General features: G+C 71.7%; 64 protein-coding genes (2 of these 64 only partly in view). 29 read left to right on the top strand and 35 right to left on the bottom strand.

Annotation, left to right across the window (positions count from 1 at the left end):
- The 6 genes from DEJ27_RS11980 to DEJ27_RS11960 all read right to left on the bottom strand — a co-directional run.
- On the bottom strand, positions 1–921 hold the 5' portion of the coding sequence (locus tag DEJ27_RS11980; protein WP_111090974.1) for a DUF6421 family protein. 546 nt of this gene lie to the left of the window's left edge; 921 of the gene's 1,467 nt are visible here — the first part of the coding sequence; it begins with the start codon at positions 919–921; its stop codon lies beyond the left edge, outside the window.
- A gap of 226 nt (positions 922–1,147) precedes the next feature.
- On the bottom strand, positions 1,148–1,447 hold the full coding sequence (locus DEJ27_RS11975; RefSeq protein ID WP_111090973.1) for a hypothetical protein: 300 nt from the start codon (positions 1,445–1,447) through the stop codon (positions 1,148–1,150).
- Positions 1,448–1,463: 16 nt separating this feature from the next.
- Positions 1,464–1,613, bottom strand: a complete 150-nt coding sequence (locus DEJ27_RS17780) for a hypothetical protein (protein WP_181420088.1) — start codon at positions 1,611–1,613, stop codon at positions 1,464–1,466.
- 55 nt (positions 1,614–1,668) lie between these two features.
- On the bottom strand, positions 1,669–2,205 hold the full coding sequence (locus DEJ27_RS11970; protein WP_146244688.1) for a hypothetical protein: 537 nt from the start codon (positions 2,203–2,205) through the stop codon (positions 1,669–1,671).
- A 185-nt stretch (positions 2,206–2,390) separates the two neighbouring features.
- Positions 2,391–3,290, bottom strand: coding sequence for an ATP-binding cassette domain-containing protein (locus DEJ27_RS11965; RefSeq protein WP_258369892.1), 900 nt, complete (start codon positions 3,288–3,290; stop codon positions 2,391–2,393).
- Positions 3,287–3,487 (bottom strand): hypothetical protein, encoded by a 201-nt coding sequence (locus tag DEJ27_RS11960; RefSeq protein ID WP_110860986.1) that lies wholly within the window; start codon positions 3,485–3,487, stop codon positions 3,287–3,289. The genes DEJ27_RS11965 and DEJ27_RS11960 overlap by 4 nt, the downstream gene beginning before the upstream one ends.
- 119 nt (positions 3,488–3,606) lie before the next feature.
- Here DEJ27_RS11960 and DEJ27_RS11955 point away from each other — a divergent pair, with 119 nt between their 5' ends.
- A complete protein-coding gene (locus DEJ27_RS11955; RefSeq protein ID WP_111192192.1) occupies positions 3,607–4,056 on the top strand; it encodes a hypothetical protein in 450 nt (149 codons plus the stop codon).
- A gap of 146 nt (positions 4,057–4,202) precedes the next feature.
- Positions 4,203–4,781, top strand: a complete 579-nt coding sequence (locus DEJ27_RS11950; protein ID WP_110860982.1) for a TetR family transcriptional regulator — start codon at positions 4,203–4,205, stop codon at positions 4,779–4,781.
- Between the two features lie 81 nt (positions 4,782–4,862).
- Here the strand turns inward: DEJ27_RS11950 and DEJ27_RS17515 are convergent, their stop codons facing one another.
- The gene (locus DEJ27_RS17515) at positions 4,863–5,507 is read right to left on the bottom strand and encodes a GntR family transcriptional regulator (RefSeq protein WP_181420087.1); all 645 of its coding nucleotides are present in this window, start codon (positions 5,505–5,507) and stop codon (positions 4,863–4,865) included.
- 97 nt (positions 5,508–5,604) lie between these two features.
- Here DEJ27_RS17515 and DEJ27_RS11935 point away from each other — a divergent pair, with 97 nt between their 5' ends.
- From DEJ27_RS11935 to DEJ27_RS11920, 4 genes are all read left to right on the top strand, one after another.
- Positions 5,605–6,312 (top strand): DUF969 domain-containing protein, encoded by a 708-nt coding sequence (locus DEJ27_RS11935; RefSeq protein ID WP_027465970.1) that lies wholly within the window; start codon positions 5,605–5,607, stop codon positions 6,310–6,312.
- Positions 6,309–7,391: a DUF979 domain-containing protein gene (locus tag DEJ27_RS11930; RefSeq protein ID WP_110860978.1), complete on the top strand. Its 1,083-nt coding sequence runs from the start codon at positions 6,309–6,311 to the stop codon at positions 7,389–7,391. Before DEJ27_RS11935 ends, DEJ27_RS11930 begins: the two co-directional genes overlap by 4 nt.
- Positions 7,378–8,433, top strand: a complete 1,056-nt coding sequence (locus DEJ27_RS11925; protein WP_258369891.1) for a DUF2891 domain-containing protein — start codon at positions 7,378–7,380, stop codon at positions 8,431–8,433. Before DEJ27_RS11930 ends, DEJ27_RS11925 begins: the two co-directional genes overlap by 14 nt.
- Before the next feature lie 62 nt (positions 8,434–8,495).
- Complete coding sequence (locus DEJ27_RS11920; protein WP_110860976.1) at positions 8,496–8,678, top strand: hypothetical protein; 183 nt, start codon at positions 8,496–8,498, stop codon at positions 8,676–8,678.
- A 51-nt stretch (positions 8,679–8,729) separates the two neighbouring features.
- Here the strand turns inward: DEJ27_RS11920 and DEJ27_RS11915 are convergent, their stop codons facing one another.
- The 4 genes from DEJ27_RS11915 to DEJ27_RS11900 all read right to left on the bottom strand — a co-directional run bounded on the left by DEJ27_RS11915 (position 8,730) and on the right by DEJ27_RS11900 (position 11,385).
- Positions 8,730–9,032, bottom strand: a complete 303-nt coding sequence (locus DEJ27_RS11915) for a putative quinol monooxygenase (protein WP_110860974.1) — start codon at positions 9,030–9,032, stop codon at positions 8,730–8,732.
- Between the two features lie 63 nt (positions 9,033–9,095).
- A complete protein-coding gene (locus DEJ27_RS11910) occupies positions 9,096–9,980 on the bottom strand; it encodes a biotin-dependent carboxyltransferase family protein (RefSeq protein ID WP_110860971.1) in 885 nt (294 codons plus the stop codon).
- Positions 9,977–10,609 carry an allophanate hydrolase subunit 1 gene (locus tag DEJ27_RS11905; RefSeq protein WP_110860967.1) on the bottom strand — a complete coding sequence of 211 codons (633 nt, stop codon included), beginning with the start codon at positions 10,607–10,609 and terminating at the stop codon, positions 9,977–9,979. The genes DEJ27_RS11910 and DEJ27_RS11905 overlap by 4 nt, the downstream gene beginning before the upstream one ends.
- The gene (locus tag DEJ27_RS11900) at positions 10,606–11,385 is read right to left on the bottom strand and encodes a LamB/YcsF family protein (protein WP_110860965.1); all 780 of its coding nucleotides are present in this window, start codon (positions 11,383–11,385) and stop codon (positions 10,606–10,608) included. The genes DEJ27_RS11905 and DEJ27_RS11900 overlap by 4 nt, the downstream gene beginning before the upstream one ends.
- Before the next feature lie 169 nt (positions 11,386–11,554).
- On the opposite strand from DEJ27_RS11900, the gene DEJ27_RS17775 reads away from it, so the two are divergent.
- Together DEJ27_RS17775 and DEJ27_RS11895 are read left to right on the top strand one after the other, a co-directional pair.
- On the top strand, positions 11,555–11,725 hold the full coding sequence (locus DEJ27_RS17775; protein WP_164941189.1) for a hypothetical protein: 171 nt from the start codon (positions 11,555–11,557) through the stop codon (positions 11,723–11,725).
- A gap of 217 nt (positions 11,726–11,942) precedes the next feature.
- A complete protein-coding gene (locus tag DEJ27_RS11895) occupies positions 11,943–13,307 on the top strand; it encodes an MFS transporter (RefSeq protein WP_110860963.1) in 1,365 nt (454 codons plus the stop codon).
- A 119-nt stretch (positions 13,308–13,426) separates the two neighbouring features.
- Here DEJ27_RS11895 and DEJ27_RS11890 read toward each other — a convergent pair whose 3' ends face one another.
- On the bottom strand, positions 13,427–13,771 hold the full coding sequence (locus DEJ27_RS11890; protein WP_110860961.1) for a hypothetical protein: 345 nt from the start codon (positions 13,769–13,771) through the stop codon (positions 13,427–13,429).
- Between the two features lie 146 nt (positions 13,772–13,917).
- A complete protein-coding gene (locus DEJ27_RS11885) occupies positions 13,918–14,748 on the bottom strand; it encodes an alpha/beta hydrolase (protein ID WP_110860959.1) in 831 nt (276 codons plus the stop codon).
- A 360-nt stretch (positions 14,749–15,108) separates the two neighbouring features.
- On the opposite strand from DEJ27_RS11885, the gene DEJ27_RS11880 reads away from it, so the two are divergent.
- The 3 genes from DEJ27_RS11880 to DEJ27_RS11870 all read left to right on the top strand — a co-directional run bounded on the left by DEJ27_RS11880 (position 15,109) and on the right by DEJ27_RS11870 (position 17,058).
- Positions 15,109–16,140, top strand: a complete 1,032-nt coding sequence (locus tag DEJ27_RS11880; protein ID WP_110860957.1) for a YeiH family protein — start codon at positions 15,109–15,111, stop codon at positions 16,138–16,140.
- Positions 16,141–16,216: 76 nt separating this feature from the next.
- Positions 16,217–16,828 (top strand): hypothetical protein, encoded by a 612-nt coding sequence (locus DEJ27_RS11875; protein WP_111090970.1) that lies wholly within the window; start codon positions 16,217–16,219, stop codon positions 16,826–16,828.
- The gene (locus tag DEJ27_RS11870) at positions 16,828–17,058 is read left to right on the top strand and encodes a helix-turn-helix transcriptional regulator (RefSeq protein WP_017886849.1); all 231 of its coding nucleotides are present in this window, start codon (positions 16,828–16,830) and stop codon (positions 17,056–17,058) included. The genes DEJ27_RS11875 and DEJ27_RS11870 overlap by 1 nt, the downstream gene beginning before the upstream one ends.
- 88 nt (positions 17,059–17,146) lie before the next feature.
- On the opposite strand, the gene DEJ27_RS11865 is transcribed toward DEJ27_RS11870, so the two are convergent.
- From DEJ27_RS11865 to DEJ27_RS11850, 4 genes are all read right to left on the bottom strand, one after another.
- Positions 17,147–18,223 carry an ABC transporter permease gene (locus DEJ27_RS11865; protein ID WP_110860952.1) on the bottom strand — a complete coding sequence of 359 codons (1,077 nt, stop codon included), beginning with the start codon at positions 18,221–18,223 and terminating at the stop codon, positions 17,147–17,149.
- Positions 18,220–19,101 (bottom strand): ABC transporter ATP-binding protein, encoded by an 882-nt coding sequence (locus DEJ27_RS11860; protein ID WP_110860950.1) that lies wholly within the window; start codon positions 19,099–19,101, stop codon positions 18,220–18,222. Before DEJ27_RS11860 ends, DEJ27_RS11865 begins: the two co-directional genes overlap by 4 nt.
- 323 nt (positions 19,102–19,424) lie before the next feature.
- On the bottom strand, positions 19,425–20,141 hold the full coding sequence (locus tag DEJ27_RS11855; RefSeq protein ID WP_110860948.1) for a response regulator transcription factor: 717 nt from the start codon (positions 20,139–20,141) through the stop codon (positions 19,425–19,427).
- Positions 20,123–21,397: a sensor histidine kinase gene (locus tag DEJ27_RS11850; protein WP_258369890.1), complete on the bottom strand. Its 1,275-nt coding sequence runs from the start codon at positions 21,395–21,397 to the stop codon at positions 20,123–20,125. The genes DEJ27_RS11855 and DEJ27_RS11850 overlap by 19 nt, the downstream gene beginning before the upstream one ends.
- Before the next feature lie 65 nt (positions 21,398–21,462).
- On the opposite strand from DEJ27_RS11850, the gene DEJ27_RS11845 reads away from it, so the two are divergent.
- A complete protein-coding gene (locus DEJ27_RS11845) occupies positions 21,463–21,846 on the top strand; it encodes a YciI family protein (RefSeq protein ID WP_110860946.1) in 384 nt (127 codons plus the stop codon).
- Here the strand turns inward: DEJ27_RS11845 and DEJ27_RS11840 are convergent.
- On the bottom strand, positions 21,752–22,954 hold the full coding sequence (locus tag DEJ27_RS11840) for an MFS transporter (RefSeq protein WP_220032949.1): 1,203 nt from the start codon (positions 22,952–22,954) through the stop codon (positions 21,752–21,754). The two genes, DEJ27_RS11845 and DEJ27_RS11840, sit on opposite strands and share 95 nt — an antisense overlap.
- A gap of 62 nt (positions 22,955–23,016) precedes the next feature.
- Between DEJ27_RS11840 and DEJ27_RS11835 the strand changes: the two genes are divergently transcribed.
- Positions 23,017–23,607, top strand: a complete 591-nt coding sequence (locus DEJ27_RS11835) for a TetR/AcrR family transcriptional regulator (RefSeq protein ID WP_110860942.1) — start codon at positions 23,017–23,019, stop codon at positions 23,605–23,607.
- Positions 23,608–23,739: 132 nt separating this feature from the next.
- On the opposite strand, the gene DEJ27_RS11830 is transcribed toward DEJ27_RS11835, so the two are convergent.
- Positions 23,740–24,222, bottom strand: a complete 483-nt coding sequence (locus tag DEJ27_RS11830) for a RimK/LysX family protein (protein WP_110860939.1) — start codon at positions 24,220–24,222, stop codon at positions 23,740–23,742.
- 87 nt (positions 24,223–24,309) lie between these two features.
- On the opposite strand from DEJ27_RS11830, the gene DEJ27_RS11825 reads away from it, so the two are divergent.
- The 4 genes from DEJ27_RS11825 (at position 24,310) to DEJ27_RS11810 (ending at position 30,548) form a co-directional block, all read left to right on the top strand.
- The gene (locus tag DEJ27_RS11825; protein WP_110861118.1) at positions 24,310–25,488 is read left to right on the top strand and encodes a RimK family alpha-L-glutamate ligase; all 1,179 of its coding nucleotides are present in this window, start codon (positions 24,310–24,312) and stop codon (positions 25,486–25,488) included.
- 68 nt (positions 25,489–25,556) lie between these two features.
- Positions 25,557–26,630, top strand: coding sequence for a 3-oxoacyl-ACP synthase III (locus DEJ27_RS11820; RefSeq protein ID WP_110861116.1), 1,074 nt, complete (start codon positions 25,557–25,559; stop codon positions 26,628–26,630).
- An 8-nt stretch (positions 26,631–26,638) separates the two neighbouring features.
- Positions 26,639–29,404, top strand: a complete 2,766-nt coding sequence (locus DEJ27_RS11815; RefSeq protein ID WP_110861114.1) for an alpha/beta fold hydrolase — start codon at positions 26,639–26,641, stop codon at positions 29,402–29,404.
- A gap of 124 nt (positions 29,405–29,528) precedes the next feature.
- On the top strand, positions 29,529–30,548 hold the full coding sequence (locus tag DEJ27_RS11810; protein ID WP_110860937.1) for an NAD(P)-dependent oxidoreductase: 1,020 nt from the start codon (positions 29,529–29,531) through the stop codon (positions 30,546–30,548).
- On the opposite strand, the gene DEJ27_RS18055 is transcribed toward DEJ27_RS11810, so the two are convergent.
- From DEJ27_RS18055 to DEJ27_RS11750, 12 genes are all read right to left on the bottom strand, one after another.
- Entirely contained in the window at positions 30,524–31,177 is a 654-nt protein-coding gene (locus DEJ27_RS18055) for a gamma-glutamylcyclotransferase family protein (RefSeq protein WP_258369889.1), read from the bottom strand. The two genes, DEJ27_RS11810 and DEJ27_RS18055, sit on opposite strands and share 25 nt — an antisense overlap.
- Before the next feature lie 79 nt (positions 31,178–31,256).
- Positions 31,257–32,078, bottom strand: a complete 822-nt coding sequence (locus tag DEJ27_RS11800; protein WP_146238547.1) for a hypothetical protein — start codon at positions 32,076–32,078, stop codon at positions 31,257–31,259.
- Positions 32,068–32,607, bottom strand: a complete 540-nt coding sequence (locus DEJ27_RS11795) for an RNA polymerase sigma factor (RefSeq protein ID WP_110860933.1) — start codon at positions 32,605–32,607, stop codon at positions 32,068–32,070. The genes DEJ27_RS11800 and DEJ27_RS11795 overlap by 11 nt, the downstream gene beginning before the upstream one ends.
- 186 nt (positions 32,608–32,793) lie before the next feature.
- Positions 32,794–33,210 carry an MFS transporter permease gene (locus DEJ27_RS11790; RefSeq protein WP_110860931.1) on the bottom strand — a complete coding sequence of 139 codons (417 nt, stop codon included), beginning with the start codon at positions 33,208–33,210 and terminating at the stop codon, positions 32,794–32,796.
- A complete protein-coding gene (locus DEJ27_RS11785; RefSeq protein ID WP_181420086.1) occupies positions 33,207–34,061 on the bottom strand; it encodes an Asp23/Gls24 family envelope stress response protein in 855 nt (284 codons plus the stop codon). Before DEJ27_RS11785 ends, DEJ27_RS11790 begins: the two co-directional genes overlap by 4 nt.
- Before the next feature lie 78 nt (positions 34,062–34,139).
- The gene (locus DEJ27_RS11780) at positions 34,140–34,313 is read right to left on the bottom strand and encodes a CsbD family protein (protein ID WP_071246087.1); all 174 of its coding nucleotides are present in this window, start codon (positions 34,311–34,313) and stop codon (positions 34,140–34,142) included.
- Positions 34,314–34,398: 85 nt separating this feature from the next.
- A complete protein-coding gene (locus tag DEJ27_RS11775) occupies positions 34,399–34,962 on the bottom strand; it encodes a hypothetical protein (RefSeq protein WP_110860927.1) in 564 nt (187 codons plus the stop codon).
- Positions 34,959–35,534 (bottom strand): DUF6286 domain-containing protein, encoded by a 576-nt coding sequence (locus DEJ27_RS11770; RefSeq protein WP_110860925.1) that lies wholly within the window; start codon positions 35,532–35,534, stop codon positions 34,959–34,961. The genes DEJ27_RS11775 and DEJ27_RS11770 overlap by 4 nt, the downstream gene beginning before the upstream one ends.
- A gap of 9 nt (positions 35,535–35,543) precedes the next feature.
- On the bottom strand, positions 35,544–35,858 hold the full coding sequence (locus DEJ27_RS11765; RefSeq protein WP_110860923.1) for a hypothetical protein: 315 nt from the start codon (positions 35,856–35,858) through the stop codon (positions 35,544–35,546).
- The gene (locus tag DEJ27_RS11760; protein ID WP_017885412.1) at positions 35,855–36,046 is read right to left on the bottom strand and encodes a DUF2273 domain-containing protein; all 192 of its coding nucleotides are present in this window, start codon (positions 36,044–36,046) and stop codon (positions 35,855–35,857) included. The genes DEJ27_RS11765 and DEJ27_RS11760 overlap by 4 nt, the downstream gene beginning before the upstream one ends.
- On the bottom strand, positions 36,043–36,501 hold the full coding sequence (locus tag DEJ27_RS11755; RefSeq protein WP_110860921.1) for an Asp23/Gls24 family envelope stress response protein: 459 nt from the start codon (positions 36,499–36,501) through the stop codon (positions 36,043–36,045). The genes DEJ27_RS11760 and DEJ27_RS11755 overlap by 4 nt, the downstream gene beginning before the upstream one ends.
- A gap of 160 nt (positions 36,502–36,661) precedes the next feature.
- On the bottom strand, positions 36,662–37,873 hold the full coding sequence (locus DEJ27_RS11750; RefSeq protein WP_110860919.1) for a helix-turn-helix domain-containing protein: 1,212 nt from the start codon (positions 37,871–37,873) through the stop codon (positions 36,662–36,664).
- An 82-nt stretch (positions 37,874–37,955) separates the two neighbouring features.
- Here DEJ27_RS11750 and DEJ27_RS11745 point away from each other — a divergent pair, with 82 nt between their 5' ends.
- The 8 genes from DEJ27_RS11745 (at position 37,956) to DEJ27_RS11710 (ending at position 46,629) form a co-directional block, all read left to right on the top strand.
- The gene (locus DEJ27_RS11745) at positions 37,956–38,246 is read left to right on the top strand and encodes a metal-sensitive transcriptional regulator (protein WP_110861109.1); all 291 of its coding nucleotides are present in this window, start codon (positions 37,956–37,958) and stop codon (positions 38,244–38,246) included.
- A 32-nt stretch (positions 38,247–38,278) separates the two neighbouring features.
- Positions 38,279–38,497: a heavy-metal-associated domain-containing protein gene (locus tag DEJ27_RS11740; RefSeq protein WP_110860917.1), complete on the top strand. Its 219-nt coding sequence runs from the start codon at positions 38,279–38,281 to the stop codon at positions 38,495–38,497.
- Positions 38,494–40,725 carry a cation-translocating P-type ATPase gene (locus tag DEJ27_RS11735; RefSeq protein ID WP_110860915.1) on the top strand — a complete coding sequence of 744 codons (2,232 nt, stop codon included), beginning with the start codon at positions 38,494–38,496 and terminating at the stop codon, positions 40,723–40,725. Before DEJ27_RS11740 ends, DEJ27_RS11735 begins: the two co-directional genes overlap by 4 nt.
- A gap of 242 nt (positions 40,726–40,967) precedes the next feature.
- Positions 40,968–42,689 (top strand): glucose-6-phosphate isomerase, encoded by a 1,722-nt coding sequence (gene pgi, locus DEJ27_RS11730; RefSeq protein ID WP_111091019.1) that lies wholly within the window; start codon positions 40,968–40,970, stop codon positions 42,687–42,689.
- Positions 42,690–42,925: 236 nt separating this feature from the next.
- Positions 42,926–43,462: a hypothetical protein gene (locus DEJ27_RS11725; RefSeq protein WP_111090969.1), complete on the top strand. Its 537-nt coding sequence runs from the start codon at positions 42,926–42,928 to the stop codon at positions 43,460–43,462.
- Between the two features lie 155 nt (positions 43,463–43,617).
- A complete protein-coding gene (locus DEJ27_RS11720; RefSeq protein ID WP_110860911.1) occupies positions 43,618–45,075 on the top strand; it encodes a sugar porter family MFS transporter in 1,458 nt (485 codons plus the stop codon).
- 109 nt (positions 45,076–45,184) lie between these two features.
- A complete protein-coding gene (locus tag DEJ27_RS11715; RefSeq protein ID WP_110860909.1) occupies positions 45,185–45,925 on the top strand; it encodes a ZIP family metal transporter in 741 nt (246 codons plus the stop codon).
- 131 nt (positions 45,926–46,056) lie between these two features.
- Complete coding sequence (locus tag DEJ27_RS11710) at positions 46,057–46,629, top strand: DUF4396 domain-containing protein (RefSeq protein WP_220032948.1); 573 nt, start codon at positions 46,057–46,059, stop codon at positions 46,627–46,629.
- A gap of 69 nt (positions 46,630–46,698) precedes the next feature.
- Here the strand turns inward: DEJ27_RS11710 and DEJ27_RS11705 are convergent, their stop codons facing one another.
- The 4 genes from DEJ27_RS11705 to DEJ27_RS11690 form a co-directional block, all read right to left on the bottom strand.
- Positions 46,699–47,673 carry a zinc-binding dehydrogenase gene (locus DEJ27_RS11705; RefSeq protein WP_110861105.1) on the bottom strand — a complete coding sequence of 325 codons (975 nt, stop codon included), beginning with the start codon at positions 47,671–47,673 and terminating at the stop codon, positions 46,699–46,701.
- A 27-nt stretch (positions 47,674–47,700) separates the two neighbouring features.
- The gene (locus DEJ27_RS11700) at positions 47,701–48,123 is read right to left on the bottom strand and encodes an organic hydroperoxide resistance protein (RefSeq protein WP_027466009.1); all 423 of its coding nucleotides are present in this window, start codon (positions 48,121–48,123) and stop codon (positions 47,701–47,703) included.
- Between the two features lie 111 nt (positions 48,124–48,234).
- Positions 48,235–48,687, bottom strand: coding sequence for a MarR family winged helix-turn-helix transcriptional regulator (locus DEJ27_RS11695; RefSeq protein ID WP_181420085.1), 453 nt, complete (start codon positions 48,685–48,687; stop codon positions 48,235–48,237).
- A gap of 36 nt (positions 48,688–48,723) precedes the next feature.
- Positions 48,724–50,328 carry a Mur ligase family protein gene (locus DEJ27_RS11690; protein WP_110860905.1) on the bottom strand — a complete coding sequence of 535 codons (1,605 nt, stop codon included), beginning with the start codon at positions 50,326–50,328 and terminating at the stop codon, positions 48,724–48,726.
- Positions 50,329–50,452: 124 nt separating this feature from the next.
- Here DEJ27_RS11690 and mvk point away from each other — a divergent pair, with 124 nt between their 5' ends.
- The 4 genes in view from mvk to DEJ27_RS11670 are tightly spaced (each overlapping or abutting the next) and all read left to right on the top strand, a layout consistent with a single transcriptional unit that may run on beyond the window.
- On the top strand, positions 50,453–51,436 hold the full coding sequence (gene mvk, locus DEJ27_RS11685; protein ID WP_110860903.1) for a mevalonate kinase: 984 nt from the start codon (positions 50,453–50,455) through the stop codon (positions 51,434–51,436).
- The gene (mvaD, locus tag DEJ27_RS11680) at positions 51,430–52,431 is read left to right on the top strand and encodes a diphosphomevalonate decarboxylase (RefSeq protein WP_110860901.1); all 1,002 of its coding nucleotides are present in this window, start codon (positions 51,430–51,432) and stop codon (positions 52,429–52,431) included. Before mvk ends, mvaD begins: the two co-directional genes overlap by 7 nt.
- The gene (locus DEJ27_RS11675; RefSeq protein WP_110860899.1) at positions 52,428–53,510 is read left to right on the top strand and encodes a phosphomevalonate kinase; all 1,083 of its coding nucleotides are present in this window, start codon (positions 52,428–52,430) and stop codon (positions 53,508–53,510) included. The genes mvaD and DEJ27_RS11675 overlap by 4 nt, the downstream gene beginning before the upstream one ends.
- Positions 53,503–53,740, top strand: the 5' portion of a protein-coding gene (locus DEJ27_RS11670) for a hydroxymethylglutaryl-CoA reductase (protein ID WP_027466013.1). The gene runs 827 nt beyond the window's last position; only the first 238 of its 1,065 coding nucleotides appear in the window; the start codon lies at positions 53,503–53,505; the stop codon falls past the right edge of the window. The genes DEJ27_RS11675 and DEJ27_RS11670 overlap by 8 nt, the downstream gene beginning before the upstream one ends.

Here is a 53,740-nt window from a genome sequence, read left to right as displayed (position 1 = left end):
TCCGGCGGACAGCTCGCGTTCCAGACGCACGGACTCGCGGAACGCGGTCAGGTCGCAGCGGAGCTCCTCGAGCGAGTAGAGGAAGAACGGCATCCGCTGCTTGATCATGAACGGGTCGAAGGGCAGGTCCCCGCGCATGTGCGAACGGTCGTGGATGATGTCCCACATCACGAAGACCCGCTCCGTCAGCTGCTGGTCGTCGAGCATCGCAGCGGCCTCGGCCGGCAGCTCGAGCTTGGTGACGTCGGCGGCGGCACGGACGACCCGGCGGTAGCGGGCGGCCTCGCGGTCCTGGAAGATCGCGCCCCACGTGAAGGCGGGGATCGTGCGCATCGCGACGGTCTCGGGGAACAGCACCGCCGAGTTCGTGTCGTACCCCGGGGTGAAGTCGACGAACCGCAGCGCGACGAACAACGCGTTGCCGTGGTCGCCGGCCTCGAGCTCGGCGATGAACTCCGGCCAGATGACCTCGACCAGGACCGCCTCGACGAACCGCGAGGTGCTGCCGTTCTGCGTGACCATCGGGAACACGACGAGGTGGCCGAGCCCGTCGACGCGGTGCTGCTGCGGCTGGAACGCGGTGAGGGAGTCGAGGAAGTCGGGGACCCCGAAGCCCTGCTCCTGCCAGCGAGCGAAGTCGTGCTGCAGCACCTGCAGGAACGCGGCGTCGTGCGGGAAGTGCGGCGCCAGCTCGGCGACGGCCGGCACGATCACCGCGACGTGACCGGCGGCAGCGGCATGGTCCGACGGTTCGGGGACGGAGCCGTCCCGCGTCTGCAGGGCCTGCAGGCCGACGACTGCACGCTTGAGCCGGAGCCAGGCGGGGTGGGCGGCGATCTCGCGCACCGACAGGTGGTCCTCGACGACCTCGGGCTCTCCGACGATGGCGTCCTGCGAGATCTTCTGGACGAACTGGGACATGTCGAACCTCCCGTCATTGGGGTCGGCCGCGGATCTGCGGACGAGTGGTGCGCGTTACCGGATCGTCTCGAGCCTAGGGAAGTTCGGGGGACGCAAAGTTGCCCATGTCCGGTGGAATCGTGCGTCGTCACGGCGCTCGCGCGTGGATCCGACTGCTGCGCACACGGAACCGTCGCCAGTCGTGCGTGGGCGGTCAGCGAGGTCGGAGTCAGCGGCGCTGGGCGGTTCACCCGGAGTCGATGTCCCCACGGGTCGCCGAGTCGATGTGCTCACGCTTGGTGACGGCATCGATCGCTTCGCTCACCGTCGAGTCCGGATGGGTCTCACGCCAGCTCCGCACCTGTGCCGGGTCTGGTGCTGACCCCGGGGCGATCGGCGTACTCCCGACGATGCTCGGAGCGAAGGCGGCGTAGGTGATCGTCGCGAGCGCTGCCAAACACGCGTAGAGCAGATCGAGCGAGAGCCAGGCGCCGACCGTCGACACGATCCCGAAGAGCACGATGCAGGCCGGCGCCCGGCGCCTCATCGGAAGCGCCCTCGCTTCACTGCCGCGATGCCGAGGAGCTCAGCCCCAGCGCAGCCGCAGCCCCGCCGAGGGCCCGGATCTTCTCCCAGCTGAAGGACGCGCCCCACATGATCCGGACTGCCTTCGTGACGCCGCCGAGCGAGTTGATCAAACGCTTGATCCTCACTTCTTTCAGTCTCTTTTCCTGGGTGTTGGCCCGGTGTGGGCCGCCGAGAGATGCATCACCGCGGTTCTGCGCGGAGCTGTCGGAACCACCCGAGCGCGAGTGGAATCGCGGTCCAAACGACGAACGACGTCATTGCGGGGCCGACGCCGACGCGGGTTTCCGAGGCGATCGTCCAGTCAAGACCAGGCGCCGCGAGCCACGACGCGAAGGCGTATGGATTCAGCCAGTTGAGGAGGGCTGGTGTGAACGCGAGGCCGATCGTGAGGAACAACGGACCGAACACAGCGATGACGAGTGCGGGCGCTGTTCGTAGCACCAGGCCCGCCACAGCCGTCGCGGTGAGCGTCGCGGCGATCGTCGTCGCGAGCATCTCCCAGAACTGCCGGAGTACCGCGATGTCGAAGACAGAAGCGGCTGAGGTGGGCCGTGTGACGGCAAAGACCACGGCAGCGAGGAGATGGATGACGACGAGCGTCGAGACGCCGAGGATCAAGACCGCGACGTAGCGGGCGCCGAGGATCCGCTGGCGTCGTGGCGTGATCGAGAACGTCGTCAACGCCGCACGCGTGGTCCATTCGGCCGTGAACGCCATGACAGCCAGGAGACCCATGAGCAGGGGAAGAGCCACGCTGAGTCCCGCCACGAAAGCGACGAACGTCTTCGTTTCCCACCCGATAAGGAAGGACAGCACCACTCCGCTGACAGCTGCGACTGCGAATGCCCATCGGGGACCGCGTGTGTCGAGAGCGCGTCGCATCTCGACGAGCACCAAACGGATCACACCATCCTCCCCTCGTACTCCGTGGCGGTGAGGGATGCCAGGTACGCGTCGAGCCGGATGTTCTCGCTCCTGAGCTCGAGGAGCGCGATTCGTGCATCCCGCGCAGCACGACCGACCTCCTCTGGTGCAAGGTCCACGAGCAAGCCTGCTCCCGTGGGGAAGGGATGGCTGCCGACGCGTCGGAGTGCCTCCTCAAAGCGCGGAAGATCTTCAGCGACGACGAAGGTGCGTCCGGCTTGTGTCCGAAGATCATCGAGTCGGGTTTCATCCACGATCCGTCCGCGGGAGATCACCACCAGGCGGTCGGCGGTCCGTTCCACTGCCGCGAGTTGATGAGTGGAGACGAGGACTGTTCCTCCCTGCTCCGCGAAGTGGAGCAGCAGGTTGTCGAGCCAACGCATTCCTTCGGGATCCAGGCCGTTGGACGGTTCGTCCAGCACGAGGGCACGTGGGTGCCCGAGTAGCGCGTGCGCCAAACCGAGTCGCTGACGCATGCCAAGGGAGAGTTTCCCGACTCGTCGGGCGGCAACCTCTGACAGGCCAACCATCTCGAGACACTGATCGACCCTTTGGAAGGGCTCGCCGATCGTGAAAGCTGTGAGCCGAAGAGTTTCGCGGACGGATCGACCTGGGTGGAAGGCTGACGCGTCCAGCAGGCAACCGAGGAAGCGGGCCGGATCGGAGAGCTGTTGGAGTTCCTGCCCGTTCACGAACGCGGCTCCGACATCGGCTCGGGTGATTCCGGTGAGGATCTTCAAGGCGGTGGACTTGCCGGCGCCGTTCGGCCCACAGAACGCTGTGATCGTCCCCTCGGGACAGGAGAAGGAGACGTCATCGAGCGCGATGCGTTTGCCGTAGGTCTTACCGACCCGACGGAGTTCGATCGGATCGGTCACGACATCAGCTGATCGAGCAGAAGTGCTGCCCCGATCGCTCCGACGCAGACCAAGAAGGCGGCGGGTGCCACCTTGCTCCTCGGTTCGACGATGCCAGCAAAGCCCGCTGCGCTGAGGCCGGCCGCTCCGGCCGCCACCGAGAGCGGCCACCCGGCGGCAACGAGGACGACACAGGTGGCCCCGAGCAGGACGGCCATCGCTGCGAGTCCAGCGCTGAGCAGTGGTCGTATACGAGATTTCCTTGCAGCCACAACCCCTCCTTACGTTGGGGCTTCGAAGGGGTGGTGCAGCCACCACCCCTTCGAAGCTGGGTCAGTTGAAGTACTTCCAGATGTCCCAGGCCGTGATGAGCGTGCTGACCGTCCCTACGGCAGCCTTGATTGCGGGCCACGCAGTGCGCTGGAAGGTTGCGAACGACTTCTTGACACCGTCCGAAAGCTTCTTCCACAGCGCGGGGACCTTCTTCAACGCATTGATCGCAGTGCGGATGAGCGATATCCAGCTCCGCTCGGTCTCGCCGACACGATCGGATGACCCCGCCGGTGCTGCGGTGTTGGAGAGGGGCCGCGCCCAAGCGGGGGCACCGGTCGCGGCCGCGCTGCGAGTGGTTGTCGGGCCGTGGGTCGGTGCGCTGCTCGACGCGGAGACCGGCGTCGATGCCGGGGCCACCGCAGCCGTCGCGGGCACGGATGTGCCGAGGACAGCTGCTGCCGTGACGCAGGCTACGACTCCTGTCGACGCTGCCCAGCTCCGCCGCTTGCGCTGATACATGATTGCTCCTTCGCGATCCGTACGTGCCGGTCCTGGTCGACCGGCAGGCTGTACGGGCAGCACGCTACCAACGTTTCACCCGCTGATGTGTAAAGTCTTGAAATATTACGAACGCGCTCATCGATCGGTACGGTGGTGGCCATGGCCCGATTCACGCCCCCAGCCGCCGACGCGATGCGCGCCCGGCTCCTGCTCGCCGCGCGGGACGAGTTCGCCGCGGTCGGACTGGCCGCCGGCAGGGTCGAACGGATCGGTGCCGCAGCGTCGAGCAACAAGGCACAGGTCTTCCACTACTTCGGCAGCAAGGAGGGGCTCTTCGACGCGCTCGTCGCCGACACCGTGACCGAGACGTTCGCCGAGGCACCGCTCGACACCGCCGACCTCGCCGCCTGGGCCGGCCGGGTGCACGACTCGTACGTCCGTCGCCCCTGGGCACAGCGGCTCGCGACGTGGCACCGGCTCGAGCGCGCCGACGTCCCGCTCGAATCCGTCGCGACGAGCTACGCCGACGCGGTGGCCGAGGTCGAGCACGCCCAGCGTGCCGGGGTCCTGCCGCGGGCGTTCCGGCCGGCGGTGCTGCTCGGACTCGTCCTGCACACCGCCGCGTTCTGGAGCGCGACCGCTCCGGAGTACGAGCCGCTGGTGCAGGCCGTGACGCCGCCACGGCGTCGCCAGGTCGTGGTCGACGCGGTCACGGCGCTGGTCCGCGGGAAGTCCTGACCGAGGGGCCCCGCGGACCAGCGTGAGCGTGCTCGGACCGAGCGTGCGGGACGGAGCCGCGCCGGGCCTCCTGGGCGTCCCTCAGTCGGCTGCGCCGGCGGCGACCCGCAGCGTCCGCTCCGCATCGTCGAGGTAGTCGGCGAGCAGCGCCGAGGCGGCGTCCTGGTCGCCACCGCGCAACGCGGACACGATCGCGTCGTTCCGGTCGACGAAGTCGGCGTGGAACGACGCCGGGTCGTCGGTGGTCAGGAAGGCGAGTCGCATCTCGGCGAGCAGCCCGTCCATCAGTGCGTGGATCCGCTCGCTCGGCACCGCGCGCACGAGCTCGGCGTGGAAACGGATGTCGGCGGTGCCGACCGCGCCCCACTCGCCCGCGGACGCTGCTGCCCGGGCGTCGGCGACCGCTGCTGCGGCCTCGGCGAGTGCCGGTGCGTCGGGGGTGCAGGCACGGACGGCCGCCTCCTCGAGCACCCGCCGAGCCGCGTAGAGATCGGCGACGTCGGCAGCGGAGAGTCGTCGGACGAACACCCCGCGGTTGAACACGTGCTCGACAAGGCGGTCGCGGGCGAGTAGTCGGAAGGCCTCGCGCAGGGTGTTCCGTGACACCCCGAGCTGGTCGCTCAACCGTTCCTCGGACAGCTGCGCCCCGGGGGAGAACCCACCCGACGCGATCATCGTGCGCAACCGCGTGGCCGTGGAGTCAGCGCCGCCGACGGTTCGGGTCATGGCACCGATCCTGGCACGGGTGGCGTTTGTGAAGGGCGTGTTACAGAGCGGAACCGGCTCTTGCGATTGTTGAACAATGCGGTCCAGACTGTCCCGCATGTTCGTCCTCATCGGCGTCGCCGTCGTCATCGTCGGCTTCGCGCTGCGCATCAACGCGCTCCTCGTCGTCACGGTCGCGGGCATCGTGACCGCGGCCATCGGCGGGATCGGTCCCGTCGGCATCCTCGACGCGTTCGGCAACGGGTTCGCCTCGAGTCGTTCCGTCACGACCTTCGCGCTCGTCCTGCCCGTCATCGGCCTGATCGAGCGCTACGGCCTGCAGGACCAGGCGAAGCGTCTGATCGCGAAGCTCGACAAGCTCACGACGGGTCGTCTGCTCGCGGGCTACCTGGTGATCCGCCAGGTCACCGCGGCGGTCGGCCTGACCAGCATCGGTGGCCCGGCGCAGACCGTGCGCCCGCTGGTGTACCCGATGGCCGAGGGTGCGGCGACCAAGAAGTACGGGCGGATCGACGACCGGATGCGCGAGAAGATCAAGGGCTACTCGGCCTCGTCCGACACCGTCGGCGTGTTCTTCGGCGAGGACGTCTTCGTCGCGGTCGGTTCGATCCTGCTCATCACGACGTTCGTCGACTCGACCTACGGGCTGTCGCTCGAACCGATCGACCTGGCCCTGTGGGCGATCCCGACGGGCATCGCGGCGCTCATCGTGCACGGCGGACGCCTGCTGCTGTTCGACCGCCGACTCGACAAGATGGCGGCGGACGCCCGTGCCGACGCCCCGACCCTGGGGGCAGCAGCGTGATCACCAGCGAATGGCTCTACTGGCTCATCGGCGCGTTCTTCATCGCCGTCGCCGTCCTGATCGTCACCGACACCGCGCACGCGAAGCGCCTGGGCAACGCGGCGTTCTGGGGCATCCTGGGCCTGTCGTTCTTCTACGGCACCTTCGTCGCCGCCGGCACCGTGCCGGCCTGGACGCTCGGGATCGCCGTCCTCGTCATGGTCGCGCTCGCCGGACTCGGCTTCACGGGCACGACGAGCCGCACCCGGGTCGCGAGCATCCCCGGCGCGGGCACGGGTGCCGAGACCGGCCCCGCCGAGCCCACCGGGGTGACGCAGAAGATCACGAACGCCGGAAGCGGCAGCGGCAGCGTGCTGGCCACCACCAGCCCGGACGAGCGCGCCGCGTTCGCGACGAAGTACGGCAACCGGCTCTTCATCCCGGCCCTCGTGGTGCCGGTGGTCGCCGTGCTGGTCGCGACGCTCGGCCCGCTCGTCTCGTTCGGTGGCGAACCGCTCCTCGCCGAGGGCAGCGCGACCCTGACCGGCCTGGGCATCGGTTCGGTGCTCGCCGTCGTCGTGGCCGTGTTCGTCCTGCGCCCGCCGAAGATCGCCACTCCGATCCGCGAGGGTGGTCGGCTCCTGCAGGCGATCGGCTGGGCGGCGCTGCTGCCGCAGATGCTCTCGACGCTCGGCATCGTCTTCACCCAGGCGGGGGTCGGTGACGCCGTCGGCACGATCATCAAGTCGGTGCTGCCCGACGGCTCGCTGCTCGCCGCCGTGGTCATCTACTGCCTGGGCATGGCCCTGTTCACGATCATCATGGGCAACGCCTTCGCCGCCTTCCCGATCATGACGGCCGCGATCGGCTGGCCCGTCCTGGTGCAGGGCTTCGACGGCAACCCCGCCGCGATCTTCGCGATCGGCATGCTCGCCGGCTTCTGCGGCACGCTCGTCACCCCGATGGCGGCGAACTTCAACCTGGTGCCGGCCGCCCTGCTCGAGATGCGGGACAAGTACGGCCCGATCAAGGCGCAGATCCCCACCGCCGCCATCCTGCTCGTCGTCAACATGGGAGTCATGTACCTTGTCGCATTCTGATGCCGCCCCGATCGACCTGACCCGGGCCGCCTGGGCCGACCGCTTCGCGGCCGTCGCCGCGGACAACACGACCCGCGAGTACCCCTACGCCGCGCACCACGCGACGTCCGGACCGGACGACCGAGCCCTGCCCGTCGAGCTCCACCCCGCCTTCGCCACGTCGTACGACTGGCACTCGTCGGTGCACATGCACTGGCTCGCGGCGCGCCTGGTCGCGCACGGCCTGCCGACCGACCTGGAGGCCCGTCTCACCTCGATCCTGCAGGCGCACCTCACGACGGATCACCTCGCGACCGAGGCGGCCTACCTGCGTGAGACGCCGCACTACGAGCGCCCCTACGGCTGGGCCTGGCTCGCACGGCTCGCCGCCGAGGTGTCAGCGTCCGAGGCACCCGCCGTCCGGGCGCTGGCACCGGGGTTCGCGCCCGTCGTCGACGTCCTCGAAGACCTGGTCGTCCGGTGGATCGACGGCGCCGCGCACCCGGTCCGGCACGGCGTGCACTCGAACTCGGCGTTCGGGTTGCTGCTCGTGCTCGAGGCCGCCCGGTCGCTCGACCGTCCGGCCCTGGCGGCTGCGGTCGAGGGGGCTGCGAAGGACTGGTTCGGCGCGGACGCCGGGTGGCCGTTCGCCTGGGAGCGGAGCGGGCACGACTTCCTGTCCGCGGGCCTCGCCGAAGCCGACCTGATGCGTGCGGTGCTGCCCGCCACGGAGTTCGCCACGTGGGCGCGCGGCTTCTTCGCCGCGGTGCAGCCGGGCGACGCGATCCTGCGGTCGACGGTGGTCCGTGACGAGAACGACCCGCAGCAGGTGCACCTGTTCGGGCTCGACCTGTCGCGGGCGGGCTCGGCCCGGCGCATCGCGGACGCACTCCGCGCCGGGGCCCCGGACGACACCGGGATCGCCGACCTGCTCGACGACGCGGCCGATCGGCTGCTGGCCTCCGGGCTCGCGGCGAGCGTGGGCGAGGAGTACTACTCCACCCACTGGCTGGCGAGCTTCGCGTGGGACGCCATGGAGGCCCGGGAGCACGCCGCCCGCTGATCGTTCGTCGGAAGGTCGGTCCTCTCCGGACACAACGAGGATCCGGAGGTACCTTCGGGGCCATGAGCGATCCGAAGGACGACGAGACCCTCGACGACTTCCGCGAGGCGCAGGAGACCGACTACGAACCGGAGCCGACCGTGCTCGACCCCGACGACCTGCCGGTGGTCGACGACGCGGACGACGAACTGCTCCCCGACGACGACCGACCGGTGCCGCTCGACACCGACGACGACGCGATCTGAGCCATCGCGCCGCCGTCGTGCAGCGGCGTCGGCGTCGGCGTCGGCGTCGCCTCAGTCGAGCGGGAGGGTCCGCGCGAAGGTGCGGGTGACCGGTGTCGCGGCGAGGAACGGTGCCATCGCCGGAGCGCCCTCCGGCGTCGCGCGCCAGGCCACGTAGGTGTCGTGGTCCTCGGCGGTCGTCCACGACTCGACGACGACCATGCGCGCCGGGTCCTCGTCGTCGACCAGGACCTCGAGCGACTCCAGGCCGTGGAACGACGCCGTCTGTTCGAGCGTCTCGCGGATCGCACCCTGCAGTGCGTCGGAGGGGGCATCGCTCTGGAACTGGACCTCGAGCAGGACGGTCATCGACATGGGGAGCCTTTCGTCAGCGGTGTCCAAGCCAACCCCTGACCCCCTGCGCTTGTTCCGGGTCGGTCAGTCGACGATCCGGAACCGGAGCGGATCGCCCGGACGGAGCTGTGCAGCGAGGTCGATCGACGCCGGCGTCAGGACCGCGACGACCGGGTACCCGCCGGTCACCGGGTGGTCGGCGAGGAACAGCACGGGGAAGCCCTCGGGCGGCACCTGCAGTGAACCGGTCTCGACGCCCTCGCTCGGCAGCTCGCGTGCCACGGAGCGGACGAGCGGCTTCTCGGCCGTGGTGCGGACCCCCACGCGGTCGCTGTCCGCACTGACGGAGAAGTCCTGACCGGTCAGGGTCGTACGCCACTCCGGGGTGAACCAGTCGTCGCGCGGTCCGGGCACCACGTCGAGCACGACCGGCTCGTCGGGCCACCGCGGCTCGGGCTGCGGCACCGCGTCGACGATCGGCCACGACACCCGGGCGTCACCGACGGGCAGGACGTCACCGGCCGACAGCGGCGGCGGACCGAGGCGCGCGAGGGAGTCCCACGAGCGACTGCCGAGCACCGGGTCGACCGCGAAGCCCCCGAGGACCGCGACGTAGGCGCGCAGGCCCACGGTCGCGGTGCCGATCCGGAGCGTGTCGCCCGGGGCCAGGAGCAGCACCTCGTGTGACGCCGCCCCGCGGACCGACCCGTCCGCCCGCTCGACCTCGACGGGGCAGGCCGCGCCGGTGGTGGCCGCGACCACGTACGCGTCTGCGTGGAGCGTGACGGAGCCGAGCAGGGCCTCCAGGACGGCCGCGTCGGGACGGTTGCCGACCAGTCGGTTGGCGAGCGCCGCGGAGCCGCGGTCGGCGGCCCCGGCCGCGCCGAGGCCCATGTCGCTGAAGCCCGGGCGCCCGAGGTCCTGCGTGGTCGCGCCGTAGCCGACCTGCACGACGGTCAGCGCGCTCATCCCGCACTCGCCACGACGAAGCGGACGAGCGTGCCGGCGGGCGCGAGCGCCGGGGATGTGCGTTCGAGCGACCACATCGGCACGTCGGTGCGACCGATGAGCTGCCAGCCGCCGGGCGAGGTCCTCGGGTAGACGGCGCTGAACTCGCCGGCTACCGCGACGGCCCCGCTCGGGACCGCCGTGCGGGCGGTGCTGCGGCGGGGCAGGTCGAGCGGTCGATCACTGCCGGTGAGGTAGCTGAAGCCGGGTGCGAAGCCGCAGAACGCGCTCGTCCAGAGCTGCCCGGTGTGCCATGCCACGAGCTCGTCCCGCCGCATGCCGGTCAGCTCGGTGACGGTGTCGAGGTCCTCGCCGTCGTAGGTGACGGGGATGACGAGCGGCTCGGTGTCGTGTGCTTCGAGCGCTGCGCTGACCGGGCTGACCTGCGTGAGCTCGGCGCGGAGCCGCCCGGCGTCCGTCGTGGTCGGGTCGAACCGGAGCAGCAGTGTCCGGGCGCCGGAGACGATCTCGGTCAGCCCCGGCAGGGCGGCCTGCGCGAGCCCGGCGCGGAAGGCGACGACGTCGGCGAGGGACTCGAACGTGGCCAGGAGTGCGCTGCCGCCCGCGGAGCGGACCTCGGGGCCCGTCACGGTGCGAGCGGCGGGGACGGTGCGAAGGGAGCGATCGTCACGCCGTGCTCGGTCAGCAGCGCTCGGATGGCTCGGGCCATCGCGACCGCGTCGGGGGAGTCGCCGTGCACGCAGACCGAGTCGGCGCGCACGGCGATCTCGGACCCGTCGACGGCGGTCGCGACGCCGTCGGTGACCATGCGGAGCACCCGGGCTGCGACCTCGTCCGGGTCGTGCAGCACCGACCCCGGCTGCTTCCGTGACACCAGTGAACCGTCGGGTTCGTAGGCGCGGTCGGCGAAGGACTCGCTCACCGCGCGGAGCCCGTGGCGCTCGGCCGCCAGCAGCAGCTCCGACCCGGGCAGCGCGAGCACGGCGAGGGACGGGTCGACGTCGGCCACGGCTCGGACGACGGCCTCGGCCTGCACCGGGTCGGCGCAGGCGGTGTTGTACAGGGCGCCGTGCGGCTTGACGTAGGTGACGGCCGTGCCGGCGACGTGCGCCGTGGCGGCCATCGCGCCGAGCTGGTGCACGACGTCGGCGTACAGCTCGTCGGGCGTGACGTGCACTGGTCGGCGGCCGAACCCGATCAGGTCGCGGTAGGCCACGTGTGCGCCGACCGCCACCCCGCGCTCGGCGGCGGCGCGGGCGGTGGCGAGCATGATCGTCGGGTCGCCGGCGTGGAACCCGCACGCGACGTTGGCGCTCGAGACGACGTCGAGCATCGCGGCGTCGTCGCCCATGGCCCAGGCGCCGAAGCCCTCGCCCAGGTCGCTGTTCAGGTCGATCGTGGTCACGGGTGCTCCCTGTCCTCGCGGGTTGTTGAACAATCTACCGATCGCCCCGGTCCCTGTCACCCGCTGCCTCCGACCGGACGGCGGTTTCCGAGGTGCGCCACGTACTGTCCGAGTCCTCAGTACCACCGGCGGCAGTGCTGCCGGATCGATCTCTGCACTGGAGCAGCTCATGACCGACAGTGACAACACGCACGACGCCCCGAAGAACGACTCCGAGGGCACCGAGAAGCCGGGCGGCCTCGGCGACGACAACACCATCCCGAACAACCCCGACGGCCTGGCCGCGGGCCACACGGGTGACGACTCGCACTTCAACCCGGAAGAGGACGGCGAGCACTAGCGGCTCCTTCCGGCCTGCGGGTCGATGCAGAACGACACCGTCGTTGTCCTCCGACAGCGGCGGTGTCGTTCTGCGTCAGCACCACGTCCGTCAGCACCCGACGAAACATGCGCGACAAAACCTTCCGGCACGAGGTTTCCGGTGCTACAGTCCCGATCACCTAGCAGCACTAGGGATTCAGCGGGCGCCGAAGCCCCCTGTGACTCGAGGAGGAGTCATGTCGACACCGACGTCGAAGGAAGAACCCACGCGGGGCATCGCCGGGACCGCGTCCCCAGCGGTCACCGCAGCCGCCGGAGCCACCGCCACGGACGCCGCGGCGTCCCGGGCGTTCTCGGTCGAGGGCATCACGCAGTCCGTCAGCACCGTCCGGGTGGGTCGGGGGTACCTCTGGGGCCTCAGCTTCGCCCAGTTCGGTCTGTTCGTCGCCCTGCTCACCCCCGTCTTCGTGAGCATGTCGATCAAGGCGACGGAGCTGAACCCGACGAGCCCCGAGACCGTCGTCGGCTCGGTCCTGCCGTTCGGAGCGCTCGGCGCCCTGTTCGCCAACCCCCTGTTCGGCGCGCTCTCCGACCGCACCCGGACGCGGTGGGGTCGTCGTCGCCCCTGGATGGTCGGCGGTGTCGTCGTCTTCGTCGGTTCCCTCGCCTGGCTCGCGTTCTCGCCCGACGTGCTCCAGCTCACCCTGGCCTGGGTGCTGGCGCAGGTCTCCGCCAACGCCGTCCTGTCCACGCTCACGGCGAGCTTCGCCGACAACGTGCCGGAGTTCCAGCGCGGCAAGGCGTCGAGCGTCATCGCCCTGGCGCAGAACATCGCGATCCTGGCCGGGCTCTACCTGGCCGTGTACCTGGTCGGCAACCTGCCGCTGCTCTTCATCGCACCGGGCGTCCTGGCGATCGTCGCGGTCCTCGTCTACTCGTTCGTCGCCCGTGACGACCTGCCGACGACGCCGGTCAAGCCCTTCAGCTGGATCAACCTGATCAGCTCGTTCTGGACGAACCCGATCAAGCACCGCGACTTCGGGCTCGCCTGGTGGGGCCGCTTCCTCATCACCTTCGGCACGTTCATGTTCACGACGTACCGACTCCTCTACATGCAGGACCGCATCGGACTCCCGCAGGCCGAAGCGGTCGGGGTCGTGGCGTTCGGCGTGCTCCTCTACACGATCGCCCTGCTCGTCAGTGCCGCCGTCTCCGGCTGGGTGTCCGACCGGATCCAGCGTCGCAAGGTCTTCGTCTGGGGTTCGACGGCCATGACCGCCGTCGGCCTGGTGATCCTGGCCCACGTCGACAGCGTCGGAGGGTTCTACTTCGCCGAGATCGTCCTCGGCTTCGCCTTCGGCATCTACGCCGCCATCGACACCGCGCTGATCGTCGACGTGCTGCCCGACCCGGAGCGCCCCGGCAAGGACCTCGGTGTCATCAACATCGCGAACGCCCTGCCGCAGTCGCTCGCTCCCGCCGTCGGCCTGTTCCTGCTCGGCATCGGTGGTGGCCAGAACTACACGCTCATGCTCTGGGGTGCCGGCGTCGCCGTCATCCTCGGTGCCCTCGTGATCCTGCCCGTCAAGTCGGTCCGCTGACCGACGCGACCGCCTGGAGGCGCGACCCGCGCCCGCGACGCATCCCGCGCCTCCGGACGGTCACCTCCACCGCACGTGCCCGGCTCCGCGGGCGCGGTGACGGGCAGGGGTGGCGTGGTTCAGAGCTGCGGTGTGCGCTTGCCGAACAATGCGTCGAGGAACCGCGAGAACCGCGACTCCGGTTCGTGAGTGGTCTCGATCGAGCGGGTCGGCGAGCGGAACGCCAGGTCGTGCAGCATGTTCCGCTTCGACCCGTCCCAGTTCGCGAACAGGTAGGTCCCGCCGATGAAGGACATGCTCCGGACCGGCGTGCGCTTCCACGAGTCGGCAGCCACGTAGTACCCCGCGTGGCCGGCGCGGATGTGCTGGATCACAGTGTCCACGTCGATGACACCGGTCGGTGTCACGACGGCGGTGATGCCCGTGCGGTCGCGGGCGACGTACTCGATGAGGTGTTCGGTCACGATGGAACTCTTCGTCACGGTGGTGAGGCGCCACGGCAGGGAGCGTGGCGAAGGGGATTCGGAACCGCCGTTGCTTCCGTTTCCAGAGTACGTCCGCGGCGGGCGTGCCGTTCCCGGATGTCCACCGTTCGCAGACGGACGAGCGTTCAGCGGATGGGGGTCCGGACGGCCCACTCCGCGATGCGTTCGATCGTGTCGCCGAAGTCCCTCGTGCCGGGTCTGTTGAGGAACGCGTGACGGCTGTCCGGCAGGACGTGTCGTTCGACTTCGATGCCCGCGGTCTCGAGCTCGTCCGCGAAGCGCTCGCCCGAGGCGCGCATGACGTCTCGCTCGGCGTCGATCACCAGGGTGCGGGGAAACCCGCCGAGGTCGTCGGACGCCGGGTAGACCGCAGCGGGGCGGCCGCCCGCGTACGCCCGGTTGCTCAGGTCGAGCAGCAGCGGCACGTGCGTGAGCCGCCGGTGCCCTCGGACGAGTCGCCGCACCGCCGGGTCACGGGGGAGTCGGGCGTGGAAGAACCCGTAGGTCAGCACGAGGCCGGCCAGCGGCGGGGCGCTCGCGACCGCGGACGCCGCCAGGCACGCACCGGCGCTCGCGCCGCCGAGCAGCAGGCCGGACGGTGCCTCGTCGTGCAGGTGGCGGAGCACGGCGACGGTCTCGTCCCGCGCGTGCGGTGCCCGTCGTCGCCCTCGCGGTCCGCCCCGGCCGAGCCAGGGCAGTCCGGGCAGCGGTCCGAGGCGGTAGTCGACGGTCACGACCGGCAGGCCGTGCTCGGTGAGTGCCCGTGCGACGGCGTCGGACTCGGGCAGCTCGAGGTCGCCCCGGAAGAACCCGCCACCGTGCATCCAGACCAGGGTCGGGGACCCCGTGCCGCCGCTCTGCTCCGCCGGTCGGTACCGCCGGATGGGGACCGGTCCGTGAGGTCCGTCGATCCTGTCGTCCGCGACCTCGATCGCGTCCTGGTGCATCCCCCGCATGGGAGCAGTGTCGCAGCACGCGGGCGCGAATGAGGCTCACGGCGCTTGAATAGGCATACTTTTGTAGCGGCCAAAGGGGCACAGCCCGGAAACCATGCGTCAAGGCGGACGAGGCCAATGCGGACGCCTCGGACGGCACCACCGCGACCTTCACCTGGAACGGCGAGACCGGCCGCGTCGAGATGACGGGGGACACCCCGCCCGAGGGCAGATCGCGGCTGCACGACCACGTCGTCACTGTCGGTCGTGGGTGATCCATACGCCGAAGTCGACGCGCTGGCCGCGGGAGTCGCAGTGCTCCACCGTGCCGTCCTGCCCGTCGCGGCCACCGATCGTCCGCGGGCGCGTCATGCTGTTCCCATGCAGTCCGTCCGTGCCGCCGCCCCCGGTGTCGCCCTCGCCGTGGCGATCGGCATCGTCGCCACTCTCGTCGGCCGTGTCGTCCCCGTGGTCGGTGGTCCCGTCCCCGCCGTCATGATCGGTGCCGTCGTGGGGTGGCTCGTCCGGCGTCGCACCGGTGGCTCACTCGCCGCACTTGCTCCCGGGGTGAAGTTCTCGTCCAGCCGGGTGCTGCAGTTCGCGGTGGTCCTGCTCGGCGCGCAGCTGTCCATCGGTGAGGTCCTTCGCATCGGCGGTGAGACCCTGCCGGTGATGCTCGCGACGCTCGTCGTCTGCCTGGTGGCTGCGTGGGGGATCGGCCGACTGCTCCGGGTCTCGGGCGCGCTCCGCACCCTGATCGGCGTCGGGACCGGCATCTGCGGTGCCTCGGCGATCGCCGCCGTGACACCGGTCATCGGCGCGGTCAGTGCGGACGTCGCCTACGCGATGTCCACGATCTTCCTCTGCAACATCGCGGCCGTCTTCGCCTTCCCGCTGCTCGGGCACGCCCTGGGCCTCAGTCAGCACGCCTTCGGCGTCTTCGCGGGCACCGCCGTGAACGACACGTCGTCCGTCGTCGCCACGGCGACGGTCTACGGCCGCCAGGCGACCGACACCGCGGTCGTCGTGAAGCTGGTGCGCACCCTGATGATCGTCCCGATCGTCATCGGGCTGGCCGGACTGGAGGCCCGCCGCGCCTCCCGCGAGCAGCTCGCCCCCGCCTCGGGGCCGGGCCGCGGGTTCCGTGTGTTCCGGTTGGTGCCGTGGTTCCTGATCGGGTTCCTCGTGGTGGTGCTGCTCCGGACGGTCGGGGCCCTGCCCGCGTCCGTGGCACCGGGGTTCGCGACGGCCGCCTCGTTCCTCATCACGGTGGCGCTCGCCGCGATCGGCTGCTCGACGGACTTCGCCGCGCTCCGCCGTGCCGGGTTCCGGCCGATGCTGCTCGGCATCGCGCTCTGGGTCCTGGTGGCGGGGACGAGCCTGGGCATGCAGGCGGCCTTCGGTCTGCTGTAGGGCTTGCCGAGGTCCTCCATATCGTTTATCGTTGCATCGAAATTCGATGGTATCGATGATCGACAGGGAGACAGTCATGACCACACCCGTCTACGAACCGCCCCGCGGGCGGAGCTCCTACCTGGCCTACGTCGTCTCGTGCGCGATCGGCATCGCGATCGTCCTGTGGCGGTACGTCGACCTGCTCGTCCACTCGATCACCTCGGGCACGGTGGCGGTGCCGATCCGGATCCGTGAGACCAGTGCCGTCCCGCAGCCTCCGGGTGGTGCGACGGTGACGTCCGACCAGCTCGTGCTCCGGGCGCCGATCGCCGACGTGCCAGGTGGTGCGATCGGGTACATCCGCGTCGGCGACGCCCTGGAGGCCCTGCTCGTCAGCGCCCTCATCGCCCTGGTCGCGGCGGTGGCCTGGAAGATCTCGCGCGGCGGGCTCTTCGACCGCTCGACCACCCGGATCCTCGACTGGCTCGCCGGCGCGGTGCTGGCAGCCGGGTTCCTGCCGTCGTTCGTCCGCCGCATGGGGTGGAACTGGGTCGTGTCCGGCCTCGGCTGGGACGGGTACCTGCCCACACCGGTGGTGGACCACCAGTTCCTGCCCGTGTACCTCGGCCTGCTCGTCGTCGTCTGCTTCCGGTTCGCGCTCACCGCCTCGCAGCGGATGGTGCGGGACCAGGCCGGGCTGGTCTGATGCCCCCGGAACAGGAGGACGGCCACGCGGTCGTCTGTCACCTCGACGACCTGCTGGCCGCGCGGGGGATGACACTGACCGAGCTCGCCGACCGCGTCGGTGTGACCGTTGTCAACCTCTCGGTGCTCAAGAACAACCGGGCTCGCGCGATCCGGTTCTCCACCCTCACCCGACTGTGCGAGGTGCTCGGCTGCCAACCGGGCGACGTCTTCTCGGTGCGCACGGACTGACGACGGGAGGCCCGTCCTGCGTGAGCGGATCTGCTCACGTGGGACGGGCCTCCTGGCCGGGTCTGCCGTGCCTGCCGCGCCGGCGGCGTCAGCCGCGCAGTGCCTCGGACAGCTTCACGCGACTTCCGGTGCGGAGCAGGGCGTTCTCGTAGACGCGGGCGCCGATGACGACGACCGCGACGACCGAAGCGGCGACGATGAGGAGCGAGAGGATCGGCTCCCACCACTCGGCCGTCCCCAGGAAGATCCGCATGGGCATGCCGATCGGGGCGCTGAACGGCACGTACGACATGATGCCGAGGATCGTCGGGTTGTCGTACGCGACGATGATCAGGAAGTACGGGATCATCACCAGCATCATCACCGGGGTGGTGACGCTGCCGACGTCCTCTTGCCGGGAGACGAGCACGGCCGCCGCGGCGAACAGCGACGCCAGGAGCACGAACCCGATCGCGAAGAAGCCGATGAACCACAGGATGCTCGGGCCGAGCATCGCGAACATGTTGTCCTGCCCGGTCACCGCCAACGTGACGATGGCGGCGACGGCCACCGCGACGATCTGGGCGAAGGCCATGATGCTGTTGCCGAGCACCTTTCCGGCGAGCAGCGCCCGGGCCGGGATCGCGGACATCAGGATCTCGACCACCCGCGTCGACTTCTCCTCGACGACGCTCTGCGCGATGGACTGGCCGAACGTCACCGCCGACGCGAAGTACACGACGCCGAACGCGATGGCGATGAGGTAGACCAGCCCACCCGGGAGTGCGTCCGGGTCGAGCAGCTCGATGCGCGGGGTGACGCTCAACGCCGAGACGACCTCGGACGGGGCCTCGTCGAGTCCGACGACCTTGTAGCCGAGCGGGTCGTCCGACGGCACGATCGCGGCGTCGACGTCGCCCTTCGTCACGAGCCGTTCGGCGTCGTCGACCGATGCCGACTTCGTGACGTCGAGCCCACTCGTGGTCGGCAGCGAGACGCCGTCGACGACGGCGACCGGGGTGGTGTCGTCGGCGGTGGCCTTGCTCACGATCCCGCCGACGACGATCGACGCGACGACCATGCCGATCAGGATGAGCGCCGAGACCACGAAGGCCTTGCTGCGGATGCGTGCCTGGATCTCACGTGCGGAGACGAGCCGCACGGCCTGCACGAAGGAGTTGTTCATCGGACGACCTCCCGGAAGACCTCGCTGAGCCGCGGCACCCGCGGTGAGAACGACCCGACGGTGCCGTGCTGGACGGCCCGCTGCAGGACACGCTGGGCGGTGGCGGCGTCGGCCTCGAAGACCGCGTACCCGCCGTCGAACTCGCGCACGGCCACACCCGGCTCGTCGCGGAGCCAGGCGACGTCCCCGTCGACCAGCAGCTCCCAGGCGGCCGGACCGGCCTGCCTGCGGAGTTCCTCCTGCGGGCCGGCGGCGCGGATCGTGCCACCGGCGATGACGACGACGTCGTCGCAGAGCCGCTCGACCACGTCGAGCTGGTGGCTCGAGAACAGCACCGGGACGCCCCGGGCAGCGGTCTCGCGCAGCACGCCGAGCACGGTGTCGACGGCCATCGGGTCGAGGCCCGAGAAGGGCTCGTCGAGCACGAGCACCTCGGGGTCGTGGGCGAGCGCCGCCGCGATCTGGACGCGCTGCTGGTTGCCGAGCGACAGCTTCTCGACGGGGTCGCCGGCGTGTGCGGTGAGTTCGAGGCGTTCGAGCAGCTCGCCGGTGCGGCTCGTCGCGGCGCGCTTGTCGACGCCGTGCAGCCGGGCCAGGTAGGTGATCTGCTCGGCCACCGGCATCTTCGGGTACAGGCCGCGTTCCTCGGGCATGTAGCCGAAGCGGCGGCGGTCGGCGGGCCGGACCGTGGTGCCGTCGATCGAGACCGTGCCGGCGTCGGCCTGCAGGACACCGAGCATGATGCGCATGGTGGTGGTCTTGCCGGCGCCGTTGCCGCCGACGAACCCGGTGAGGCGTCCGCTGCCGACCGTGAACCCCACGTCGTCGAGCACCCGGCGGTCACCGAAGTGCTTGGTCACCCCTTCGATGGTGAGCATGTCGTTCCCCTTCGTCGCGACGCTGGTCGTCGCTGCGTCCGACGCTATTGGCCGGGAGGCACGCCCCGCCTCCGCCGTCAGGCGGGACTCGGGTGGGTGCCCGGCTCCACCGCGTGGGGGAGGAGGGCGGGCGGGTCGCGCCGTGCCGTGCCTCCAGGACGGATGCGTGTGCATGTTCCGACGTTCCACGCGTCGATCGACTCACGTTCTGTCGGAACTTGCACCCACATGCGATGCGTGTGCATCTTCCGACGTTGCACGCGTCGATCGAGTCGTGGAAAGTCGGACTTCGCGGCGGCAGCCGGTCGACGAGTTGCGCTCGGTCAGCCGGCGACGCCGTGCTCGAACGCCCAGACGACGGCCTGGATCCGGTCGCGCAGTGCGAGTTTCTGGAGCACGTTCGACACGTGGGTCTTCACGGTGGCGTCCCCGACGTAGAGCTCGGCGGCGATCTCCGCGTTGCTCAGACCTCGGGCGAGCAGCCGCAGCACCTCGGTCTCCCGCTCGGTGAGCCCGGCGGCGGCGAGTGCGTCCTCGCCCGTCGTGGCGGGTGTCGTGGTCGTGGTGGTCGCCGGGGGCTGCGCCGCAGCCGACGCCGTCGCCCGGCTGATCACCCGGCGCGTGACGTCCGGCGCGAGCAGGGCGTCCCCGGCGGCGACGGTCCGGACCGCGTCGATCAGCCGCTCGGGGGAGGCGTTCTTCAACAGGAACCCGCTCGCCCCCGCCTCGAGCGCCTGGAACAGCGCGTCGTCGCTGTCGAACGTGGTGAGGATGAGCACCGCCGGCGGATCCGGCAGCGCCGCGATCCGCCGTGCCGCCTCGAGCCCGTCGACGCCGGGCATCTGCACGTCGAGGCAGACCACGTCCGGGCGGAGCTCCTGCACGGCCTCGACCGCACGCGCGCCGTCCGAGGCTTCGCCGACCACGCGGAACCCCGGCTCGGACTCCAGGATCACGCGGAACCCGGCGCGGACGAGCTCCTGATCGTCGGCCAGCACGATCGTCAGGTCGGTCGTTCCGTTCACGTCGTCGGCAGCCATGCGCGCACCAGGTAGCCTCCTCGGGCTCGTGGCCCGATCTCGATCCGTCCGTCCACGGCGGCGACGCGTTCCCGCATCCCGACGTGTCCGAGGCCGCTGCCGGAGGTGCTCCGGGCGGCACGGGCACCGAGCCCGTCGTCCGTGACCTCCACCTCGACGCCGTCGTCCAGGTACCGCAGCCGGACGTCGGCGCGGGCGGTCGGGCCGGCGTGCTTGAGGATGTTCGTCACCGCTTCCTGCACGATCCGGTACGCCACCGCGGCCACCGTCGGCGGCACCGGGCGCTCGTCGCCCACGACGACGTACTCGGCGGGGTGGCCGGCCACCCGGGCGGACTCGGCCAGTTCGGCGATCCGCGTGATGCCCTCGGTGCTCGGGCCGTCGCCACCGGCCGCCCCCAGGCCGCCCGCGTCGTCGTCGGAGCGCAGGGTCCCGAGCATCCGCCGGAGTTCCTCCACCGCGGTGCGGGCGCTCTCCTCGACCACCCCGAGCGACGCCGTCGCCTGCGCCGGGTCGCGGTCGATCACGCGCCGTGCCGCACCCGCCTGCACGCCCATCAGCGAGACGTGGTGGGCGACCACGTCGTGCAGCTCGCGGGCGATCCGTACCCGCTCGATCGTGACGGCCTGGGCCGCTGAGCGCTCCCGCTCGGCGGCGAGTTCGGCGGTGCGTTCGGCGAGCTCGTGTCGTGCGACCGCGGAGGCCCAGGCCCGGTTGCCGGCGTACCAGGCGGCGCCGAAGTAGATCACGTTGATGACGATGTTCAGCAGCGAGATGGCGACGTAGGGCGCCACCGGCGAGTCCGTGTCGTTCGGGAGCGCGTTCGGTGACGCCCACCCGAACGAGATCGCGACGAACAGCCACGCGAACATGCCGCCGATGACGACCCAGCGCACCGCTTCGGCCCGCACCCGATCCGAGCACCACGCGCCCACCGTGTAGAGCGCGATGAAGAGCGTGAAGTTGACGAGGAAGACCTCGGGCACCTGGAGCAACTGCGTCGCGGCGAACGCCACCGCCGACACCAGGGCCACCGACATCGGGAACCGCCGGCGGAACGCGATCGGGGCCGCGTTCGCGACGATCATCAGCGCGGAGACCCACCAGGAGGCCTGGTCGTCGCCGTAGGTGCCAGCCGACCCGTACAGGAACGTCGTGACGGCGAGCCCACCGGCCAGCACCACCGCGAGCACCGTGTCCTGCCGGTACTCGTGCTGCCCCACCGGCAGTCGCGACCACTCCGCCGTCGTCCCCATGCAGGAAACGCTACTGGGTGCCCCCGGTCAGGAGTAGCCTCCCGCCAACGAGCAGGGGAGACGCGATGCAGTTCCTCGTCAACGTCATCGACGACGGCCAGGCCGCCGCCGTCGGCGACACGTACTCCGCTACCGACGCCGAAGCCGCCGCGGTCGACGCCTTCAACGAGCGGATGGCCGACGCGATCGTGTTCGCCGCCGGGGTCTCCGCACCGGCCGACGCCACCGTGGTCGACGCCCGCGGGGGCGCGGCCGACACGAGGACCGGGCCAGCGACGACCGGGCCAGCGACGACCGGGTCCGCCACGGCGGGGTTCGCCAGCAACTCCGACGAGTACGTCGCCGGGTTCTGGGTCATGGACCTCCCGGACGCCGAGACGGCTGCCCGGGTGGCGCACCAGGCGTCGCAGGCGTGCAGCCGGAAGATCGAGCTCCGCCCGCTGCTCTGACGGCACGGACCCCACCCGGCCGACGGACCACCGCGGGGACGGCGCTCGCCGCGGTCACGACCGCCCCGACCACGAACGTCGCGACGAACCCGATCGCACCGACGAGCGCTCCGGCAGCCGCCGCACCGACGGCCTGCCCGAGCACGAGTGCGACGAACAGCATCGAGGTGCCCGCCGACGACCGCTCGTTGTCGATCTCGGTCGTCCACGCGATCAGGGCGCCGGTCGCCGCCGTGTAGCCCCAGCCGAACACGGCACACGCCAGCAGTGTCGCGACCGTCGACTGCGGCGCTGCCCCCAGGACCACGACGGCGACGGCGACCGAACCCGCCGTGAGCGCCCAGAGCGTCCGGGCGCGCAGCGCGTTCGTCCAACGCGCGGTGACCACGACGGCGGCTCCACCGATCCCGAGCGCGATCCAGGCCGACACCGAGACAACGACCGACGCGCCGGCCTCCACCAGCGCCGAACGTCCGTAGGTCCAGACGACGGCGGACCCGGCCCCGAACAGCAGCGCCAGCACGAGGACCCCTCGGTGCGCGACGAACCACGGAGCGCCGGGCAGCGGTGACCGGGACGCAGCAGCCCCGCCGCGTGACACCACGAGCAACAGGGCTCCGACGGCCAGGGCGAACACCCCGGACACCGCCCAGGCCGTCCGCCAGTCGGGCAGCAGCACGAGTGCGAGCACGCCGGCGCCCACGAGTCCGGGGCCGGTGCCGGCGTTCACGATCGCCTGCGCGCGGCCCTGCAGCCCCTGGGGCACCTGCGCCGCGACGATCCGCACGAGGGCGGGGGACGCGAGTCCGGCACCCGCCGACGCGAGCACGGCGCTGATGCCGAACGCCAGCGACCCACCGGCCGTCGCCATGGCGATCGCACCGGCCCCCGCCACCAGGGTCGCGACCGCGACGAGCACCCGGGGCATCCGTGCGGCGAGCAGGAACCCGGCCACCGCACCGACGCAGTACAGCGCCGAGGCGCCCGACGAGACCCACCCGGCGGCGTCGGACCGGAGCCCCAGGTCGCGCTGCACGTCGGGCAGGAACAGCCCGTACGCCAGGCGCACCAGGCCGTAGGTGGCGGCGATCAGGCCGAGTCCGCTCACGAGGAGCAGTCGATGTCGTAACGAAAACGAGCGTTTCACTTTTCAGAGCCTAGGGTGCTCTCATGGTGATGCGCCCAGGGACCGAGCAACGGCTGCTCGACGCCGCCGAGGAGCTCTTCTTCTCGCAGGGCATCGCCGCCACCCCGATCGACGCCGTCCTCGAACGGGCCGGGGTCTCGACGGCCACGCTGTATCGCGGCTACGCGAGCAAGGAAGCGCTCGTGGCGGCTGCCCTCACCCGTCGCCACGAGGACTGGATCGCCACCTGGGACCGCGCGGTCGCCGCCGAGCGTGACGACCTGGGCCGACTGCTGGCGGTGTTCGACGCCCTCGACGACTACCGCTCGACGCCCACGGGCTCCCGCTGGTGCGCCTTCCTCGGCACCGCCGCCGAGTACGCCGACGCCCCCGCCGAGGTCCGACAGGTCCTGGACCTCGAGACCAACACCCTGCGCCGGCGGCTCGTGGCGCAGGCGGTGCCGGTGGTCGGTCCCCGTGCCGACGCGCTCGCCGATCAGCTGCTCCTCATCGTCTCCGGTTACCTTGCGATGCGGTTGCGCGACCCCGCGCTCGACACGACGACGGCACGGTCCGTCGCCGCGTCCCTCATCCGGGAACACACCACCCCGGACGGAACGATGCCCCGGGCCTGACGCGACCCGCGCCCGGGACGCCACCCGCGCCCGGGACGCGCGTCGAGGCGGACAGGAGGCCCGTGGCGGCCCCGCGCCGCGCCTCCAGGCCGTTGACCGTCACCCCACGGCCCGTGCCGCTCTGCCGAGCGCTCAGGCGCGACCGCGGTTGCGGCGCCGGATCTCCTTCGGAGCCCGCCCGGCCATGAAGGACCGTGCAGGATCGACGAGGAAGCCCTGCCGGAGCGCCTCGCGACCGACGAGCATCCGGAACCCCATCTGGTCCCGGTTGCTCAAGGTGACCTCGGACTCGACGACCTGCCCGGCCAACGCGACCCGCGTGCGGACGACGATGCGCTCCTGGGTGTGCCCGGTCGAGCTGCGGACGATGCGGCGGTCGTGCACGTCGCACTCGATGGTGGAGGCGTCCGCATCGGTGTCCTGCCAGGGGTGCAGCGAGAACCGGACCCGCTCGCCGGGCAGTTCCTCGAGGTCGAAGGCGTGCAACGCGGAGCTCCGGGCGCCGGTGTCGAGCTTCACCTTGATCCACGGCACGCCGAGGTCCGGCAGCCCCGCCCACTCCCGCCACCCGGCGACGACGAGCCCGCTGTCGGAGGACTTCGGAGCTCGGGCCATGTGCCCATCCTGTCGCATGCTCCGCGGCCACGTCCGCATGCTTTGATGGAGCGTCGCCGTCGATCCGACCCAGCGGAGAACCCCTCGATGAAACTCGCCATCCTGTCGCGCGCGCCCCAGGCGTACTCGACCCAGCGCCTCCGCGCAGCGGCACTCGACCGCGGTCACGAGGTCAAGGTGCTCAACACCCTGCGCTTCGCGATCGACCTGTCCGGCGACGACCCGGACCTGCTCTACCGCGGCAAGCTGCTGAGCGACTACGACGCCGTGCTGCCGCGCATCGGCAACTCGATCACCTACTACGGCACCGCGGTGGTGCGGCAGTTCGAGCAGATGGACGTCTACACGCCGAACACGGCGAACGGCATCACGAACTCGCGCGACAAGCTGCGGGCGAACCAGATCCTGTCGCGGCACGACATCGGCATGCCGGCGACGACCTTCGTGGCCGGCCGCAACGACGTGCGCGGGGCGATCGAACGGGTCGGCGGCGCGCCCGTCGTCATCAAGCTCCTCGAGGGCACGCAGGGCATCGGCGTGATCCTGGCACCCGAGGCGAAGGTCGCCGAGTCGATCGTCGAGACCCTGCACTCCACCAAGCAGAACGTCCTGATCCAGCGGTTCATCGCCGAGAGCCGCGGTCGGGACATCCGGGCCCTCGTCGTCGGCGACCGGGTCGTGGCCGCCATGCGCCGCACCGCCTCGGGCGACGAGTTCCGATCGAACGTGCACCGCGGCGGCACCGTCGAGAAGGTCACGCTCTCGCCCGAGTACGAGGCCGTGGCGGTGCGCTCGGCGCAGATCATGGGCCTCAAGGTCGCCGGCGTCGACATGCTCGAGGGCAACGACGGGCCGCTCGTGATGGAGGTCAACTCGTCGCCAGGGCTCGAGGGCGTCGAGCGCGCCACCGGCCTCGACATCGCCGGTGCGATCGTCGACTTCATCGCGAACCAGGTCGCGTTCCCCGAGATCGACGTCCGCCAGCGGCTGTCCGTCTCGACCGGCTACGGCGTCGCCGAGCTCCTCGTGCACACCAACGCCGACCTGGTCGGCAAGACGATCAAGGAGTCCGGGCTCTGGGACCGTGACATCACGGTCCTCACGCTGCACCGCGGCTCGAACGTCATCCCGAACCCTCGCAGTGGCGTCGCCCTCGAGCCTGGGGACCGCCTGCTCTGCTTCGGCAAGCTCGAGGAGATGCGGTCGATGATCCCGGAGCGCCGCAAGCGGCGCGCGAAGGTGCGGAAGCTGCCGAAGGACGTCTGAAACGGGCCGTCCAGCGCATCCGGATCGCGCACACAGGCCAGATGCGGAAGTATGTGTCGGTGACGATCATGACGGAACGGCCGGTCGACCAGGCATCGAGCAGTGAACCGGAGCAGCCCGGCAACGCCACGGCGAAGCACCGGAACGTCTCGCTGCTCTCAGTGGCGACCACCACTGCGGAGCGTGTGACGACCTCGGCCGACATCGAGGCCAAGCTCCGAGGGGTCCTCCGTCGGCTCCGTCTGCCGATGGGACTGCTCGAGCGCGTCGCCGGGGTCATCGAGCGTCGCAACTGGGGCGAGGGGCAGACCTTCCAGGACGCCGCGATCGACGCCGGCCGTCGTGCCATGGCCGAAGCCGGTGTCCGTCCGGACGAGATCGGGCTGCTCATCAACACCTCGGTGACGCGCCCGCACCTCGAGCCGTCGGTGGCCGTCCGCCTGCACCACGGCCTCGGGCTGCCGTCGTCCGCCATCAACTTCGACATCGCGAACGCCTGCCTGGGCTTCGTGAACGCCATGAGCGTCGCCGCGGGCATGATCGACTCCGGGCAGATCAAGTACGCCCTCGTCGTCGACGGCGAGGACGCCGACCAGGTGCAGCTCAACACCATCGACCGCCTGAACCAGGGCGGCCGGAACCGCAAGGACTTCATGAGCGAGTTCGCCAGCCTGACCCTCGGGTCCGGTGCCGCGGCGGCCGTGCTCGGCCCGGCGGACCTGCACCCCGAAGGCCACCGGATCGTCGGCGGCGTCACCCGCGCGGCGACCCAGTGGTATGACCTGTGCGTCGGCAGCGTCGACGGCATGTTCACGGACGCGAAGATGCTGCTCAAGGGCGGCATGGAGCTCGTCGTCGCCGCCTGGACCGAGGCCCGAGCCCACTTCGACTGGGCAGACATGGACCGCTACGTGCTGCACCAGGTCTCCGACGTGCACACCAACGCCTTCGTCGAGGCGATCGGCATCCCGCGCGCCAAGGTCCCCACCACGTACCAGCGGTTCGGCAACGTCGGCCCCGCGTCGATCCCGATCACCCTCGCCGACGAGGTCGCCTCCGGTGGGATCCGTCGCGGTGACCGCGTGTTCCTGGGCGGCGTCGGCTCCGGCATCAACACGGCGATGATGGAACTCCACTGGTGAGGTCCCGGCTGCCCCGCGTCGCCGCGAGCACGGCTCCGGCGACGCAGCCGCCCTCCCTGCCCGGCCTCGACCCGGCCTGGTCGCGTCTGGTCACGGTTCCCGCGTGGTCCGCAGAGCGGACTGGGCCCACGCCGCCGGTTCCGGAGCGACGCGCCAGCGGCGGGCCGGCCGTGCCGGTGGGGAGAGGCACAGATCGCGCCGTGCGCACCTGGCACCTCCTGGACACGGCCGGTTCCCTGGCCGCGCTCGGCGTGGAACCGGTCGGCACGATCCTCTGCGTGCACGGCAACCCGACCTGGTCGTACCTGTGGCGGTCGGTGCTCCGCACCTCGCTCGAGGTCGCCCGGGCCGGCGGACCGGCCTGGCGCGTGGTCGCCGTCGACCAGCTCGACATGGGCTTCTCGGAGCGCACCGGCGTCGAGCGGGGACTGGCGCAGCGCGTCGCGGACCTCGGAGCCCTGACCGACGAACTCGGGCTGACCGGACCGGTCGTCACCCTCGGCCACGACTGGGGTGGTGTGGTGTCGCTCGGTTGGGCGGTCGACCACCCGGACGTCCTGGCCGCCGCGATGACGTGCAACACCGCCGTGCACCAGCCCGACGACGCCCCGATCCCGGCACCGCTGCGGCTCGCCCTCGGCCCGGGGATGCTCGGCCGCGCGACGGTCGTGACCCCGGCGTTCCTGGAGACCACCCTGGCCATCGCGCACCCGAAGCTCGAGCGGGCCACAGCCGACGGCTACCGGGCGCCCTACCGCGGTGCCGCCCGACGCGGTGGCATCGGCGGCTTCGTCGCGGACATCCCCGTCGACGCCCGGCACCGGAGTGCCGCCGAACTCGACCGCATCGCCGCCGGGGTCGCCGCGCTCGACGTGCCGGTGCTCCTGCTCTGGGGTCCGCGCGACCCGGTGTTCCTCGAGCGCTACCTGGACGACCTGACCGAACGCGTGCCGCACGCCGACGTCCACCGGTTCGAGGGCGCCGGGCACCTGCTGCCTGATGACGCCGACGTCGCGGGTGCGGTGTTCGACTGGCTCGGTGACCGCCTGCCGGACGGTGGCCGTCCTGCTCAGGCCCCCACGGGCCTCCAGTCCGAGGTCGTGGACCCGGGCCAGCCCGCACAGGCGACCCCGCCGCTCTGGGCGCGGCTCGACGAGCTGCGTGACAGCGACGAACCCGCGCTGGTGGAGATGGCCGCCGCCGGTGGCCCCCGCACGATCACGTGGCGGCTGCTCGCCCGACGGGTCGACGAGATCGCCGCCGGACTCGACGACCTGGGCGTCCGGAGCGGCGACCGTGTCTCGCTCCTCGTGACCCCCGGCGCCGACCTGACCGCCGTCCTGTACGCCTGCGTGCGGATCGGGGCGGTCGTCGTCGTCGCGGACGCCGGACTCGGACTCGGCGGCCTGACCCGGGCCGTCCGCGGAGCCCGACCGGACTGGATCATCGGCGCGCTGCCCGGGCTCGGTGCCGCGCGCGCCCTCGGCTGGCCGGGGCGACGCATCGCGACGGTCTCGTTGCCCGCGCCGGCACGGAAGGCGCTGCGTGTGGAGCACACGCTCGTCGACGTCGCCCGCCGCGGTGCCCGCCGTCTCGCCCACGGCACCGCGCTGCCGGCGGCACCGTCGTCGGACGCACCCGCGGCCGTGCTCTTCACCTCGGGATCGACCGGGCCGGCGAAGGGCGTCGTGTACACGCACGGGCAGCTCAGCGCCGTCCGGGACGCCCTGGCCACCCAGTACGACGTCGGTGTCGGCACCGGCCTCGTCGCCGGGTTCGCACCGTTCGCGCTGCTCGGCCCGGCCCTCGGGGCACGGTCGGTCGCGCCCGACATGGACGTCACTGCCCCGCGCACCCTGACGGCGAAGGCGGTCGCGGCCTCGGTCGCCGCGGCTGACGCCACCGTGGTGTTCCTGTCGCCGGCGGCACTGGCGAACGTCGTCGCGACCGCGTCGGAGCTCACCGACGCCGACCGCCAGGCACTGAAGGGCGTGCGGCTGTTCCTGTCGGCCGGGGCTCCGGTCTCGGCTGCGCTGCTCACCGCGGCGACCGAGCTGATGCCGAACGCCAGCGCGCACACCCCCTACGGCATGACCGAGGGGCTGCTCATGACGGACGTCGACCTGGACGGGGTCCGTGCCGCCGGCCGGTCCGATGACGAGGGGATCTGCGTTGGGGTGCCGGCAGCGAACGTCCGCGTCCGCATCGCGCCGCTCGACGGTTCCGGGCGCTCGACCGGAGCCCTGACGGACGAGCCCGGGGTCACCGGCGAGATCGTCGTCGCGGCGCCCCACGTGCGCGACCACTACGACCGGCTCTGGCGCACCGACCGGGTCTCGCGCCTCGGCGTCGACGACCCGCGCGGGCACCGCACCGGGGACGTCGGGCACCTGGACGCCGCGGGACGGATCTGGGTCGAGGGCCGGCTGCAGCACGTGCTCACCACCCCGAGCGGGGTCGTCACGCCGGTGGGGCCGGAGCAGCGGATCGAGGGCGTCGACGGTGTCGGACGTGCCGGGGTCGCGGGCATCGGGCCGATCGGCACCCAGCAGGTGGTGGCCGTCGTCGAGACCGACCCGGCCGTGCGCCGGCCCGGGTTGGCGTCGCCGTCGCTCGCGGCAGCGGTCCGTGCCGCCGCCGGAGTGCCGCTCGCCGCGGTGCTCGTCGTGCCCGTGCTGCCGACCGACATCCGGCACAACTCCAAGGTCGACCGCACCCGGCTCTCACGCTGGGCCGGCTCGGTGCTGTCCGGTGGACGGATGGTGCGCCCGTGAAGGGCGCGTCCGGCATGACCTCACGCGCTCACCGACACTTCGCGGGCCGTCAGACGCGTGACCTGTCGCTCAGCACGAATCTCCGACCCGCCGCGGTTCGAGACGGCGGACGGATGGTGCGCCCGTGAAGGTCCTGGTCACCGGGGCCAGCGGGTTCCTCGGGCAGGCCACCGCCGCTGCGGTGCGGGACGCCGGGCACGAGGTCCGGACCTTCCAACGCCGTCCCTCCGGAGTGTCGGGCGTGCAGGACGTCGCCGGGACGATGACGGACGACGCTGCGATCGCCCGCGCGGTCGACGGGGTCGAGGCGGTCGTGCACCTGGCCGCGAAGGTGTCGCTCGCCGGGGACCCGGCCGACTTCGCCCGGGTCAACGTCGAGGGAACCCGGTCACTGCTGGGGGCCGCCCGTGCCGCCGGCGTCGGGCGCTTCGTCTTCGTGTCGTCGCCGTCGGTCGCGCACACCGGTTCGTCGCTCGTCGGGGCCGATGCCGGTCCGGCCGAGCCGTCCCGTGCGCGTGGTGACTACGCCCGCACCAAGGCCGCGGCGGAGCTGTTGGCACTCGATGCCGACGCCCCGGACTTCGCCGTCGTGGCGGTCCGGCCGCACCTGGTGTGGGGTCCGGGCGACACACAGCTCGTCGGACGGATCGTCGAGCGTGCCCGAGCCGGACGGCTCCCGCTGCTCGACTCCGGCGCTGCGCTCATCGACACGCTCTACGTCGACAACGCCGCGACGGCCATGGTCGCGGCACTCGAACACGTCACGGACGACGGCGTGCACGGCAACGCCTACGTGGTCACGAACGGTGAGCCCCGACCCGTCGCCGACCTGCTCGCCGGCATCTGCACGGCGTCGGGCGTCCGGCCCCCGCAGTGGCACGTGCCGGCCGTTGTCGCCCGGGCAGCGGGGTCCGTGGTCGAGGCCGTCTGGCGCGTCCGACCAGGCGAGGACGAACCGCCGATGACCCGGTTCCTGGCCGAACAGCTCTCGACGGCGCACTGGTTCGACCAGCGGCGGACCCGGCGGGATCTGCGGTGGACCGCGTCGGTGTCGATCGACGAGGGGCTCGAGCGACTGGCGGCGGCGGCGACAGCGGCAGGGGCAGCGGCGGCGGCGGCTCAGGCGTCGTCGGCGGCGACGTAGACCCAGGCCGTCCAACCCGAGGCGAGTGTGACCCGCACGCGCTGGTAGTCGGCGACCTCGTACGCGTCGACCGCGCGGAGCTGCCACTCGTACCCGAGGGACAGGGCCACTCCCTCGACGACGTCGTCAGCAGTACCGCGGCGCAGGATCGGGTGCTGGTCCGAGCCGCTCGTCCGGATGACGTCCGGGTCGGTGATCGTCACCCGGTCGACCCGCCAGCCGGGCAGGGAGTCCGGGGTGGTCGGGACGTGCTCGCCGAACAGTGACTCCTGCACGAGGGGCTGCTGGAGCGTGCCGTAGGAGAACACCCGCTGGGTCTGGCCGGGCAGGTGCTCGGGTCGCCGGACCGGCTTCGGACCGATCGTCGGCGTCGAGGTCCAGACGAGTGCCCCCGCGAGCCCGGTGAGTCCGAGGTGGAGCAGTCCGACGACGGCGAGGACGCTGCCCCACAGGATGCTGCTGGTGTCACCGGGGCACGCGTACTGCAACCCGTCGTCCTCGACGTCGACGCAGGTGGCGGCGCCGTTGCCGATCCCGACGGCGATGGCGATGATGCCGACGACGAGGCAGACGAGCGCGAACGCGCCGAGACCGATGACCCAGCGCTGGCCGGGGGAGAGACGCTTCACGTCGCGAGGGTAGCGGACCGGAGGCGCGGATCACGCGAGCCGATCGGCTCACGTGATCCGCGCCTCCGGTCCGGCGACGTCACCCGCAGAACTCGTACGGGACTTCCGCCTGCGAGCTCACCCAGACGCCGCCGACGGTCGAAGCCTGCCCACCGAGCTCGAACGTGATGTGACGACCGTCGCGCTCGATCGTCCACAACCCCGACCCTTCTTCCTCCGAGTAGTAGACGGAATCGACCGACGTCAAGTCCGGGTACGCCGCGCGGAGCTCGTCCAACGTGCTGCCGACACCGAGTCCCTCCGCGGTCGTCGGTGCGTCGACGTCCTCCCCCGAGAAGCCCGAGATGTAGACGCCCCACACGAGCCCGTCCACCGCGACGACGGTCAACGCAGCAGACCCGTCCCGGCGGAAGTTCGACACGTTCGGGTTCGGGCAAACGCCTTCCACTGTGCCCGGGTAGGCGTCCGCCACCTCGTCGAGTTCACCCGAGACCGGACTGCCGAAGGCGATGGGCCCCACCTCGCTGCCGGAGATCGTCCAGGTGTCCGGATCCGACAGCGAGTACGGCGGCCGGGTCGACGTCGGCGTCGGCGTCGGCGTCGGGTTCGTCGTGGGCGTCGGGCCGCCCACGACCGGGGCCCCGGACGAGGTCTCGGTCGGCGACGGCTCGGGTGTCGTCGTCGCGGTGGGGGCGGGCGCGGTGGTGATCGACGTCGGGATGAGGCCGAGCGCGACCCCGCCGCCGGCAGCACCGAGCAGCAGCACCCCGACGACACCGATCGCGATGCCTGCCCGGCGGCCTCGTCGCTTCGGGCGAGGGGTGGCCCGCTCGAGGACGTTCTGCTTCATCGAGACGAGCATGCGCTGCAGGTCGTCTCCCTGGGGAGGTTCAGTGTTCATCGTGCGTCACCGCCTTCCTGAGTCGTCGGCGGGACCGGGAGACCCGCTGGGTGACCGCCCCGACGCTGAGTCCGAGCAGTTGTGCGGCTTCGGCGTAGGAGTACCCCTGCAGCAGGCAGAGTTCGCAGATCCGGCGATCAGTCTCCGGCAGTGCGGCGATCTCGGCGCGGACCCAGCGGAGCTGCTCGGATGCCTCGGTGGTGTCAGCGGGGGCGGCGAGGTCGAAGGGGAGCTCGTCGCCGGCGTGCTTCTGGTTGCGCCGTCCCAGGTTCTTGGCGTGGTTGCGGCACACCACCAGCAGCCACGGCAGGAGTGTGCCGGTCGGGAGCTGCAGACCGTCGGCTCGCTGCCAGAGCGTCAGGAATGTGTCCTGGACCAGCTCTTCGACGTCCTGCTTGCTCCCCGCGATCGCCCATGCGTACCGGGTCAGCGTCGGCGCGAACCGGTCGAACGCCGTCGCGAGTGCTGCTCTGTCCCCCGAGGCGAGGCGCCGTGCGAGGCCGGCGTCGTCTTCTGCGGTGTTGTCCACGGTGCTCCCTTCACTACGACAATGTCGTGAAGAGGCCGAACCTGACACGGATCACGACACGAGTCGTCCGTGTCGTGATCCGATGGTGATGTGGGAGCGCCATCCGCGCGCTCGGCGGACTCGGCGATCTCCTCGCGGAGCTCCGTGCGGGCCCTGCGGGCGGGCGGCGGTGCAGGTGCCGGCGTGTCAAGCGGTGAAGCGTTGCCAGAGGTCGGCGACGATCGGCCAGACGTCACCGGCGCGGTCTGCTGACCCGATGGCGACGAGGACGATCGGGACGATCGTGACGGCGACGGCCACGAGGACGGCGAGCACGACGGCCGAGGCTGCGGTCGCGGTGTGTCGTCGCGTGAAGGCGAGGACGAGCAGCGCGAGGACGACCAACGACCCCGCGACCGTGGCGAGTGCCACCCGCACGAACGGGAACGGCACGAGTCCCGAGGTGGTCGCGGTGACGCCGCCGAGGAAGCCGACGAGGGGCAGGAACGCCCCGAGTGCGGTGCCGAGGACCAGCACCACGCCGATGCCCGAGGCGATCCAGACGCCGCGCGGGCGGGGGCGACGGAGCTTCGCCCGGCGGTTCCCGGACCAGGCGGTGGTCACGGCTGCTCTCGGCGGTGCCGTGCTGCGTCGGTCTCGGCCGCGTCGGCGGAGTCGGCAGCAGCGGATGCGGCGTCCTCAGCAGCGGCGGCCGCATCGGCTGCGGCGTCCGCGGCCTGCTCCGACGCCCGGGCGAGCGACTCGGCGGCGGCGTCACGCACGTCCTCGGTGGTGTCGGCGGCGGTCTCGACGACGCCCTTCGTGGTCTCGGCGGTGGCGTCGGCTGCGCGCTTCGACGCGTCAGCCGTGGCATCCGCTGCGCGCTCCGCCGCGTCGGCGGTCGCGTCCGCGGTGCGCTTGGTCACGTCGGCGGTCGCTGCGGCAGCGCGCTTCGTCGCGTCCGCCGTGGTCTCGGCGGCCTGCTTGACGGCGTCGCCGGTGGTCTCGCCGGCCTGCTTGACGGCGTCGGTCGCGGCCTCGGTCGCGCGGCCCAGGCGTGACTGCTCGTCGTCGAAGGGGCCGTGCACGTCGAGGACTCGGACGTCCACGCTCGTCGGGAGCTCGGACAGCTGCCGCGTCGCGGCGGTCACCTGCTTCCGCACCTCGTCGGCGACGTGCAGCACCGGCGCCGGGTAGCTGACGACGATGGAGACCTGCACGCCGAGCGCGCCGTCGTCCTCGTCGACCTGCACACCGGCGGTGCCGGCGCTCCGGCCGAGCTGCTTGCGGAGCTGGTCGGCTGCACGGGCGGCGATCCCGCCGAGGCGGTGCACACCGGGCACGCCGAGTGCGGTCTCCGCTGCGATCCGGGCGACGATCGTGACAGTGCTCGCGTCGTCGGGCAACGGCTCCGTCAGTTCTGCGGGCAGGGCTACCTCGGTGACCTGCGTGTGCGCGTTCGGGTCGTGCTGCATGGTTCCTCCTCGTTCGGGATCTGCGCGGGGACGCATCGGGGCACCCGTTCGACGGGGGCCCCGATGCGGTCGGGCGACCTACTTCTTGAAGACGTCCTTGACGTCCTCGCCGGTCTGCTTCGCGCTCGCAGCTGCCTGGTCCTTCTTGCCCTCGGCGACCTTGGAGTCGTCGTTGGTCAGGTTGCCGACGGCTTCCTTCGCCTTGCCGGCGAGGTCCTGAGCGGCGTTCTTGATCTTGTCGTCGAGTCCCATGACGGGTCCTTTCGTGGGTGGGCGGTGCGCCCGGTGTGGTGTGGTGGTGGGCCGGGAGGCCCGGGGTGCGTCCGGCTGACGGGTGTCAGTGGACGCGGGTCGACTTCGCGAGCGCGGAGCGGGTACCGCCGGTCAGGTGCACGAGCACCGGGACCGGACGGCCGAGGGTGCGGTCGAGGACCGCGACGGCTCGGTCGACGGCGTCGAGCACGGTGACGGCGTCCCCGCCGCGGCGGACCGCGACACGGATCCGTGCGGCGCGCTGCCGGCGGACGAGGTAGGTGTCGACACGGGAGCCGACCACGTCGCGGACACCCGCGAGTTCGTGTTCGACGACGTCCCGCACGAGTGCAACGTTGATCGTGACGGCGTCGTCGCCCGAGTGCTCCCGGACGGCGACGGACGTGCCACCACCACCGCGGGTGAACACCCACACGAGCGACAGCACGATCACGAGGGCCGCGGCCCCGGCGACGACCCACAGCGCCGACGCGGGAACGTCGAGGCTGCGGGGGAGGTCGACGTACGGCTTGACGGCGTCCTGGACGGCGGGCAGCACGCCCGCCCCCATCGCGATCCCGACGACGACGGCGACGAGGCCGAGGACGAACAGGATGATCCGGTTGAGGGTCCGGTTGCTCTTGGTCATGCGAGGGTTCCCTTCTCCTCGACCCGGACGCGGACGCGTCGGCCGAAGCGCTCGTCGAGACCGCTCAGGCGCTCCACGACTGCGGCGCGGACGTTCGCCTCGTCGACCGGTACGCCGGTGACGGGGACGATGCGGACCTCGGTGGAACGGCCACGGGCGGTGGCGGATGCGTTCCCCTCGGGGACACCGGCCGCCATGCCGGCGGCGTTCGCCGCGGTGGAGGCGACGATGCGGGAGTCGATGACGACCGCACCGCGGTCGTGCTCGACGACCGATCGGTGCTGGCGACCGGGCTTGAGTGCCAGGACGACCAACACGACGCCGAGGACGACGAGTGCACCCGCGATGACCTCGACGATGGTGACGAACGCGGCGTCCGGGCGGAGCGCCGTGTCGACGACCGTCTGCGGGTCAGCGAGGAGCGGTGGGCGTCCGATGGCGCTGAGCACTGACTCGGTGCCGATCCAGGCGGCCACCAGGGCGAACACCACGAGGGCCACCGCCACTGCTGTGGAGCGGGAGCGGTGGACGCTCCGACGACGGATGCGTCGTTCGACGGAACCGTTGCTCATGATGGCCTCCTAGCGGGCACGGGACTCGTGCGCGCGCACGATCCCGGTGAGTTCGATGTGGGCACTGCCGACACGGCGCCCGGTCAGGTCGCTCACGCGGCCCTTGACCTGGTCCGCGATCCGGATCGACCCGGAGACGATGTCGTCGCTCGCGGCGATCGGCCCGGTGATGTCGAGGGACAGTGCTCCCGAAGCGTCGCCGAGTCCGACGCGCACCCGCTTGGCGGGGGCGCCGAGCCCTTCGGCTGCGACGGCCCGCGCCAGCGAGGTGAGCGCGCGTGCGGTGATCTCGACGCGGCCCGGGACGTCCGGGCCGGCGTTCACCGGGAGCTCCGGCGTCCGGTCAGCACGTCGGTCAGGGCACCGCGGTCGATGCGCCCGGTGGCGAGGGCGGCCACGAGGGCCCCGATCGCACCGAACACGATCACGAGCACGAAGCCCCAGAACCCGAACTGCAGTGCCACGACGGCGAGGACTGCGCCGATGAGGGCGCCGATCAGCGTGTTGCTCATGCGACTCGGGCTTCCTTCTTCTCGTCCTCGTTGTCGTCGTCGTCACCCGGGATGTAGACGTCCTGGATGGTCACGTTGACCTCGGCGACCTCCATGCCGACGATCTGCTCGAGGGCTCGGGCGACACCGGAACGGACGCCGTCGGCGACCTGCTGGAGCGACACCGGGTACTCGGCGACGATCACGATGTCCGCGGCGACCTGCTTCTCGCCGACCTCGACCTTGACGCCCTGACCGAAGTCACGCTGGCCGATGGCGTCGCGGAGGGCACCGATGGCACGGGCTGCGCCGTTGCCGAGGGAGTGCACACCGTTGACCTCGCGGGCGGCGATGCCGGCGACTTTCGACACGACGGTGTCGTCGATGACGGTCTTGCCGGTGACGCCGCTGGTGCCGGCGTGCGAGGTGGCACGGGTCGCCGTGGCGGCCGGGGTGGGGGTGATGGTGTCAGCCATGTTCGTTCCTTCCGTTGACCCGCCGGGCGTTCCCAGCGGTTGCTGTTCACGGATGAGACGGGCTGTGGAAGAGGTTCGTCACACACGACTTCTCGCATTCGGCGGAGATCCAGGGAACCCCGGAAACACGGGGATCCACGTGTACCCCCGGGGTGTTGCGTCAGGCGGTTCCGCTGTTTCCGGCCGCGTCGTTGCGTTCTGCAGCGGCCCGCATGGCGCGCACGCAGGCCATCGGGGACTCGCCGCGCTCCTCGCGGAAGAGCTGCTGCAGGCGTCGGGGGAGCACCCCGGCCGCGGCAGCGATGTCGTCCAGCGTGAGGGCGTCGTCGAGGTGCTGCTCGATGAACGCGACCGCTCGCCGGACCCGCCACGAGGCCCTGCCGGCCTCCGGTCGCGCGGCCAGCGACGCACGCTTCGTCGTGGCCGGGTCCTCGCTGAAGCGGTCGCGGTAGGTCTCGGCGAAGCGCCCGGGGTTGGTGAATCCCCAACGTCGGGCGATCGCGGCGATGCCCGTCGATCCGTTCGTGCCCCCGGCGCGGTCCGCGCGCAGCAGTTCCTCGCGCACGCGGTCGAGCCGGTGGTCGCGGAGGAACCGGTGCGGGGTGGTGTCGAGGGTGCGGGCGAAGACGTCCTGCAGCCCGCGCTGGCTCAGCCCGCACGCGGCGGCGATCGTGGGGACCGACGGGCGTTCGGCGGCCTGCAGCTCGATGAACCGGATCGCGTCGCGGAGCCGGTTCGCCACGGGCACGTCGTCACCGCGGTTGCGGATGGGGAACGTGTCGAGGATGACGACGGCCAGCCGGCGGTTCAGGGCGGTCCGCATCGGTCCGAGCACGCGGTCGTCGACCAGGGCCGGCCCGAGCTCACGGACCAGGTGCCGCAGCGGCTCCCGCCGGGCGATGACCGCGTCCTGCTGGTCGAACAGCAGGGGACCGTCGGGCAGGCGGTAGCCGAGGTCGCGTCCGACGGACCGCAGGAATCGATCCGCGACGTGGATGCCGTTGTAGACGGTCCCGCTCGACTCGAACCGGTAGGCCTCGGATGCCGACGCGATGTACGGGCTGCCCGGTTCGACGACGCGGGTGCGGTCGGCGAAGTGCATCTCGAGCCGACCCTTGGTCAGCCAGAACACCACGTGGTCGTCCCGCACGCCGATGACCCCGCCGCGTCGACCGCCCTCGGCGCGCATGGTGCGGAGCGTCAGGTCGTCGTCGCCCACGACCGTGTACTCGTACCTGGCGTCGTCGGTGGCGAAGGTCTCGGAGGCGAAGTCCGAGCCGCCGTACTCGGCCTCGAAGATGTCCGAGTAGTCGGAGCCCGCGCCGTCGGAGAACCGCAGCCGGCGGAATCCGTTCGTCGTCGAGGGGTCCATCCGCCGATCATGCCACCGGTTGCGCGCGGACGAGATCGGAATACCCTAGGGGGGTACCGTATTGAGAACGGTGGAGGCGGACATGCACGAACACGTCGGGTACATCGGCGACAAGGACGACCTGCTCAAGCGACTCCGTCGCGCCGAGGGGCAGGTGCGCGGCATCGCGCGGATGGTCGAGGACGAGACGTACTGCATCGACGTCCTGACCCAGATCTCGGCGGCGAACCGGGCGCTCGAACGCGTCGCGCTGTCGCTGCTCGAGGACCACCTGGCGCACTGCGTCGCCGAGGCCGTCGCCGAGGGCGGGGACGGCGCCGACGAGAAGGTGCGCGAGGCCAGCCAGGCGATCGCCCGGCTCGTCCGCTCCTGACCCTGACGACCCACCACCGAGAAGGAGACACCATGACCACCGAAACGCTGCTCGTCGAGGGCATGACCTGCGAACACTGCGTGATGAGCGTCACCGAGGAGCTCACCGAGGTCGACGGGGTGTCGGGCGTCGACGTCCGACTCGTCCCCGGCGGGTCGTCCGAGGTCACCGTCAGCTCCGCGGCACCCGTCGACGCGGACGCCCTCCGCGCCGCCGTCGCCGAGGCGGGGTACGAGGTCGTGCGCTCGTGACCGACCGCACCGTCGAACTCGACATCACCGGGATGACCTGCGCCTCGTGCGCGAACCGCATCGAGCGGAAGCTCGGCAAGCTGCCCGGGGTTACCGCCACGGTCAACTACGCCACCGAGAAGGCGCAGGTGCAGGTCGCCGCGGACGGCACCGCCGACCCCGAGGCGCTCATCGCCGCGGTGGAGTCGGCCGGGTACGGCGCCACGGTGCCGGCGCCGCCCGCCGCTGCTGACGCCGACCCCGCGCTGGACGAGGACCCGACCGGCCCGCTGCGCCGACGCCTGGTCGTGTCCGCCGTGCTCGCGGTGCCCGTCGTGGTGCTCTCGATGGTGCCGGTCCTGCAGTTCCCGAACTGGCAGTGGCTCGCCCTGACGCTCGCCGCGCCCGTCGCGGTCTGGGGCGCGCTCCCGTTCCACCGGGCCGCGTGGGTCAATGCCCGCCATGGTGCCGCCACCATGGACACCCTGGTGAGCGTCGGGGTCCTCGCTGCCTTCGGGTGGTCGCTGTACGCCCTGTTCTTCGGTGACGCCGGCACGACCGGCATGCACATGACGTTCTCGTGGTTGGCCACGGACCCCGAGGCCACCGACCTGTACCTCGAGGTCGCGACGGCCGTGACGGTGTTCATCCTCGCCGGCCGGTACATGGAGGCCCGTGCGAAGACGCAGTCCGGCGCCGCACTCCGGGCACTGCTCGAACTCGGCGCGAAGGACGCCACCGTCCTGCGCGACGGTGCCGAACACCGCGTGCCCGCGTCGTCCCTCGTCGTCGGCGACGTCGTCGTGGTGCGACCCGGCGAGCGGATCCCGAGCGACGGCCTGGTGCAGGACGGCTCCTCGGCCGTCGACCTCAGCATGCTCACCGGTGAGTCCGTGCCGGTCGAGGTCGGCCCGGGCGACCTGGTCACCGGCGCGACGATCAACGTCGGCGGCCGGCTCGTCGTCGCGATCACCCGCGTCGGCGCCGACACCGAGCTCGCCCGGATGGGTCGCCTGGTCGAGGACGCCCAGACCGGCAAGGCCGAGGTGCAGCGCCTGGCCGACCGCGTGTCCGGGGTCTTCGTGCCGATCGTCATCGCGCTCGCCGTGCTGGCGTTCGTCGGCTGGCTCGTGTTCGGCGGCTCGGTCACCGCGGCCTTCACCGCGGCCGTCGCCACCCTGATCATCGCCTGCCCGTGCGCCCTCGGACTCGCCACGCCCACCGCCCTGCTGGTCGGGACCGGCCGAGGCTCGCAGCTCGGCATCCTGATCGGCGGTCCGCAGGTGCTCGAGCGCACCCGCGGGGTCGACACCGTCGTGCTGGACAAGACCGGCACCGTCACCACGGGGTCGATGACCCTGCGGTCGGTGACCGCCGTCGACGAGACCGAGGACTTCGTCCTGCGCCTCGCCGCCGCGGTCGAGGACGGCTCGGAACACCCCGTGGCCCGTGCCGTCACCACCGCGGCGCGTGCCCGAGGCGCCGACCTGGCCGAGGCCGAGCAGTTCACCGCGACCGCGGGTGCCGGGGTGCAGGCCGTCGTGGACGGCGACGTCGTGCTCGTCGGCACGGCCCGCTGGCTCGCAGACTCGTGGTCGATCGCCCTGCCGACGGTGCTGTCCGACGCCGTCGAGCGCGCCGAGGCCGCCGGGGCGACCGCGGTCGTCGTCGCCCGGAACGGCAGCGCCCTGGGCGTGGTCGTCGTCGGGGACACCGTCAAGCCCGAGGCCGCCGACGCGATCGCCCGGTTCCGGGCGCTCGGCCTGCACCCGGTCTTGCTCACCGGCGACAACGAGGGTGCCGCACATGCGGTCGCCGCCCGTGTCGGCATCGACGAGGTGCATGCTCGCGCGACCCCGGCGTCGAAGCTCGAGACCGTCCGCCGGCTGCAGTCCGAGGGCCGGAGCGTCGCGATGGTCGGCGACGGGGTGAACGACGCCGCCGCGCTCGCCGCGGCCGACCTCGGCATCGCCATGGGGGCCGGCACTGATGCGGCCATCGCGGCGAGCGACATCACGGTGGTGCGCGGTCGGCTCACCGTGGTGGCCGACGCCATCCGGCTGTCGCGCGCCACGCTCGGCGTCATCAAGGGCAACCTGTTCTGGGCGTTCGCGTACAACGTCGCGGCGATCCCGCTCGCGATGGCGGGGCTGCTCAACCCGGTGCTCGCGGGTGCGGCGATGGCGTTCTCGTCGGTCTTCGTCGTGACGAACAGCATGCGCCTGCGTCGCTTCGCACCGCAGCCGTGAACCCGGCGAGCCGACCGCGGCCCTGAACACGGCGAGCCGACCGCGGCCCTGAACACGGCGAGCCGACCGCGGCCCTGCACGCGACCGGCCCGGGGGCGTGACGCGCGCAGCGAACGCGAGCCGCGCCTCCCGGCCGACTGTGCGCACCACCTGCCGGAGCGCACTACGCTCGAAGACGGTCCGCGACGCAGCGCTGCGTGACCCGCGGGCTGTACGTCCAGAAGGTGATCCAGGAGGACCCCGTGACCGAATCCGCTCCCGTCGACCCCACATCGACCGAAGGCTGGAAGAAGCTCGACAGCATCGCTGCCGACTTCACCCCGGACCTGCGAGGGTGGTTCGACAGCGACCCCGGTCGTGCCGAGCAGTACACCTTCCAGGCGGCCGACCTGACCGTCGACCTGTCCAAGGGCCTGGTGACCGACGAGATCCTCGCCGCGCTGCTGCAGGTCGCGAAGGACACCGGCGTCGCCGAGCGCTTCCAGGCGATGCTCGCCGGCGAGCACATCAACGTCACCGAGGACCGCGCCGTGCTGCACACCGCGCTCCGCCGCCCGAAGGCGACCGAAGGCCTCGTGCCGGCGGCGCCCCTGACCGTCGACGGCCAGGACGTCGACGCCGACGTGCACGCCACGCTCGACAAGGTCTACGGCTTCGCCGAGCAGGTCCGCAGCGGCGCCTGGACCGGTGTCACCGGCAAGCGCATCGAGACCGTCGTCAACATCGGCATCGGTGGCTCCGACCTCGGCCCGGTCATGGTCTACGAGGCACTCAAGCCCTACGTCCAGCCCGGACTCGAGGCCCGCTTCGTCTCGAACATCGACCCGGCGGACATCTACGAGAAGACCGCCGACCTCGACCCCGAGACCACGCTCTTCATCGTCGCGTCGAAGACCTTCGGCACGCTCGAGACCCTGACGAACGCACGCCTCGCCCGCCAGTGGCTGTGGGAGGAGCTCGGCCTGACCGACGCCGCCGACGACGAGAAGAAGAACGCCGTCGCCAAGCACTTCGTCGCCGTCTCCACCGCGCTCGACAAGGTCGAGGCGTTCGGCATCGACCCCGAGAACGCCTTCGGCTTCTGGGACTGGGTGGGCGGCCGCTACTCGGTCGACTCGGCCATCGGCACGAGCGTCGTCATCGCCATCGGCAAGGAGAACTGGGAGCAGTTCCTCGCCGGCTTCCACGCCATCGACGAGCACGTCCGCACCACGCCGCTCGAGCAGAACGTCCCCGTCCTGATGGGCCTGCTCAACGTCTGGTACACGAACTTCCTCGGTGCGCAGAGCCACGCGGTCCTGCCGTACACGCAGTACCTGCACCGCTTCGCCGCGTACCTGCAGCAGCTCACGATGGAGTCGAACGGCAAGCGCGTCCGCTGGGATGGCTCGCCCGTCACCACCGAGACCGGCGAGGTCTTCTGGGGTGAGCCCGGCACGAACGGCCAGCACGCGTTCTACCAGCTCATCCACCAGGGCACCCGCCTCATCCCGGCCGACTTCATCACGGTCGCCAACCCGGCCCGTCCGCTGAAGGACGAGACCGGCGACGGCAAGGGCGTCGCGCCCGGCACCGACGTGCACACGCTGTTCCTGGCGAACTTCTTCGCGCAGACCAAGGCGCTCGCGTTCGGCAAGAGCGCCGACGAGGTCCGCGCCGAGGGCACCACCGACGAAGGCATCGTCGCGGCGCGCACGTTCCCCGGCAACAAGCCGACCACGTCGATCATCGCGCCGGAGCTCACCCCGAGCGTCCTCGGCCAGCTCATCGCTCTGTACGAGCACACCGTGTTCACCGAGGGCACGATCTGGGGCATCGACTCGTTCGACCAGTGGGGTGTGGAACTCGGCAAGCAGCTGGCGCTGCAGGTCACGCCGGCCGTCGAGGGCGACCAGGCTGCGCTCGACGCGCAGGACCCGTCGACCAAGGCGCTCATCGCGAAGTACCTGGAGCTGCGGAAGTAGCGGACGCCCCCACCTGACGGACGGGAGGCCCGTGGCGGACCCGCCACGGGCCTCCCGTCCGTCGTGTGCGTGCGCTGGCCGCGGGGGTGGACGCCGGGCCGGTTTCGCGGTCAGCGACACCTCACGCGCCCCGCGGCCCGTGAGGTGTCGCCCAGCGCGAAACGCGCCTGCCGCCGCGCCCCGTCACCGCGCCGGACGGTCCGCCGGTGTCGGTCGGAGCGGCTACGGTCGAGGGCATGGAGCGTTCGGAGATCCTCGCCGCGGCTGCTGCCGCGCACGCCGCCCGCATCGCAGCGGCCGGTGGTGACGACGTCGCAGCGCGTGAACGGGCCGACAGCGTCCGGCGCCGGGCCGACGGGCTCACCGACCGGTACGACACGGTCGAGGGCACGGACGGCGAGTCCGATGCCCGCGACGCCGCACGCCGACGCGCAGGCGAGGCAGACCGAGCGGCCTCGCGCACCGAGGGCGTGCTGTCGGACTGGCACCGGATGGGCACCCGTCGCGGCGTCACCCCGGACGCGCAGGTCCGCACGGCCTGGACGGTGACCGGGGTCCCCGAGCGCGGCGACGCCCGGGCCCTGGCCAACGTGCTGCTCTCCACCGCGGGGCACGCCGGACGCGTCGCCGACGCCGCCCGACGCAACCCCGCCCTGTCCGGTGCCGCGAGTGCCGCCGCCCGACGGACCGTGCGCCGCTACACCGACCACGGTGCCGACATGGCCTCGTTGGGGGACGTGCTGGGCGACGGCCCCGTTGACGACGAGCGCTGAGCCCGATCCGCGGGTTGGACCGCTCCCGTCCTCATCAGGCCTTCTGTGGACCGATCCAAACGACCCCACGACAGAATGTCCAATTGACAGGACATGGAATCGGGTTACGATCGGTCCACGCGATGAAGCGCGATCACCGACGAAGGAGTCACCGAATGGTCGACATCAAACCGACAGCCCCGACTGTCGCACTGCCCCCGTTGGGGACCGGGCCGCACCGCCGACGACTCGGCGTGCTGGCCCTCGTCGCCACGTTCGGCGGGTTGCTCTTCGGGTACGACACCGGTGTCATCAACGGTGCCCTGAACCCGATGAAGGCGGAGCTCGGCCTCACGAACTTCACCGAGGGCGTGGTCACCAGCTCGCTGCTGTTCGGTGCCGCGATCGGCGCCATGCTCGGCGGCCGCATCGCCGACGGCTGGGGTCGTCGCAAGACCATCATCCTGCTCGCCGTCACGTTCTTCGTCGGCACGCTGATCTGCGTGTTCGCGCCGACGTTCGAGGTCATCGTCGTCGGTCGTGTGCTCCTCGGCCTCGCGGTGGGTGGCGCGTCCACGGTGGTGCCGGTGTTCCTCGCCGAACTCGCCCCGTACGAGATCCGCGGGTCGCTGTCCGGCCGCAACGAGCTCATGATCGTGATCGGTCAGCTCGCCGCGTTCGTGGTCAACGCGATCATCGGCAACCTGTGGGGTGAGGGCAACGGCGTGTGGCGCGTCATGCTGGCCGTCTGCGCGCTCCCCGCGATCGCGCTGTTCGTCGGGATGCTGCGGGTGCCGGAGTCGCCGCGCTGGCTCGCGTCGAAGGACCGCTACGACGAGGCGCTCTCGGTCCTCGAGCAGGTCCGGACCACCGATCGGGCCCGTGCCGAGCTCGACGACATCAAGCGGAGCAACGACCTCGAAGCGAAGGTCGAGCGCGTCAGCGGCTGGCACACGCTGCGCGGGAACAAGTGGCTCATCCGCATCGTGCTCATCGGTGCCGGGCTCGGCGTCGCGCAGCAGCTCACCGGCATCAACTCGATCATGTACTACGGCCAGACCGTGCTCATCGAGTCCGGGTTCCAGGCGTCGGCCGCTCTCATCGCGAACATCGCCCCCGGCGTGATCGCCGTGGTCGGTGGCGTCATCGCGCTGTACAACATGGAGAAGATCAACCGCCGCACGACGCTGATCCTCGGGTTCACGCTGACGACGATCTGCCACTTCCTCATCGGCATCGCGTCGGTGGCGCTGCCCGAGGGCAACCCGGCTCGCCCGTGGGTCATCCTGTTCCTGGTCGTCGCGTTCGTCGGCTCGATGCAGACCTTCCTCAACATCGCCGTCTGGGTCGTGCTGTCCGAGATCTTCCCGACCCAGATCCGTGCGCTCGGCATGGGGATCTCGGTGTTCTGCCTCTGGATCGCGAACGCCTTCCTCGGGCTGTACTTCCCGACGATCGTCGCCGCGACCGGCATCACCGGGACCTTCTTCGGCTTCGGGGTCGTCGGGCTGCTGGCGTTGCTCTTCATCTGGAAGTTCGTGCCGGAGAGCCGCGGCCGCACCCTCGAAGAGGTCGAGGAGGGTGTCACCACCGGCAACATCTTCACCGTCCCGGAGAAGGCGTCGCGCCGCTAGTCCGCACCACGCAGGAGACGTCGGGGCGCCCCAGGGCCCCCGACGTCTCCTGTTCTGCGTGACGGGCGACCTTGGTGCCCACGGATCGGCGGGTTCCTACACTCGACCCGTGCATCCCCTCCTCCTGGCGACCGGCGCCGGTCTGGCCTCCGGTCTCGCCCTCGTCGTCGGTGCCGCGATCGCCTGGTTCGTCCGGGTGCCGCGGACGGTCGTGGCGACGATCACCGCCTTCGGCGCCGGCGTCCTCATCTCGGCGCTCTCCTTCGACCTGGTCGCCGAGGCCACCCGGTCCGGCACGTTCTGGACGGCGATGGCCGGGTTCCTCGGCGGGGCGGTCGTCTACGTCGGTCTCGACGTCCTGCTGGAACGACGCGGTGCACGGAAGAAGCGCAGCGGGGCCGGCTCGACGGGATCCGGGACCGGCCTCGGCATCGCCCTCGGCGCGTTGCTCGACGGCATCCCGGAGACGGCGGTGCAGGGAGTCGGGCTCGCCGCGGGCGGCTCGCTGTCGATCGCGGTCGTGGCCGCGGTCATCATCTCGAACCTGCCGGAGGGGCTGTCCAGCACGTCCGACATGAAGGAGAACGGTCGGGGAGCGCGGTACGTGTTCTCCGTCTGGGGCGCCATCGCCCTCGCGTGCGCCCTCTCGGCGCTCGGCGGGTACGCGATCCTCGGGCAGGCACCGGCCGGGGTGCAGAGCGCCGTGACCGCCGTCGCCGCCGGAGCCATCCTGGCGATGCTCGCGGACACCATGCTGCCCGAGGCCTTCCGGAAGACCGGCCCCTGGACGGGCCTCATCGCTGTCCTCGGGTTCTTCGCGGCGTACGGCATCCACGTGATCGGCGGCTGACCTGGAAGCACTCAGCGCCGGTGCGTTCCCGGTGCCGGTCACCCTGGTCTGCGCCGCGCTGCTCGTGATCGCCGTGGGCTGCGCGGCGTTCGTGGCGGTCGACGTCGCGCCGCCCGCCGCAGATGCGCGTCATGGCGTTCGTGTGGCCGCTCACGATGCTGTTCGGCAGCGTCGTGTGGCTCGTCTTCTACCTGCGCCGGGGTCGGGCCACCGCGCCTGTCCACGGACGGTGGGCGGGCAACGCGATCGACACGAGTCACTGCGGTGCCGGCTGCGCACTCGGTGACCTGATCGGGGAGTTCGGGCTCGCGGCGTTCCCGGCGGTCGGGGTGGCGGTCGGCCTGGGCACGCTCTACCAGGACCGGATGATCGCCGGGTGGATCGTCGACTTCGTCATCGCGTTCGTGCTCGGCATCGCGTTCCAGTACTTCGCCATCGCGCCGATGCGGGGCCTCGGCGTCCGGGCCGGGCTCGTCGCAGCGCTCAAGGCCGACACGTTGTCGATCATCGCGTGGCAGGTCGGCATGTACGGACTGATGGCGGTGTGGCAGCTGGTCGTGTTCCCGGCACTCGTCGGCGGACGCGCGAGCGTCTTCTCGCCGGAGTTCTGGGTGGCGATGCAGCTGGCGATGGTGGCCGGCTTCGTCTGCTCGTACCCCGTGAACGTGTGGCTGGTGCGTCGGGGGATCAAGGAGGCCATGTGACGGACCAGCGAACGGACGGGAGGCCCGGTGCCAGCTGGCACCGGGCCTCCCGTCCGTTCTGTGGTCGCGCTACGGGCGCAGGAGCACCTTGCCGACGCGGCCGGCGGTGTCGCTGGCGCGCACGGCGTCGCGGACCTGCTCGAAGGCGAAGGTCTCGGCGACGGGGAGCGTCAGCGAGCCGTCGAGCACGCGGGTGATGAGCTCACCGAAGAGCTGCCCCTTCGTCTCGTCCGGCATCGTCTTGCTGACGACGGAGCCCCAGAAGCCCTTCACGGTGAGCTGGCCGAAGATGACCTTGCCCGACGGGATCTCGAGCGTCGGCGACGCCATCGCGCCGAAGACGACGAGGGTGGCGTTCTCGCCCAGCACCGAGGCGATGTCGCCGGCGGCCTTGCCACCGACCGACTCGACGCCCGCGATGATCGGGGCGCCACCGGTGATCGCGGCGACCTGGTCCTGCCAGTCGTCGGCGTCGGTGGCGACGATGCGCTCGATGCCCTGCTCGCGGAGCTCGTCGACACCGGCGGCGCGACGGACGAGTCCGATCACGTTGATGCCGCGGGCGGCACCGAGCTGGGCGACCATGCGACCGACCGCACCGTTGGCGGCGTTCTGGATGATCCAGTCGCCCTCGTGCAGGTCGAGCGAGTGCAGCAGGCTGATGGCGCTGAACGGCATCGAGACGAGCTGGGCTGCGGCCTCGTCGGTCATCGCGTCCGGCACCGGCACGAGTCCGGCGGCGTTCGCGGTGTAGTACTCGGCCCAGACGCCGAAGGCACCGCCGGCGACGCGCTGGCCGACCTGCAGGTTCGTGACGCCCTCGCCGAGTGCCTCGACGACGCCGAGTGCCTCGGTGCCCGAGGCGGCGGGGAGCTCCGGCTTGAAGCCGTAGGTGCCGCGGACGGTCCACAGGTCGTGGTTGTGGATGGGGGAGAGGACGGTGCGGACGAGGACCTCGCCGGCGCCGGGCGTCGGGACGGGGCGCTCCTGCACCTCGAGGACGTCGGCGGGCTCGGCGAACGTCTCGTGGACGACGGCGCGCATGGTGGTGGGGGTGGTGGTGCTCATGGGTCAGTCCTCCGAGACGACGATGGTGACGTCGATGTTGCCGCGGGTCGCGTTCGAGTACGGGCAGACCTGGTGGGCAGCGTCGGCGAGGGCCTGGGCCTGGTCGTGCTCCAGGCCGGGGATGACGACCTCGAGCATGACGGCGAGCTGGTAGCCACCGTTGCCGTTCGGGCCGATCGACACGCGGCCGCCGACGGAGGAGTCGGTGATCTTCACCTTCTGGCTGCGGGCGACGCCCTGCAGGGCGGAGTGGAAGCAGGCGGCGTAGCCGGCGGCGAAGAGCTGCTCGGGGTTGGCGCCGTTGCCGGAGCCACCCATCTCCTTCGGGATGGCGAGGTCGAACTCGACCGTGCCGTCGCTCGTGGCGACGTGGCCGTTGCGGCCTTCGCCGGTGGCCAGGGCCTCGGCGGTGTAGAGGGCTTCCATGGGGTTCCTTCCTTGTGGGCGGATCGTGCAGGACGTGGGCGCTGCGTTGGGGTGCTGCGTGCTCTCGCGCTCAGCGACAGTTCACGGGCGCACGTGGGCGTGAGCTGTCGCTCAGCGCGAAACGGCGCCAGCGGGATCGGCCGCCGCGTGCATCGTCTCGGTCAGCCGGTGCAGCGTCGCGATCAGCTCGGCGGCGGCGCGTTCGTCGGCCAGGCCCATCCCGGCGGCGATGCGCGCGGGGATGCCGCTCAGCTCGGACCGCAGTTCGCGGCCGCGCTCGCCGACGGTCACCGTGACGACGCGCTCGTCGGTGCTGCGGCGCTCGCGGCGGACCAGGTCGCTCTGCTCCATGCGGCGGAGCAGCGGCGAGAGGGTGCCGGAGTCGAGCTGCAGGTGTTCTCCGAGGCTCGAGACGGTCTGGTCGCCCTCGACCCACAGGGTGACGAGCACCAGGTACTGCGGGTACGTCAGGCCCCAGGGTTCGAGCATCGTGCGGTACGCCTGCGTGGTGGCGCGGGACGCCGCGTAGAGGGAGAAGCACACCATCTCGTCGGTCACGGGCATGCGTCCACACTGTCACGCAACTGAGTTGTGTGCAACCTACATCGACGGTTCGCAGGCGAGCTCACAGCGAGCGCCGGGCAGGTGCCCCGCCTCGGCGAGTGCGGCCTGGGCGTCCCGGAACGACGAGTAGGGCACGTGCACCCCGCGGACGTCCCGGTAGTCGGTCAGGCCCGGACCGGCCCAGTACACGACCCCGTCGTCACCGACCTCGGCGATCGCCCGGCGGATCGCCCGCGCCGGGTCCGGCTCCTCGACGACCAGCGCGTCGTGCCCGCTCGCCCGCGCACCGTCGACGATCGCCGCCCGGATCGGGGCGGGGGCCTCGAAGCGGGGATGGTGGTCGGCCACGACGACCACGTCAGCGGCCTCGGCCGCCACCGCTCCCATCGCCGCCCGCTTGCTCGGGTCACGGTCGCCGTCCGCCCCGAGGACGATCCCGACCCGGCCCGGCGCGAACGCACGCACCGCCGCCAGGCTCTTCGCGAAGGCGTCGGGGGTGTGCGCGAAGTCCACGAAGACACGGGGCCCGGTCGCCGCCGACGCATCCGCCATCCGCCCGGGCACGACGACGTCGAGGCGGCCTCGTGTCGCCTCGAGCAGGGCGGGCACCGGCACGCCCGCGGTCGCGAGCATCGCCACCGCCAGGCCCGCGTCCGCCGCCATGTGCACGCCGAGCAGCGGGAGGTCGAGGTCGATCGTCGTGCCGTCCGGTGCGGTCAGGGTCGACCGGGTGCCGTCGGGCCGCTGCTCCCGCACCAGCACGGTCCAGTCGGCCCCGGCCGCGGGGGCGGTCGAGATCGTCGTCACCGGGACCGTCGCCCGCCCGACGATCCGTCGGCCGGCAGGGGAGTCGAGTGACACCACGCCGGCGCGCGACCGAGCGGGCGTGAACAGCAGGGCCTTCGCCGCCAGGTACTCGTCCATGTCGGCGTAGTCGTCGAGGTGGTCGTGTGACAGGTTCGTGAAGCCCGCCACGTCGAACCGGACGCCGTCGGTGCGGTGACGGGAGAGGCCCTGCGCACTCACCTCGAGGGCGGCTCCGTCGACCCCGCGTTCGGCTGCGCGTGCCAGGAACGCGTGCAGTTCGGGGGCTTCCGGTGTCGTCAGCGCACTCGGCAGCGACTCGTCGTCGACACGGCGCTCGACCGTGCTGCTGATCGCCGACCGCCACCCGAGCCGGCGCATCAGGGCGTCGAGCAGGTGCACCGTCGACGTCTTGCCGTTCGTGCCGGTCACCCCGAACAGCGGGAACGGCAGCGACTCCGTGCCGGCGAGGAGCCGTGCGACGGCGCCCAGGTGGGCGCGGACGTCCGGGACGACGAGGACCGGCAGCCCGCTCCGTCGCGCCGCGGCCTGCCCGTCCGGGTCCGTCAGCACCGCGGCAGCACCGGCGTTGCGCGCCGCCTCGGCGAACTGCGCGCCGTGTGCGAGGCGGCCGGGGAGCGCGGCGAACAGCATCCCCGGCCGGAGTTCGTCGGTGGCGAGCGCCAGGCCGGCCACCGGGACGGCGCCGGGGCCGACACCGCCGCCGGCACCCGCGAAGGGCCCGGCACCCCCGCCGGGACCGTCGACACCGAGTGCTCGGGCGAGCTCGTCGAGCCGGACCGGGCGCGGTCGGGCCGGTCGTAGGGCGTGCGGCATCGCGGCTCCTCGTCGTGGGCGGACCCCGATGGTGCGCCACGCTCCCGGAACGGCGTCCCAGGTCCGCCCGCAGCGCACGACGAACACGCCGACGGCCGAGGCGGTTAGGCTGACGTGACCCACGATGACCAGCAGCGACCTCGACACCACCACGACCCCCGGCAACGGATCGGCGTCCTCCCACGGCAAGACGATCCTGATCGGTGAGCACGCCGTGGTCTACGGCGCACCCGCTCTCGTCCTGCCGGTGCTCGACGCACGGGTCGTGGCGACGGTCACCCCGGTCGCCGCCGACGCCGAGCAGCCCGGTCACAGCCTGCAGTCGACCGTGCACACCGGCCCCCTCGACCTCGCACCAGCGGCCGTGATGCCGACCGTCACCGCCGTCACCGCGACCCTGCGCCACTTCGGGGTCACCGACCGCCACTTCCACGTCCGGGTCGACAGCGAGGTCCCGACCGCCCGCGGCATGGGCTCGAGTGCCGCGGTCGCCGCCGCCGTGACCGCCGCCGTCGCCGATGCCCTGGGCGAGACCCTCGACGTCGAGACCCACCACGAGCTCATCCAGGAGTGCGAGCGCGTCGCCCACGGCCGACCGTCCGGCCTGGACGCCCGGGGCGTCGTCGCGTCCGCGCCGGTCTGGTTCGAGGCCGGCCGGATCGAACCCGTGACGCTCGGCGCCCGGTTCACCTTCGTCGTCGCGGACACCGGCGTCCCCGGGCACACCCGCGAGGCCGTCTCAGCCGTCCGCGCCCGCCACGACCAGGACCCGGTCGGTGTCGGCGCCGTGATCGACCGGATCGGCGCGCTCGCCCGGCGGGCACGGGGGACACTCGAGGACGGCGATGCCCAGGCTCTGGGTGCCACCATGGACGCCGCGCACGACCTGCTCAGCACACTCGACGTGTCGAGTGGCGACCTGGACCGGCTCGTCGACGCCGCACGCGATGCGGACGCCCTCGGCGCGAAGCTCACCGGCGGCGGGCGGGGCGGGTGCGTCCTCGCGCTCGCCGCGGACGACGACCACGCGGACCGCATCGCGGCCGCACTCCGCGGCGCAGGGGCCGCAGCCACCTGGACCACCACGATCGGAGCCCGCGCTTGCTGACAGCCACCGCCGTCGCGCACCCCAACATCGCCCTCGTCAAGTACTGGGGGAAGGCGGACGCGCAGCTCGCGCTGCCCGCCACGGGCAGCGTCTCGATGGGGCTCGACGTGTTCCCGACGACGACCACCGTCACGGTGGACGGCGGACGGGAGGCCCGTGACGCGTTCACGCTGAACGGTCACGTCGTCGACGACGGTGCGCTGGTGCGCGTGCAGCGGTTCCTCGACCTGGTGCGCGAGCTCGCGGGGTCGTCCGAGCGGGCATCGGTGGTGTCCGAGAACACGGTCCCGACCGGTGCCGGGCTGGCATCGAGCGCGTCCGGCTTCGCCGCCCTGGCGACCGCGGCCGCCGCGGCCTACGGCCTCGACCTGTCGCCACGGGACCTGTCCCGTCTGGCCCGTCGCGGTTCCGGCTCGGCCACGCGCTCGATCCCCGGCGGTGTCGCCGTCTGGCACGCCGGCGACGACCAGGGCTCCTTCGCCGAGCCGATCCCGGCCCCGCCGATGGCGATGGTCGTGGTCACGATCGACGCCGGCCCGAAGCCGATCGGGTCGCGCGAGGCCATGCGCCGCACCATCGCGACGTCGCCCTTCTACCCGGCCTGGGTGACCTCGACGACCGAGACCGTCGGCGACATGCTCACGGCCTGCGCGGCCGGTGACTTCACCCGCATCGGCGAGATCACCGAGAGCAACGCGCTCCGCATGCACGCGACGATCGAGGGCGCGTTCCCGCCGATCCGCTACCTCAACGCCCGCAGCGTCGCCGTGTTCGACGCCGTCGCCGAGCTGCGTGCCGGCGGCACCGAGGCCTACGCCACGGCCGACGCGGGCCCGAACGTCGTCGTGCTCACGAAGCCGCAGGACCGGTCGGCGGTCGCCGGCGCGCTCGCGTCGCTGGGGGACGTCATCGAGTCCGGCACCGGACCTGCCGCGCGGGTGCTCCGCTCCGAAGAGATCGGGAGCAATCCCGACCAGAAGGAGTCCGCGCAGTGATCGAGTTCCGTGCACACGGCAAGCTGTTCGTCGCCGGCGAGTACGCCGTCGTCGAGCCGGGCCAGCCGTCCGTCCTGATCGCCCTCGACCGCGCCATCACGGCGAAGGTGCGCGAGGGCCACGGCGCGGGCAGCGTGCACTCCGAGGAGTACGGGCACCTGCCGCTCACGTGGACCCGTGCCGAGGACGGCCTCGCGCTCGACCGTGAGCGCCACCCGTACGACTACGTGATGGCCACGATCGACCTGGTCGAGAAGCTCCGCGCCGAGCACGGCATCGCCCCGCGGTTCCACGACCTGCGCATCGAGAGCCAACTGGACGACGCCAGCGGCCGGAAGTTCGGGCTCGGGTCCTCGGCCGCGGTCACCGTCGCCACCGTCGGCGCTCTCGACCGGTTCTACGGCATCGGCCTGACGCAGCGCCAGCGCTTCCAGGTCGCGCTGCTCGCCACCATCCGGGTGAACCCCCGGGCCTCCGGCGGCGACCTCGCCGCGAGCACGTTCGGCGGCTGGCTGCGCTACAGCGCCCCCGACCGCGAGCGCCTCGCCGCGATGCTCGGCGACCACGCCGTGTCCGCGATCCTGACCGACGCCGACGCCTGGGACGGCTTCGACGTCCAGCGGCTGCCCGCCCCCGAGAACCTGCAGCTCCTCGTCGGCTGGACCGGCTCGCCCGCGTCCACCACGAAGCTCGTCGACGTGGTGCGTCGGCACCGCGACGGCGGGTACCAGGCGTTCCTCGACGAGAGCCGCAGCTGCGTCGACGACCTGACCACGGGCCTCCAGACCGGCGACGCAGCGCGCACGCTCGGGGCCCTCCGACGCGCCCGCGGGCTGCTGCAGCGCCTCGGTGCGTCCGTCGGGTCGCAGATCGAGACCGAGCGTCTCGCGACCCTGTGCGACGTCGTCGAGGCCGCGGGCGGGGCGGCGAAGCCGTCCGGGGCCGGCGGCGGCGACTGCGGCATCGCGCTCGTCCCGGCGGACACCGACCCCGCTGGCATCCACCGCGCCTGGGAGGCGCACGACATCAGACACCTCAGCGTCGCGGTGCGAGCACCAGAAGGAGCCCTCGATGAGTGACCTGCTCACACCGATCCCCACCAAGTGGGTCGGCCCGATCCGCGTCAGCGGCAACGCCGTGCAGGGGGAGCACGAGGTCCCCCTCGCCACCTACGAGTCGCCGCTCTGGCCGTCCGTCGGCCGCGGCGCACGCATCTCGCGCATGGTCGAGGACGGCATCGTCGCGACCGTCGTCGACGAGCGCATGACCCGCTCCGTCGTCGTCCGTGCCGACAGCGCCGCAGCAGCCC

The organism is Curtobacterium sp. MCPF17_018, from assembly GCF_003234135.1.
Taxonomy (GTDB): Bacteria; Actinomycetota; Actinomycetes; order Actinomycetales; family Microbacteriaceae; genus Curtobacterium; species Curtobacterium flaccumfaciens.
The sequence above is the reverse complement of the archived record's forward strand: the minus strand, read 5'-3'. Positions and strand labels throughout refer to the sequence as shown.

What these genes read in the sequence shown, in the direction of transcription:
- DEJ27_RS11975 (WP_111090973.1), bottom strand. Translation starts at nt 1,447, where the DNA reads ATGAGGCGCCGGGCGCCGGCCTGCATCGTGCTCTTCGGGATCGTGTCG.
- DEJ27_RS11970 (WP_146244688.1), bottom strand. Translation starts at nt 2,205, where the DNA reads ATGGCGTTCACGGCCGAATGGACCACGCGTGCGGCGTTGACGACGTTC.
- DEJ27_RS11960 (WP_110860986.1), bottom strand. Translation starts at nt 3,487, where the DNA reads ATGGCCGTCCTGCTCGGGGCCACCTGTGTCGTCCTCGTTGCCGCCGGG.
- DEJ27_RS11950 (WP_110860982.1), top strand. Translation starts at nt 4,203, where the DNA reads ATGGCCCGATTCACGCCCCCAGCCGCCGACGCGATGCGCGCCCGGCTC.
- DEJ27_RS17515 (WP_181420087.1), bottom strand. Translation starts at nt 5,507, where the DNA reads ATGACCCGAACCGTCGGCGGCGCTGACTCCACGGCCACGCGGTTGCGC.
- DEJ27_RS11935 (WP_027465970.1), top strand. Translation starts at nt 5,605, where the DNA reads ATGTTCGTCCTCATCGGCGTCGCCGTCGTCATCGTCGGCTTCGCGCTG.
- DEJ27_RS11920 (WP_110860976.1), top strand. Translation starts at nt 8,496, where the DNA reads ATGAGCGATCCGAAGGACGACGAGACCCTCGACGACTTCCGCGAGGCG.
- DEJ27_RS11915 (WP_110860974.1), bottom strand. Translation starts at nt 9,032, where the DNA reads ATGTCGATGACCGTCCTGCTCGAGGTCCAGTTCCAGAGCGATGCCCCC.
- DEJ27_RS11910 (WP_110860971.1), bottom strand. Translation starts at nt 9,980, where the DNA reads ATGAGCGCGCTGACCGTCGTGCAGGTCGGCTACGGCGCGACCACGCAG.
- DEJ27_RS17775 (WP_164941189.1), top strand. Translation starts at nt 11,555, where the DNA reads ATGACCGACAGTGACAACACGCACGACGCCCCGAAGAACGACTCCGAG.
- DEJ27_RS11895 (WP_110860963.1), top strand. Translation starts at nt 11,943, where the DNA reads ATGTCGACACCGACGTCGAAGGAAGAACCCACGCGGGGCATCGCCGGG.
- DEJ27_RS11885 (WP_110860959.1), bottom strand. Translation starts at nt 14,748, where the DNA reads ATGCGGGGGATGCACCAGGACGCGATCGAGGTCGCGGACGACAGGATC.
- DEJ27_RS11880 (WP_110860957.1), top strand. Translation starts at nt 15,109, where the DNA reads ATGCAGTCCGTCCGTGCCGCCGCCCCCGGTGTCGCCCTCGCCGTGGCG.
- DEJ27_RS11875 (WP_111090970.1), top strand. Translation starts at nt 16,217, where the DNA reads ATGACCACACCCGTCTACGAACCGCCCCGCGGGCGGAGCTCCTACCTG.
- DEJ27_RS11870 (WP_017886849.1), top strand. Translation starts at nt 16,828, where the DNA reads ATGCCCCCGGAACAGGAGGACGGCCACGCGGTCGTCTGTCACCTCGAC.
- DEJ27_RS11865 (WP_110860952.1), bottom strand. Translation starts at nt 18,223, where the DNA reads ATGAACAACTCCTTCGTGCAGGCCGTGCGGCTCGTCTCCGCACGTGAG.
- DEJ27_RS11860 (WP_110860950.1), bottom strand. Translation starts at nt 19,101, where the DNA reads ATGCTCACCATCGAAGGGGTGACCAAGCACTTCGGTGACCGCCGGGTG.
- DEJ27_RS11855 (WP_110860948.1), bottom strand. Translation starts at nt 20,141, where the DNA reads ATGGCTGCCGACGACGTGAACGGAACGACCGACCTGACGATCGTGCTG.
- DEJ27_RS11850 (WP_258369890.1), bottom strand. Translation starts at nt 21,397, where the DNA reads ATGGGGACGACGGCGGAGTGGTCGCGACTGCCGGTGGGGCAGCACGAG.
- DEJ27_RS11845 (WP_110860946.1), top strand. Translation starts at nt 21,463, where the DNA reads ATGCAGTTCCTCGTCAACGTCATCGACGACGGCCAGGCCGCCGCCGTC.
- DEJ27_RS11835 (WP_110860942.1), top strand. Translation starts at nt 23,017, where the DNA reads ATGGTGATGCGCCCAGGGACCGAGCAACGGCTGCTCGACGCCGCCGAG.
- DEJ27_RS11830 (WP_110860939.1), bottom strand. Translation starts at nt 24,222, where the DNA reads ATGGCCCGAGCTCCGAAGTCCTCCGACAGCGGGCTCGTCGTCGCCGGG.
- DEJ27_RS11825 (WP_110861118.1), top strand. Translation starts at nt 24,310, where the DNA reads ATGAAACTCGCCATCCTGTCGCGCGCGCCCCAGGCGTACTCGACCCAG.
- DEJ27_RS11820 (WP_110861116.1), top strand. Translation starts at nt 25,557, where the DNA reads ATGACGGAACGGCCGGTCGACCAGGCATCGAGCAGTGAACCGGAGCAG.
- DEJ27_RS11800 (WP_146238547.1), bottom strand. Translation starts at nt 32,078, where the DNA reads ATGAACACTGAACCTCCCCAGGGAGACGACCTGCAGCGCATGCTCGTC.
- DEJ27_RS11785 (WP_181420086.1), bottom strand. Translation starts at nt 34,061, where the DNA reads ATGCAGCACGACCCGAACGCGCACACGCAGGTCACCGAGGTAGCCCTG.
- DEJ27_RS11780 (WP_071246087.1), bottom strand. Translation starts at nt 34,313, where the DNA reads ATGGGACTCGACGACAAGATCAAGAACGCCGCTCAGGACCTCGCCGGC.
- DEJ27_RS11775 (WP_110860927.1), bottom strand. Translation starts at nt 34,962, where the DNA reads ATGACCAAGAGCAACCGGACCCTCAACCGGATCATCCTGTTCGTCCTC.
- DEJ27_RS11770 (WP_110860925.1), bottom strand. Translation starts at nt 35,534, where the DNA reads ATGAGCAACGGTTCCGTCGAACGACGCATCCGTCGTCGGAGCGTCCAC.
- DEJ27_RS11760 (WP_017885412.1), bottom strand. Translation starts at nt 36,046, where the DNA reads ATGAGCAACACGCTGATCGGCGCCCTCATCGGCGCAGTCCTCGCCGTC.
- DEJ27_RS11755 (WP_110860921.1), bottom strand. Translation starts at nt 36,501, where the DNA reads ATGGCTGACACCATCACCCCCACCCCGGCCGCCACGGCGACCCGTGCC.
- DEJ27_RS11750 (WP_110860919.1), bottom strand. Translation starts at nt 37,873, where the DNA reads ATGGACCCCTCGACGACGAACGGATTCCGCCGGCTGCGGTTCTCCGAC.
- DEJ27_RS11745 (WP_110861109.1), top strand. Translation starts at nt 37,956, where the DNA reads ATGCACGAACACGTCGGGTACATCGGCGACAAGGACGACCTGCTCAAG.
- DEJ27_RS11740 (WP_110860917.1), top strand. Translation starts at nt 38,279, where the DNA reads ATGACCACCGAAACGCTGCTCGTCGAGGGCATGACCTGCGAACACTGC.
- DEJ27_RS11725 (WP_111090969.1), top strand. Translation starts at nt 42,926, where the DNA reads ATGGAGCGTTCGGAGATCCTCGCCGCGGCTGCTGCCGCGCACGCCGCC.
- DEJ27_RS11720 (WP_110860911.1), top strand. Translation starts at nt 43,618, where the DNA reads ATGGTCGACATCAAACCGACAGCCCCGACTGTCGCACTGCCCCCGTTG.
- DEJ27_RS11710 (WP_220032948.1), top strand. Translation starts at nt 46,057, where the DNA reads ATGGCGTTCGTGTGGCCGCTCACGATGCTGTTCGGCAGCGTCGTGTGG.
- DEJ27_RS11705 (WP_110861105.1), bottom strand. Translation starts at nt 47,673, where the DNA reads ATGCGCGCCGTCGTCCACGAGACGTTCGCCGAGCCCGCCGACGTCCTC.
- DEJ27_RS11700 (WP_027466009.1), bottom strand. Translation starts at nt 48,123, where the DNA reads ATGGAAGCCCTCTACACCGCCGAGGCCCTGGCCACCGGCGAAGGCCGC.
- DEJ27_RS11695 (WP_181420085.1), bottom strand. Translation starts at nt 48,687, where the DNA reads ATGCCCGTGACCGACGAGATGGTGTGCTTCTCCCTCTACGCGGCGTCC.
- DEJ27_RS11690 (WP_110860905.1), bottom strand. Translation starts at nt 50,328, where the DNA reads ATGCCGCACGCCCTACGACCGGCCCGACCGCGCCCGGTCCGGCTCGAC.
- mvk (WP_110860903.1), top strand. Translation starts at nt 50,453, where the DNA reads ATGACCAGCAGCGACCTCGACACCACCACGACCCCCGGCAACGGATCG.